The sequence below is a fragment of the Enterobacter sp. HG048 genome (assembly GCF_024702055.1).
In the GTDB taxonomy this organism is placed as follows: Bacteria; Pseudomonadota; Gammaproteobacteria; order Enterobacterales; family Enterobacteriaceae; genus Enterobacter; species Enterobacter dykesii.
The window spans coordinates 57672-112220 of sequence record NZ_JANLIZ010000015.1; the positions used below are offsets into that span (position 1 = coordinate 57672).

At 57.0% G+C, this 54549-nt stretch carries 64 protein-coding genes, 1 tRNA gene and 1 riboswitch (2 of these 66 running past the window's edge); of the genes, 25 read left to right on the plus strand and 40 right to left on the minus strand.

The features are described 5' to 3' along the window. The 3 genes in view from cpdA to nudF are tightly spaced (at most 27 nt apart) and all read right to left on the minus strand, a layout consistent with a single transcriptional unit that may run on beyond the window. On the minus strand, positions 1-646 hold the 5' portion of the coding sequence (cpdA, locus tag NUX24_RS16675) for a 3',5'-cyclic-AMP phosphodiesterase (RefSeq protein ID WP_024906493.1). The gene continues 182 nt to the left of window position 1, outside the view; the window shows 646 of its 828 coding nt (coding positions 1-646); it begins with the start codon at positions 644-646; its stop codon lies beyond the left edge, outside the window. 27 nt (positions 647-673) lie between these two features. Next, positions 674-1096: a DUF1249 family protein gene (locus NUX24_RS16680; RefSeq protein ID WP_003862516.1), complete on the minus strand. Its 423-nt coding sequence runs from the start codon at positions 1094-1096 to the stop codon at positions 674-676. Next, positions 1093-1725, minus strand: coding sequence for an ADP-ribose diphosphatase (nudF, locus tag NUX24_RS16685; RefSeq protein WP_008502974.1), 633 nt, complete (start codon positions 1723-1725; stop codon positions 1093-1095). Before nudF ends, NUX24_RS16680 begins: the two co-directional genes overlap by 4 nt. A gap of 204 nt (positions 1726-1929) precedes the next feature. Between nudF and tolC the strand changes: the two genes are divergently transcribed. The 3 genes from tolC (at position 1930) to NUX24_RS16700 (ending at position 5400) form a co-directional block, all read left to right on the plus strand. After that, positions 1930-3408, plus strand: a complete 1479-nt coding sequence (tolC, locus tag NUX24_RS16690) for an outer membrane channel protein TolC (RefSeq protein WP_063439524.1) — start codon at positions 1930-1932, stop codon at positions 3406-3408. Positions 3409-3568: 160 nt separating this feature from the next. Next, positions 3569-4237: a DUF1190 family protein gene (locus NUX24_RS16695; protein WP_257832926.1), complete on the plus strand. Its 669-nt coding sequence runs from the start codon at positions 3569-3571 to the stop codon at positions 4235-4237. A 2-nt stretch (positions 4238-4239) separates the two neighbouring features. Next, positions 4240-5400 carry a glutathionylspermidine synthase family protein gene (locus NUX24_RS16700; protein ID WP_257832928.1) on the plus strand — a complete coding sequence of 387 codons (1161 nt, stop codon included), beginning with the start codon at positions 4240-4242 and terminating at the stop codon, positions 5398-5400. Positions 5401-5492: 92 nt separating this feature from the next. Here the strand turns inward: NUX24_RS16700 and ygiD are convergent, their stop codons facing one another. Next, positions 5493-6281 carry a 4,5-DOPA dioxygenase extradiol gene (gene ygiD, locus NUX24_RS16705; protein WP_257832930.1) on the minus strand — a complete coding sequence of 263 codons (789 nt, stop codon included), beginning with the start codon at positions 6279-6281 and terminating at the stop codon, positions 5493-5495. Positions 6282-6477: 196 nt separating this feature from the next. Between ygiD and zupT the strand changes: the two genes are divergently transcribed. Continuing rightward, the gene (zupT, locus tag NUX24_RS16710; RefSeq protein ID WP_257832932.1) at positions 6478-7251 is read left to right on the plus strand and encodes a zinc transporter ZupT; all 774 of its coding nucleotides are present in this window, start codon (positions 6478-6480) and stop codon (positions 7249-7251) included. A gap of 32 nt (positions 7252-7283) precedes the next feature. Here zupT and ribB read toward each other — a convergent pair whose 3' ends face one another. After that, positions 7284-7937 (minus strand): 3,4-dihydroxy-2-butanone-4-phosphate synthase, encoded by a 654-nt coding sequence (gene ribB, locus NUX24_RS16715; RefSeq protein WP_023309208.1) that lies wholly within the window; start codon positions 7935-7937, stop codon positions 7284-7286. Between the two features lie 106 nt (positions 7938-8043). Continuing rightward, positions 8044-8194: riboswitch (FMN riboswitch) on the minus strand. 119 nt (positions 8195-8313) lie between these two features. On the opposite strand from ribB, the gene ubiK reads away from it, so the two are divergent. Further along, positions 8314-8610: a ubiquinone biosynthesis accessory factor UbiK gene (gene ubiK, locus NUX24_RS16720; RefSeq protein WP_028014454.1), complete on the plus strand. Its 297-nt coding sequence runs from the start codon at positions 8314-8316 to the stop codon at positions 8608-8610. Positions 8611-8686: 76 nt separating this feature from the next. On the opposite strand, the gene hldE is transcribed toward ubiK, so the two are convergent. The 3 genes from hldE to NUX24_RS16735 are packed head-to-tail and all read right to left on the minus strand — an operon-like array spanning position 8687 to position 14336. Beyond that, positions 8687-10117: a bifunctional D-glycero-beta-D-manno-heptose-7-phosphate kinase/D-glycero-beta-D-manno-heptose 1-phosphate adenylyltransferase HldE gene (hldE, locus tag NUX24_RS16725; RefSeq protein ID WP_029740691.1), complete on the minus strand. Its 1431-nt coding sequence runs from the start codon at positions 10115-10117 to the stop codon at positions 8687-8689. 40 nt (positions 10118-10157) lie between these two features. Further along, a complete protein-coding gene (gene glnE, locus NUX24_RS16730; RefSeq protein ID WP_257832939.1) occupies positions 10158-13013 on the minus strand; it encodes a bifunctional [glutamate--ammonia ligase]-adenylyl-L-tyrosine phosphorylase/[glutamate--ammonia-ligase] adenylyltransferase in 2856 nt (951 codons plus the stop codon). 21 nt (positions 13014-13034) lie between these two features. Further along, positions 13035-14336, minus strand: a complete 1302-nt coding sequence (locus NUX24_RS16735) for an inorganic triphosphatase (protein ID WP_257832940.1) — start codon at positions 14334-14336, stop codon at positions 13035-13037. Positions 14337-14565: 229 nt separating this feature from the next. Here NUX24_RS16735 and NUX24_RS16740 point away from each other — a divergent pair, with 229 nt between their 5' ends. Then, positions 14566-15186, plus strand: a complete 621-nt coding sequence (locus tag NUX24_RS16740; protein WP_024906484.1) for a TIGR04211 family SH3 domain-containing protein — start codon at positions 14566-14568, stop codon at positions 15184-15186. A gap of 60 nt (positions 15187-15246) precedes the next feature. After that, positions 15247-16488 carry a multifunctional CCA addition/repair protein gene (locus NUX24_RS16745; protein WP_047650086.1) on the plus strand — a complete coding sequence of 414 codons (1242 nt, stop codon included), beginning with the start codon at positions 15247-15249 and terminating at the stop codon, positions 16486-16488. Between the two features lie 10 nt (positions 16489-16498). Here NUX24_RS16745 and bacA read toward each other — a convergent pair whose 3' ends face one another. Both bacA and folB read right to left on the minus strand, forming a co-directional pair. Further along, positions 16499-17320: an undecaprenyl-diphosphate phosphatase gene (gene bacA, locus NUX24_RS16750; RefSeq protein ID WP_008502957.1), complete on the minus strand. Its 822-nt coding sequence runs from the start codon at positions 17318-17320 to the stop codon at positions 16499-16501. A gap of 106 nt (positions 17321-17426) precedes the next feature. Next, a complete protein-coding gene (gene folB / locus NUX24_RS16755) occupies positions 17427-17795 on the minus strand; it encodes a bifunctional dihydroneopterin aldolase/7,8-dihydroneopterin epimerase (RefSeq protein ID WP_023309215.1) in 369 nt (122 codons plus the stop codon). A 107-nt stretch (positions 17796-17902) separates the two neighbouring features. Here folB and plsY point away from each other — a divergent pair, with 107 nt between their 5' ends. Together plsY and NUX24_RS16765 are read left to right on the plus strand one after the other, a co-directional pair. After that, complete coding sequence (gene plsY, locus NUX24_RS16760) at positions 17903-18523, plus strand: glycerol-3-phosphate 1-O-acyltransferase PlsY (protein WP_023333448.1); 621 nt, start codon at positions 17903-17905, stop codon at positions 18521-18523. An 84-nt stretch (positions 18524-18607) separates the two neighbouring features. Continuing rightward, entirely contained in the window at positions 18608-20074 is a 1467-nt protein-coding gene (locus NUX24_RS16765; protein WP_126329319.1) for an MFS transporter, read from the plus strand. 40 nt (positions 20075-20114) lie between these two features. Here the strand turns inward: NUX24_RS16765 and NUX24_RS16770 are convergent, their stop codons facing one another. Beyond that, entirely contained in the window at positions 20115-20537 is a 423-nt protein-coding gene (locus tag NUX24_RS16770; RefSeq protein WP_126329317.1) for a MarR family winged helix-turn-helix transcriptional regulator, read from the minus strand. Positions 20538-20684: 147 nt separating this feature from the next. Here NUX24_RS16770 and NUX24_RS16775 point away from each other — a divergent pair, with 147 nt between their 5' ends. The 9 genes from NUX24_RS16775 (at position 20685) to ureG (ending at position 27329) form a co-directional block, all read left to right on the plus strand. Continuing rightward, positions 20685-21698, plus strand: coding sequence for an alpha/beta hydrolase (locus tag NUX24_RS16775; protein ID WP_257832946.1), 1014 nt, complete (start codon positions 20685-20687; stop codon positions 21696-21698). A 145-nt stretch (positions 21699-21843) separates the two neighbouring features. Beyond that, positions 21844-22671: an urease accessory protein UreD gene (locus NUX24_RS16780; protein ID WP_257832948.1), complete on the plus strand. Its 828-nt coding sequence runs from the start codon at positions 21844-21846 to the stop codon at positions 22669-22671. A 10-nt stretch (positions 22672-22681) separates the two neighbouring features. After that, positions 22682-22984, plus strand: a complete 303-nt coding sequence (locus NUX24_RS16785; protein ID WP_006811999.1) for an urease subunit gamma — start codon at positions 22682-22684, stop codon at positions 22982-22984. Between the two features lie 10 nt (positions 22985-22994). Next, positions 22995-23309: an urease subunit beta gene (locus NUX24_RS16790; protein ID WP_257832950.1), complete on the plus strand. Its 315-nt coding sequence runs from the start codon at positions 22995-22997 to the stop codon at positions 23307-23309. Further along, the gene (gene ureC / locus NUX24_RS16795) at positions 23302-25005 is read left to right on the plus strand and encodes an urease subunit alpha (RefSeq protein WP_257832952.1); all 1704 of its coding nucleotides are present in this window, start codon (positions 23302-23304) and stop codon (positions 25003-25005) included. The genes NUX24_RS16790 and ureC overlap by 8 nt, the downstream gene beginning before the upstream one ends. Before the next feature lie 9 nt (positions 25006-25014). After that, on the plus strand, positions 25015-25479 hold the full coding sequence (gene ureE / locus NUX24_RS16800) for an urease accessory protein UreE (protein ID WP_194401784.1): 465 nt from the start codon (positions 25015-25017) through the stop codon (positions 25477-25479). Between the two features lie 9 nt (positions 25480-25488). Continuing rightward, positions 25489-26028, plus strand: a complete 540-nt coding sequence (locus tag NUX24_RS16805; protein WP_029741751.1) for a HupE/UreJ family protein — start codon at positions 25489-25491, stop codon at positions 26026-26028. Continuing rightward, positions 26028-26702, plus strand: a complete 675-nt coding sequence (locus NUX24_RS16810) for an urease accessory protein UreF (protein WP_257832954.1) — start codon at positions 26028-26030, stop codon at positions 26700-26702. Before NUX24_RS16805 ends, NUX24_RS16810 begins: the two co-directional genes overlap by 1 nt. Before the next feature lie 9 nt (positions 26703-26711). Beyond that, positions 26712-27329, plus strand: a complete 618-nt coding sequence (gene ureG, locus NUX24_RS16815; protein ID WP_257832956.1) for an urease accessory protein UreG — start codon at positions 26712-26714, stop codon at positions 27327-27329. Between the two features lie 44 nt (positions 27330-27373). Here the strand turns inward: ureG and tsaD are convergent, their stop codons facing one another. After that, complete coding sequence (tsaD, locus tag NUX24_RS16820; protein ID WP_024906472.1) at positions 27374-28387, minus strand: tRNA (adenosine(37)-N6)-threonylcarbamoyltransferase complex transferase subunit TsaD; 1014 nt, start codon at positions 28385-28387, stop codon at positions 27374-27376. Between the two features lie 236 nt (positions 28388-28623). Between tsaD and rpsU the strand changes: the two genes are divergently transcribed. The 3 genes from rpsU to rpoD all read left to right on the plus strand — a co-directional run bounded on the left by rpsU (position 28624) and on the right by rpoD (position 32702). After that, positions 28624-28839 carry a 30S ribosomal protein S21 gene (gene rpsU, locus NUX24_RS16825; RefSeq protein WP_001144069.1) on the plus strand — a complete coding sequence of 72 codons (216 nt, stop codon included), beginning with the start codon at positions 28624-28626 and terminating at the stop codon, positions 28837-28839. Positions 28840-28954: 115 nt separating this feature from the next. Continuing rightward, positions 28955-30700, plus strand: a complete 1746-nt coding sequence (gene dnaG, locus NUX24_RS16830; protein ID WP_023333458.1) for a DNA primase — start codon at positions 28955-28957, stop codon at positions 30698-30700. A 154-nt stretch (positions 30701-30854) separates the two neighbouring features. Beyond that, the gene (gene rpoD / locus NUX24_RS16835; RefSeq protein ID WP_023309228.1) at positions 30855-32702 is read left to right on the plus strand and encodes an RNA polymerase sigma factor RpoD; all 1848 of its coding nucleotides are present in this window, start codon (positions 30855-30857) and stop codon (positions 32700-32702) included. 102 nt (positions 32703-32804) lie between these two features. Here the strand turns inward: rpoD and mug are convergent, their stop codons facing one another. Then, positions 32805-33311 (minus strand): G/U mismatch-specific DNA glycosylase, encoded by a 507-nt coding sequence (mug, locus tag NUX24_RS16840; protein ID WP_008503183.1) that lies wholly within the window; start codon positions 33309-33311, stop codon positions 32805-32807. A gap of 124 nt (positions 33312-33435) precedes the next feature. Between mug and NUX24_RS16845 the strand changes: the two genes are divergently transcribed. Further along, positions 33436-33511: transfer RNA gene (locus NUX24_RS16845), tRNA-Ile, on the plus strand. An 81-nt stretch (positions 33512-33592) separates the two neighbouring features. Here the strand turns inward: NUX24_RS16845 and NUX24_RS16850 are convergent. The 25 genes from NUX24_RS16850 to NUX24_RS16970 form a co-directional block, all read right to left on the minus strand. Next, positions 33593-33793: an ogr/Delta-like zinc finger family protein gene (locus tag NUX24_RS16850; RefSeq protein ID WP_029741756.1), complete on the minus strand. Its 201-nt coding sequence runs from the start codon at positions 33791-33793 to the stop codon at positions 33593-33595. Between the two features lie 67 nt (positions 33794-33860). Beyond that, complete coding sequence (locus NUX24_RS16855; RefSeq protein WP_257832962.1) at positions 33861-35015, minus strand: phage late control D family protein; 1155 nt, start codon at positions 35013-35015, stop codon at positions 33861-33863. Continuing rightward, complete coding sequence (locus tag NUX24_RS16860) at positions 35012-35476, minus strand: phage tail protein (RefSeq protein ID WP_023309232.1); 465 nt, start codon at positions 35474-35476, stop codon at positions 35012-35014. The genes NUX24_RS16855 and NUX24_RS16860 overlap by 4 nt, the downstream gene beginning before the upstream one ends. A gap of 11 nt (positions 35477-35487) precedes the next feature. Next, positions 35488-37767, minus strand: coding sequence for a phage tail tape measure protein (locus tag NUX24_RS16865; RefSeq protein ID WP_257832964.1), 2280 nt, complete (start codon positions 37765-37767; stop codon positions 35488-35490). Next, positions 37760-37879, minus strand: a complete 120-nt coding sequence (locus NUX24_RS16870; protein ID WP_023616176.1) for a GpE family phage tail protein — start codon at positions 37877-37879, stop codon at positions 37760-37762. Before NUX24_RS16870 ends, NUX24_RS16865 begins: the two co-directional genes overlap by 8 nt. A 32-nt stretch (positions 37880-37911) precedes the next feature. Beyond that, positions 37912-38220, minus strand: a complete 309-nt coding sequence (locus NUX24_RS16875; RefSeq protein WP_023309234.1) for a phage tail assembly protein — start codon at positions 38218-38220, stop codon at positions 37912-37914. A gap of 56 nt (positions 38221-38276) precedes the next feature. After that, positions 38277-38795, minus strand: a complete 519-nt coding sequence (locus tag NUX24_RS16880; RefSeq protein ID WP_023309235.1) for a phage major tail tube protein — start codon at positions 38793-38795, stop codon at positions 38277-38279. Between the two features lie 11 nt (positions 38796-38806). Further along, positions 38807-39994 (minus strand): phage tail sheath protein, encoded by a 1188-nt coding sequence (locus NUX24_RS16885; protein WP_257832967.1) that lies wholly within the window; start codon positions 39992-39994, stop codon positions 38807-38809. 124 nt (positions 39995-40118) lie between these two features. Next, positions 40119-40757 carry a tail fiber assembly protein gene (locus NUX24_RS16890; protein ID WP_257832969.1) on the minus strand — a complete coding sequence of 213 codons (639 nt, stop codon included), beginning with the start codon at positions 40755-40757 and terminating at the stop codon, positions 40119-40121. Beyond that, the gene (locus NUX24_RS16895; RefSeq protein ID WP_257832971.1) at positions 40757-42514 is read right to left on the minus strand and encodes a phage tail protein; all 1758 of its coding nucleotides are present in this window, start codon (positions 42512-42514) and stop codon (positions 40757-40759) included. Before NUX24_RS16895 ends, NUX24_RS16890 begins: the two co-directional genes overlap by 1 nt. Before the next feature lie 11 nt (positions 42515-42525). Beyond that, the gene (locus NUX24_RS16900; RefSeq protein WP_126329248.1) at positions 42526-43056 is read right to left on the minus strand and encodes a phage tail protein I; all 531 of its coding nucleotides are present in this window, start codon (positions 43054-43056) and stop codon (positions 42526-42528) included. Next, entirely contained in the window at positions 43049-43957 is a 909-nt protein-coding gene (locus NUX24_RS16905; protein WP_126329247.1) for a baseplate assembly protein, read from the minus strand. The genes NUX24_RS16900 and NUX24_RS16905 overlap by 8 nt, the downstream gene beginning before the upstream one ends. A 5-nt stretch (positions 43958-43962) precedes the next feature. Beyond that, positions 43963-44313: a GPW/gp25 family protein gene (locus NUX24_RS16910; protein WP_033146688.1), complete on the minus strand. Its 351-nt coding sequence runs from the start codon at positions 44311-44313 to the stop codon at positions 43963-43965. Further along, positions 44310-44951: a phage baseplate assembly protein V gene (locus NUX24_RS16915; protein ID WP_045404079.1), complete on the minus strand. Its 642-nt coding sequence runs from the start codon at positions 44949-44951 to the stop codon at positions 44310-44312. The genes NUX24_RS16910 and NUX24_RS16915 overlap by 4 nt, the downstream gene beginning before the upstream one ends. Positions 44952-45063: 112 nt before the next feature. Further along, positions 45064-45531 (minus strand): phage tail protein, encoded by a 468-nt coding sequence (locus NUX24_RS16920; RefSeq protein ID WP_257832976.1) that lies wholly within the window; start codon positions 45529-45531, stop codon positions 45064-45066. Then, positions 45494-45739, minus strand: a complete 246-nt coding sequence (gene lysC, locus NUX24_RS16925; protein WP_229226321.1) for an Rz1-like lysis system protein LysC — start codon at positions 45737-45739, stop codon at positions 45494-45496. Before lysC ends, NUX24_RS16920 begins: the two co-directional genes overlap by 38 nt. After that, complete coding sequence (gene lysB / locus NUX24_RS16930) at positions 45627-46052, minus strand: Rz-like lysis system protein LysB (protein ID WP_257832980.1); 426 nt, start codon at positions 46050-46052, stop codon at positions 45627-45629. The genes lysC and lysB overlap by 113 nt, the downstream gene beginning before the upstream one ends. Next, entirely contained in the window at positions 46049-46558 is a 510-nt protein-coding gene (locus tag NUX24_RS16935; protein WP_257832981.1) for a lysozyme, read from the minus strand. The genes lysB and NUX24_RS16935 overlap by 4 nt, the downstream gene beginning before the upstream one ends. Beyond that, a complete protein-coding gene (locus NUX24_RS16940; RefSeq protein WP_023309247.1) occupies positions 46542-46763 on the minus strand; it encodes an HP1 family phage holin in 222 nt (73 codons plus the stop codon). The genes NUX24_RS16935 and NUX24_RS16940 overlap by 17 nt, the downstream gene beginning before the upstream one ends. Next, entirely contained in the window at positions 46754-46957 is a 204-nt protein-coding gene (locus tag NUX24_RS16945; protein WP_047652781.1) for a tail protein X, read from the minus strand. Before NUX24_RS16945 ends, NUX24_RS16940 begins: the two co-directional genes overlap by 10 nt. Positions 46958-47136: 179 nt before the next feature. Then, positions 47137-47577 (minus strand): DinI-like family protein, encoded by a 441-nt coding sequence (locus NUX24_RS16950; RefSeq protein ID WP_029741403.1) that lies wholly within the window; start codon positions 47575-47577, stop codon positions 47137-47139. A 109-nt stretch (positions 47578-47686) separates the two neighbouring features. Further along, positions 47687-49876, minus strand: coding sequence for a replication endonuclease (locus NUX24_RS16955; RefSeq protein ID WP_257832984.1), 2190 nt, complete (start codon positions 49874-49876; stop codon positions 47687-47689). Position 49877: 1 nt separating this feature from the next. Continuing rightward, on the minus strand, positions 49878-50099 hold the full coding sequence (locus NUX24_RS16960; protein ID WP_126329241.1) for a TraR/DksA family transcriptional regulator: 222 nt from the start codon (positions 50097-50099) through the stop codon (positions 49878-49880). Beyond that, positions 50099-50326 carry a DUF2732 family protein gene (locus NUX24_RS16965; protein WP_029741400.1) on the minus strand — a complete coding sequence of 76 codons (228 nt, stop codon included), beginning with the start codon at positions 50324-50326 and terminating at the stop codon, positions 50099-50101. The genes NUX24_RS16960 and NUX24_RS16965 overlap by 1 nt, the downstream gene beginning before the upstream one ends. 68 nt (positions 50327-50394) lie before the next feature. Further along, positions 50395-50733 (minus strand): DUF5347 domain-containing protein, encoded by a 339-nt coding sequence (locus tag NUX24_RS16970; protein ID WP_047652778.1) that lies wholly within the window; start codon positions 50731-50733, stop codon positions 50395-50397. Between the two features lie 194 nt (positions 50734-50927). Here NUX24_RS16970 and NUX24_RS16975 point away from each other — a divergent pair, with 194 nt between their 5' ends. Further along, positions 50928-51536: a phage repressor protein CI gene (locus NUX24_RS16975; RefSeq protein WP_374693109.1), complete on the plus strand. Its 609-nt coding sequence runs from the start codon at positions 50928-50930 to the stop codon at positions 51534-51536. Between the two features lie 282 nt (positions 51537-51818). Continuing rightward, entirely contained in the window at positions 51819-52988 is a 1170-nt protein-coding gene (locus NUX24_RS16980) for a DNA repair protein (RefSeq protein ID WP_257832988.1), read from the plus strand. Here NUX24_RS16980 and NUX24_RS16985 read toward each other — a convergent pair whose 3' ends face one another. After that, positions 52989-53753, minus strand: coding sequence for a siderophore-interacting protein (locus tag NUX24_RS16985; protein WP_257832990.1), 765 nt, complete (start codon positions 53751-53753; stop codon positions 52989-52991). Positions 53754-53900: 147 nt separating this feature from the next. Between NUX24_RS16985 and NUX24_RS16990 the strand changes: the two genes are divergently transcribed. After that, positions 53901-54395, plus strand: a complete 495-nt coding sequence (locus tag NUX24_RS16990) for a PadR family transcriptional regulator (protein WP_257832992.1) — start codon at positions 53901-53903, stop codon at positions 54393-54395. Here the strand turns inward: NUX24_RS16990 and NUX24_RS16995 are convergent. Then, a protein-coding gene (locus NUX24_RS16995; RefSeq protein ID WP_257832994.1) for a methyl-accepting chemotaxis protein crosses the window boundary here: on the minus strand, positions 54392-54549 show its final stretch. The gene runs 1402 nt beyond the window's last position; 158 of the gene's 1560 nt are visible here — the last part of the coding sequence; its start codon lies off the right edge, out of view — the gene reads right to left on this strand; the stop codon is at positions 54392-54394. The two genes, NUX24_RS16990 and NUX24_RS16995, sit on opposite strands and share 4 nt — an antisense overlap.

The following is a 54549-nucleotide window of genomic DNA, read 5'->3' on the forward strand; positions in this document are numbered from 1 at the left end:
GGCGCCCGTTCCAGTCGAGATCCTGCTCCTGATGAATATGCCCGCACAGCAGATTTTTCACCCGAGGGAATTTCGCCAGCACGCGATCCAGCGCTGCGGAGTTGCGCAGGCTGTGCTGATCGAGCCAGCTACAGCCCGCCGGCAGAGGATGATGATGCAGCAACAGCAGCGTGTGCCGTTCAGGTTCAGCAGCCAGTTTGGTCTCAAGCCAGTCGAGCTGAAACTCGCTTAACTCACCGTGCGGGACGCCAAACACCTGGCTGTCAAGCAGCAGGATCTGCCACTGTTCACCCGCAAAAACACATTTCGCCGGAGAAATCCCCGCATCCTGAAGAGAACTGTACATGGCGGGCTGGAAGTCATGGTTTCCCGGCAGCCAGACGCAAGGCACGCTAAAGCTCGCGATGCCTTCAGCAAAATGCTGGTAGGCCGCAGAGGATTGATCCTGCGCCAGATCGCCCGTTGCGACAATCAGATCGCATGCACGGTTTTCGGCGTGAATGGCGCTAAGTACCGCCTGATAACTCTCCCAGGTATTCACCCCCAGCAGCGTTTCATGCTTTTCGGCAAAAAGGTGGGTATCGGTGATTTGTAATATCCTGACTGGCGCCCCACCAGCAACAGTCAGGTTCAACAGGCTTTCCAAATGGTGTCCTTAGGTAGGTTTATGACGCTAACAAACCGGAATCGCCATTGCTCCATGTGCTAAACAATATCTTAGCCAGTCGGCTAAAAACTGGTTAATTTGATGCTTTTCGTCGCGTTGATGCAACTTTTTATTCGGGTAATCATACCGCGCCTTGAAGCGAAAGATCTGCTGGCTTGAACACACTTCAGCGACCATCGCGTCGTGATAGAGGCGCACCGTCATCGACGGCAGGCTCCAGTAGCTAATGCTGGGTGCCGTTTGCTCAATCTCCACCAGCGTAGTGTAGCGCGTTGATTCTGTTATCGTTAACCGATACTGCGCGTTGCTCACCTGATAGCTTACCGTTTCGCCGGGTGCGTCGTTTCGCGGCAGCAGGCGGCGCAACTGTGCGAAATTGGTTTCGCACAGGCGCATCATTTCTGGGAAGTCAGGCGTATAGCGCTTCATTTTTTCCACTCGTTTCGTAATGTCTGATAATGCAGCTGTAGCCATTGCAGGGCGATGACAGACGCTGCGTTGTCGATTTTCCCCTCTTCTACCCATTGATAAGCCTGTTCCCGGCTCACCACATGAACCCGAATATCTTCGTTTTCATCTGCCAGACCGTGGATCCCTTCCGCCGTCGTGGCGTCCACTTCGCCCACCATAATGGACAAGCGCTCGCTGGTGCCCCCAGGGCTTGCCAGATAGCTCAGCACCGGTTTAGTGCGGCCCACCACCAGCCCGGCCTCTTCCAGCGCCTCGCGTCGGGCGACGTCTTCAACCGTCTCACCTTCTTCGATCATCCCGGCCACCATCTCCAACAGCCACGGACTCTCACTGACGTCATAAGCGGCGATGCGGATCTGCTCCACCAGCACAACTTCGTCACGCACTGGGTCAAAGGGTAGCAAGACTGCCGCATGCCCGCGCTCAAAAATTTCGCGTCTGATTTCCCCGCTCATTTCCCCGTTAAACAGGCGATGCCTGAAACGGTAAAGATCCATTGAAAAAAAACCGCTATAAAGCGTTTCTCGTGCAATAATTTCTACATCGTTTTTGGCGAATGTCACGGGCAACTTTTCTGGTTTTTGCATGAGTCGAGTCCTGGTAGCAATGGTGATGAAATTGTGAATTTCAAGGCTGTTTGGCTGCCGTTTGTAAGGCTATATGGTAGATTGGTGCAAATTACCGCCAGATGGCACGTTACGCCAACCTTTTGGTATGGAAGATTCTGTTAGAATCGGCAATTATTTTTTAATTAGATCAGCGCTAATACTGCTTCACAACAAGGAATGCAAATGAAGAAATTGCTCCCCATCCTTATCGGCCTGAGCCTGACGGGCTTCAGTGCAATGAGCCAGGCGGAAAACCTGTTACAGGTCTACCAGCAGGCACGTCTGGGCAACCCTGATTTACGTAAATCAGCGGCCGATCGTGATGCTGCGTTTGAAAAGATTAACGAAGCGCGTAGCCCCTTGCTGCCACAGTTAGGTTTAGGTGCAGATTATACCTACAGCAACGGTTTCCGCGACGCTAACGGCGTAAACTCCAATGCTACCAGCGCCTCACTGCAATTGACACAGACGCTGTTTGATATGTCCAAATGGCGCGCCCTGACCCTGCAGGAAAAGAGTGCGGGTATCCAGGATGTGACCTATCAGACCGACCAGCAGACGCTGATCCTGAACACCGCCACGGCGTACTTCAACGTGCTGAGCGCGATTGACGCACTCTCCTACACCGAAGCGCAGAAACAGGCGATTTACCGCCAGTTAGATCAAACCACCCAGCGTTTCAACGTGGGCCTGGTGGCGATCACCGACGTGCAGAACGCCCGTTCACAGTACGACACCGTGCTGGCTAACGAAGTGACCGCGCGTAACAACCTCGACAACGCGCTGGAGTCCCTGCGTCAGGTCACCGGGAATTACTATCCTGAGCTGGCGTCGCTGAACGTGGACAGCTTTAAAACGGATAAACCGCAGGCCGTTAACGCCCTGCTGAAAGAGGCGGAAAACCGCAACCTGAGTTTGCTGCAGGCGCGTCTGAGCCAGGATCTGGCCCGCGAGCAAATTCGTCAGGCGCAGGACGGCCATCTGCCAACCCTGAGCCTGAGCGCGTCTACCGGCGTTTCCGACACGACCTACAGCGGCTCTAAAACCAATACGTCCCAGTATGACGACAGCAATATGGGTCAGAACAAAGTGGGTCTGAGCTTCTCCCTACCGCTGTACCAGGGCGGTCAGGTTAACTCTCAGGTGAAACAGGCGCAGTACAACTTTGTTGGCGCGAGCGAGCAGCTGGAAAGCGCGCACCGCAACGTGGTGCAGACCGTGCGTTCCTCCTTCAACAACGTAAACGCCTCCATCAGCAGCATCAACGCCTATAAACAGGCCGTTGTGTCTGCACAGAGCTCCCTGGACGCGATGGAAGCGGGCTATTCGGTCGGTACGCGTACTATCGTGGACGTGCTTGACGCGACCACCACGCTGTACAACGCCAAACAGCAACTCTCCAGCGCGCGTTACCAGTACCTGATTAACCAGCTGAACATCAAACAGGCTCTGGGTACGCTGAACGAGCAAGATCTGCAGATGCTGAACAGCGCGCTGGGTAAACCGGTTTCCACCTCTCCGGACAGCGTTGCGCCGGAGAACCCGGAGCAGGTTGCCGCGGTTGATAACTTCAACGCTAACGGCAACACCCCGGCGGCACAGCCAGCCGCTGCGCGTACCACTACATCCGCCAGCAAAGGCAATAATCCGTTCCGTAATTAAGTTATGACCAGGCCCTCTCCCACAGGGAGAGGGCGCATCTGAATCACATCCGAACGTAAGCCAACGTAAAGATCCCCCTGATTCCGCCCCTCTTCGCTTCATTTTCAACCACTCATCCTCTATCCTGAGCGTTATTACCACTGGGTCCTGGAAGACAAAGATGAAACGGACAAAATCCATAAATCACGCTTCGTTCCGTAAGAGCTGGAACGCGCGTCACCTCACCCCTGTTGCGCTGGCGGTCACGGCTGTCTTTATGCTGGCAGGCTGTGAGAAAAATGACGAAACGGTATCGCTGTATCAAAACGCAGACGACTGCTCCGCCGCAACCGGCAAAGCCGCTGAATGTAAAACGGCTTACACCAGCGCGCTGAAAGAAGCGGAACGTACTGCACCGAAATATGCCTCACGCGAAGACTGCGTGGCGGAGTTCGGTGAAGGTCAGTGCCAGCAGGCACCGGCTCAGGCAGGCACCGCATCTGAAAATCAGGCGCAGGCGCAGTCCAGCGGCAGCTTCTGGATGCCGTTGATGGCTGGCTACATGATGGGTCGCCTGATGGGCGGCGGTGCGGGCTACCAGCAGCAGCCGCTGTTTAGCTCGAAAAACCCGGCCAGCCCGGCTTACGGTCAATATACCGATGCCAGCGGCAAAGGCTACGGCGCAGCGACCCCAGGCCGCACAGTGAACGTTCCGAAAACGGCGATGGCACCGAAGCCTGCCACCACCAGCACCATCACCCGCGGCGGGTTTGGTGAATCAGTGGCGAAGCAGACCAGCATGCAGCGCAGTGCGACAGGCACCTCCTCTACTCGCTCAATGGGCGGCTGATCATGGAACGAGTCAGTATCACCGAGCGCCCGGACTGGCGCGAAAAAGCCACCGAGTACGGTTTTAACTTTCACACCATGTACGGCGAGCCGTACTGGTGTGAAGACGCCTATTACAGGCTCACGCTGGCTCAGGTGGAAAAACTGGAAGAGGTGACGGCCGAGCTGCACCAGATGTGCCTGAAGGTTGTGGAAAAGGTCATCGACAGCGACGAGCTGATGGCAAAGTTCCGCATTCCGAAGCACACCTGGGGCTTTGTGCGCCAGTCGTGGAAAACGAATCAACCTTCGCTTTACTCTCGCCTGGATCTGGCGTGGGACGGCAAAGGTGAACCGAAGCTTCTGGAAAACAACGCCGATACGCCAACCTCTCTGTACGAAGCGGCGTTCTTTCAGTGGATCTGGCTGGAAGACCAGGCCAATGCCGGAAACCTGCCGGAAGGCAGCGACCAGTTTAACAGCCTCCAGGAAAAGCTGATTGAGCGTTTTGCCGAGCTGCGTGAACAGCATGGCTTTAACCTGCTCCATCTCGCCTGCTGCCGCGACACGGAAGAAGACCGTGGCACGGTTCAGTATCTGCAGGACTGCGCCGCAGAAGCGGAAGTGGCGACCGAGTTCCTCTACATCGAAGATATCGGCCTGGGTGAAAAAGGGCAGTTTACGGATATGCAGGACCAGGTGATCAGCAACCTGTTCAAGCTATACCCGTGGGAATACATGCTGCGCGAGATGTTTTCCACCAAGCTGGAAGATGCTGGCGTGCGCTGGCTGGAGCCGGCATGGAAGAGCATTATCTCTAACAAAGCCCTGCTGCCGATGCTCTGGGAGATGTTCCCGAACCACCCGAACCTGCTGCCAGCGTATTTTGCGGAAGATGATTACCCGCAAATGGAGAAATACGTCGTTAAGCCGATCTTCTCCCGCGAAGGCGCAAACGTCTCGATTATCGAAAACGGTAAGACGCTGGAAGCGGTTGAAGGGCCGTACGGCGAAGAAGGGATGATCGTCCAGGAGTTCTGGCAACTGCCGAAATTTGGCGACAGCTATACCCTGATTGGCAGCTGGCTTATCAACGATCAACCGGCCGGGATTGGTATTCGCGAAGATCGCGCGCTGATCACGCAGGATCTGTCGCGGTTCTATCCGCATATTTTTGTCGAATAGGCCGCGGCCTGATGCCCTCACTCTGACCCTCTCCCACAGGGAGAGGGTGCAAACACTAAAAACGGCAACCTGAGGTTGCCGTTTTGCTTTTATTATCCCACCTGCACCGACAGCATACTCAGACTTCCCATCTCAATACCGTCGACCGGAATGGTAATTGGCTCCTGACCGTCCCATGCGCCTAATACATAAAGCAGCGGCAGGAAGTGTTCCGCCGTCGGGTTAGAGAGCGAACCGCCTTCGTGATCCAGATAGTTCACCAGCGGATGCTTCTCAGCCGGACCTTGCCAGGCCAGATTCGCTTTGACGTAGTCGTTAAAAGAGGTTGCCCACGGGTACGGCGTGTTCTCACCGTGCCAGCGTGCGGTACGCAGGTTGTGCACCACGTTGCCGCTTGCCACCAGCATGATGCCTTCATCACGCAGGGTTGCGAGCTTACGCCCCATCTCCAGATGCCAGGCCGCTGGTTTGGTGCTGTCGATGCTCAGCTGCACCATCGGGATATCCGCATCAGGATACATTTTGATCAGCACGCCCCAGGAGCCATGGTCAAAGCCCCAGGCCTCTTTATCCAGCGTCACAGGGACAGGCGCCAGCAGCTCCACCAGCTTTTCCGCCAGCTCAGGCGAGCCGGGGGCCGGATAATGCGTGTCGTACAGCGCCTGCGGGAAGCCGCCAAAATCATGAATGGTTTTTGGCGCTTCCATGGCGGTCACGCCCGTCCCACGGGTAAACCAGTGCGCAGACACCACCACGATCGCTTTCGGCCGCGGCAGCGTCTCGCCCAGGTGACGCCAGGCGCGGGTATAGACGTTGTCTTCCAGAACGTTCATAGGGCTACCGTGGCCTAAAAACAGGGCTGGCATACGGGAAGAAGTCATGGTGATATCCTTACAGAAGGTGTCAATTTAATGGTGCTACATTACGCGCAATCCAGCAAAGATGAACGCAGATAAGCGTGAAGATCATCATCAGGAAATTTGAATGTAAGGAATGTGTAAAGCCGGGTTTTCACCCTCGCTTTGCCAGAAATGGATCATTTATATTAATGAGAATGATTATCAAAAGGAGCAATGCATGTCAGTCCCCTTGATCCTGACCATACTGGCGGGTGCCGCGACCTTCATCGGTGCGCTCCTCGGCGTGCTCGGCCAAAAGCCCTCTAACCGCGTGCTGGCCTTTTCACTGGGCTTTGCTGCCGGGATCATGCTGCTCATCTCCCTGATGGAGATGCTGCCTGCCGCGTTGGGCACCGAAGGCATGTCTCCGCTGCTGGGCTACGGCATGTTTGTCTTTGGCCTGCTGGGATACTTTGCCCTCGATCGGATGCTACCACACGCGCATCCGCAGGATTTAATGCAGAAAAACGTGACGCCTATGCCGCGCAATATCAAGCGTACCGCCGTGCTGTTAACGCTTGGCATCAGTCTGCACAACTTCCCGGAAGGGGTCGCTACCTACGTGACGGCCAGCAGCAATCTTGAGATGGGCTTTGGCATCGCGCTGGCGGTCGCCTTACACAATATTCCTGAAGGACTGGCCGTCGCCGGACCCGTGTATGCCGCAACGGGATCGAAACGCACTGCGGTGTTCTGGGCGGGTATTTCCGGGATGGCCGAAATCCTTGGCGGCGTGCTGGCCTGGCTGATTCTTGGTAGCCTGGTCTCTCCGGTAGTGATGGCGGCGATCATGGCCGCGGTAGCCGGGATCATGGTTGCGCTTTCGGTGGACGAACTGATGCCGCTGGCGAAGGAGATCGATCCAAACAACAACCCCAGCTATGGCGTGCTGTGTGGAATGTCGGTTATGGGGTTAAGTCTGGTTCTGCTGCAGAGCGCAGGAATCGGGTAAAAAAACGCCGGGACTTCCCGGCGTTTTTATTATCAGCTGGCTTTGCGCTCGTGCGCCTGGCGATACTCAACCAGATCTTCAATCGTGACCACCGGCATGTTGTGCAGACGGGCAAAGGTGATGCACTCCGGCGCGCGCGCCATGGTGCCGTCATCGTTGGTCAGTTCGCACAGCACACCAGCAGGTTTGAAGCCAGCCAGCGTCACCAGGTCGATCGTCGCTTCGGTGTGACCACCGCGGGTCAACACGCCGCCCGCCTGCGCACGCAGTGGGAAGACGTGGCCAGGACGGTGCAGATCGGATGGCTTCGCACCATCGGCAATCGCTGCACGTACGGTGGTCAGACGGTCAGCCGCAGACACACCGGTGGTCACGCCATGCGCCGCTTCAATGGTCACGGTAAAACCGGTACCAAAGGCGCTGGTGTTGTTTTCGACCATCATCGGCAGATCGAGCTGCTTACGACGATCTTCATTAATACACAGGCATACGATGCCGCTGCCGTGACGGATGGTCAGCGCCATCTGTTCAACGGTCATGTTTTCGGCGGCGAAAATCATGTCGCCTTCGTTTTCACGGTTTTCATCGTCAAGCACCATCACACCGCGGCCTTCGCGCAGTGCATCCAGTGCATGTTCAACACGTTGAGTTGAAGTGCCAAAAGAGGAAAGTAGCGTCTGATTCATGGTAAAAAAACCTCATTAACATTATGGTTACCAGAATCAGGGCAGTCTTAGGAGCGCCGTATAAGCGGCAAAAAGATAACGTGAGCGGGCCCATGCCCGACTTGATCGTTACTCTCTCCCATCCGGACTCTAACCGTCGGCCCCGGAATTACACCGGATCTGCTGACCTTTGAGTTTTCACCCAAAGCGCTCGCGGGCTTTCAGCGTCACGCTGATTTACCGCCGGTGGGGAATTTCGCCCCGCCCTGAGAATAAGCGAGATAACTATAACGCTATTGATTATCCTGGGCAATGCATAAGCATCAAACAATTTTGTTTACCCCGGGCATGACGCGCTACAATGGACACTAACACTTTTCCATCAAGGGAAACGCCAATGATTGACCCGAAAAAAATTGAGCAGATCGCGCGTCAGGTTCATGAATCTATGCCAAAAGGCATTCGTGAATTTGGTGATGACGTAGAAAAGAAAATCCGCCAGACGCTGCAGGCGCAGTTGGTTCGCCTTGATTTAGTCAGCCGCGAAGAGTTTGACGTGCAGACCCAGGTTCTGCTGCGCACCCGCGAGAAGCTGGCGCTGCTGGAACAGCGTCTGAGCGAGCTGGAAAACCGCAATGCGCCGGAAGAAGTAAAGCCGGCACCGGCCATTCCACCGGTGGACGATCAGGAATAAGTGGGGCCTGATGCCTTCACCCCAACCCTCTTCCTGTGGGAGAGGGTGAAAAAAACGGGCCTACTGGCCCGTTTTTTTACTGACTGTCCTTCTGGATCTTCTTGATGATGTTGGTGGTTGAGCACCCGTCTTCAAAGTTGAGCACCATCACTTCACCGCCGTTGGCCCAGACCTCTTCGCTACCCGCGATTTGCTCCGGCTTGTAATCCCCGCCTTTTACCAGCAGGTCCGGCAGAATGCCGGCAATCAGGCGCTGCGGGGTATCTTCTTCAAACGACACCACCCAGTCCACGGCTTCCAGCGCGCCGAGCACAATCATGCGCTGCTCGAGCGGGTTCACCGGACGCGTTTCGCCCTTCAGGCGTTTCGTCGATGCATCGCTGTTAACCGCCACAATCAGGCGATCGCCCAGCTTGCGCGCGTTCGCCAGATACGAAACGTGGCCCGCGTGAAGAATGTCGAACACGCCATTGGTCATCACCACTTTTTCACCGCGCTTGCGCGCGGCGGCGACGGCCACCTTCAGCTCGTCTTCGGTCATGACGCCAAAACCGGTATCCGCACGACCGCGCACCGCGTTTTCCAGCTCGATTGGCGAAACGGTTGAGGTACCGAGTTTACCGACGACCACGCCCGCCGCGGCGTTAGCGAAGTAGCACGCCTCTTCCAGCGAGTTTCCTGCTGCCAGCGTCGCCGCCAGCACGCCAATCACCGTATCACCGGCACCGGTCACGTCGTACACTTCCTGCGCCTGGGTTGGCATATGCAGCGGCGCTTTGCCCGGCTGCAGCAGCGTCATCCCCTGCTCGGAGCGGGTCACCAGCAGCGCGGACAGTTCAAAGTCGGCAATGATCTTCATGCCGCGCTCAACCAGCTCTTCCTCGGTTTTGCACTTGCCCGCCACCGCTTCAAACTCGGAGAGGTTCGGCGTCAGCAGCGTCGCGCCGCGATAGCGCTCAAAATCGGTCCCTTTCGGGTCGATCAGCACCGGCACGTTAGCTTTACGCGCCAGCTGAATCATCGTCTTCACGCTCGCCAGCGCGCCTTTTGCGTAGTCGGACAGCACCAGCGCGCCGATATTGCCCAGCGCCTGGTTGATACGCTCGTGCAGCGGCTCGGGATCAACGCCTTCGAAACCTTCTTCAAAGTCGAGGCGGATCAGCTGCTGGTTGCGCGACAGCACGCGCAGTTTCGTAATCGTTGGGTGGGTCGGAACAGAAACGAAGTCGCACTTCACGTTCACGTCCGCCAGCGACTTGCTCAGCGCGCGCGCCGCATCGTCGATGCCGGTCAAGCCCACCAGACGCGACTGCGCGCCCAGGGAGGCAATGTTCATCGCCACGTTTGCCGCGCCGCCGGGACGCTCTTCAATGGTGTCGACCTTGACCACCGGTACCGGTGCTTCCGGAGAGATGCGGCTGGTCGGTCCATACCAGTAGCGATCCAGCATCACATCCCCAACAACCATAACCCCAGCACGTTCAAACTCTGGCAGTGTTACTTTCATTCCTGACTCCAGAAAGATTCACAATTTGCGCGCGATAATATCACACTTGATTTGTTACGCACGGTTCCACCAGCCACTTCTGCCAGCTGGCCGTTACCTGAGCACGTTCATTCGCGAAACAGTCCAGCGCCACGTGCCCCGGTTCCTCCTGCAGCGCCAGATGATGAAGCTCATCGCGCAGCGTCGTGTAAGCGAGGGTTAAGGCCTGCGCCTCCTGCTCGTCCATGATGTCATTTTGCGCCAGCAGCTCCAGAATGCGCACGTTATCGGACCAGCGAGTCAGCTTCGGCTTGTCGTGGGCGTGCAGCAGCACCAGATACTGGGTAATGAACTCAATATCGGTAATCCCGCCCTCGTCGGCTTTAATATCAAAGCGATCGCGGTGTTTATTGCCGAGATGCGCGCGCATTTTCTCGCGCATTTCCCGCACTTCTGTTTGTAATGTGGCGCCCTCTCGCACCGTCGTCATAACGTCCTTACGGATGATGTCAAACTGCGTTTTGAGCTGCGGATCGCCATACACCACGCGAGCGCGCACCAGCGCCTGATGCTCCCACGTCCAGGCTTCATTCTTCTGGTAATCGGCGAAGGATTCCGTTGAGGTCACCAGCATGCCCGCCGCGCCGGACGGACGCAGACGGGCATCGACTTCATACAAAATGCCCGACGAGGTGCGGGTGCTGAACAGGTGCATAATGCGCTGCGCCAGGCGCAGATAGAACTGACGCCCGTCAATCTCGCGCTCGCCGTTGGTCATCACGTCAACCGGGCAGTCGTGCAGGAAGATTAAATCCAGATCGGAGCTATAGCCCAGCTCCCAGCCGCCAAGCTTGCCGTAACCCACCACGGCAAACCCTCGTCCCTCACGATCGGCAAGGTGCTTCGGCTGGCCGTAGCGGGACACCATCTGCACCCACGCCTGATGGACCACCGCGTCGATGATCGCCTCTGCCAGCCAGGTTAAGTGATCGCTCACTTTCATCACCGGCAACGTTCCGGCGATGTCCGCCGCCGCCACGCGCAGCATCTGAGCCTGCTTAAACTGGCGCAGCGCCTCCAGCTGCTGCTCTTCGTCCTCTTCCGGCACGCGCAGCAGATACTGACGCAGCTCGTCCCGGTAGGCATCCGTCGCCGTGGGCTGATACAGCGTGTTCGGATCGAGCAGCTCATCCAGCAGCAGCGGGTAACGCGCCAGCTTGTTGGCCACCATCGGCGAGGCGGCGCAGAGCGTAATCAGGTGCTTCAGCGCCCCCGGAAACTCGCTCAGGAGCTCCAGATAGGTGGTACGCGTGATAATCCCGCTCAGCAGCGGCATCATGCGCGACAGCGGTACCGGCGCATCCGCCCGCGAGCAAACCTCGCTCAGGAGGTGCGGCATCAGGTGATCCAGCACCTGACGGCCGCGCGGGCCGATGGCGCGTTTGTTCAGCTCAAGACGGAAATCAGCGATCAGCGCCACCACGCGATGGCGCGCGTCGTCTGTTAAGTGCGTCAGCACCGGCGTGGTGTCATCTTCCTGGAGCGCGTCCTGCCACAGCTCGCGCCAGTGCTCGGAAAGCGCATCGTCCTGCGATTCGCTTTCGTCATCACCGATCAGCTCGTTAAAGATGCGGCGTACGCCCGCCATGTGGGCATCCAGCCGTTCGGTCAGCGTTGACCAATCGTCCACGCGCATGCCCCAGGCCAGGCGCGCCCGGTTAAGGTCATCGCCCGGCAGGGTCTGGGTCTGTTCGTCGTTGATGCTTTGCAGCAGGTTTTCCAGACGACGCAGGAACAGATAGGCCTCGCGCAGGGTTTGCGCGTCGCCGTCCGGCAGCAGGTGAAGCTGCTCGATGGCGCTAAGGGTCGGCAGCAGCGAGCGGGACTGTAACGACGGCTCACGCCCGCCGCGAATCAGTTGGAAAACCTGAACGATAAATTCGATTTCTCGAATGCCGCCCGCGCCGAGCTTGATGTTGTCCTTCAGCCCACGACGGCGAACCTCACGGGCAATCATCCCTTTCATATTGCGCAGGGACTGGATGACGCTGAAGTCGATATAGCGACGGAATACGAACGGGCGCAGCATGGCGCGCAGCTCGTTGGCGTAAGCGTCGTCGCTGTCGCCCATAATCCGCGCTTTAACCATTGCATAGCGCTCCCAGTCGCGCCCCTGCTCCTGGTAGTAATCTTCCAGCGCGGCAAAGCTCAGCACCAGCGGTCCGCTGTCGCCAAACGGACGCAGGCGCATGTCCACGCGGTAAACAAAACCGTCCTGCGTCGGCTGGTCCAGCGCCTTGATCAGACGCTGGCCGAGACGGGTAAAGAACTGGGCGTTGTCCAGCTCGCGACGGCCGCCGCGCGTGGAGCCGTTCTCGGGCCAGGCAAAAATCAGGTCGATGTCGGAGGAGAAGTTCAGCTCGCAGCCGCCCAGCTTGCCCATCCCCAGAATCAACAGCGGCTGAGGAACCCCTTCCTCGCTGCACGGCGTGCCCCACTCTTTACAGCAGGCGGCGTAGAGCCAGTCGCGCGCGGCGACAATCAGCGTTTGCGCCAGCTCGCTTAACTGCTGCAGCGTGCTCTCTTCGCTCACCAGCTCCAGCGCCTGAGCCCAGGCAATGCGCACCATCATCCGACGGCGGAACTGGCGCAGGACGCGCATCAGCGTGGCTTCATCCGCAACGTCTTCGAGCGCGGTTTGCAGCCAGCCGGCGTAATGCCGCCACTCGTCCGCCTGCGGCGGCGCGTTCTCAAGCTCTGCCAGCCAGTCCGGGTTGGCGGTGATACTTTCCTGCACAAAATCACTGAAGGCGAGCACGCTCTTTGCCTGCTCGCTTAACGATGACGCCGGTAATGACTCAGGCAGACGTTCGCAAACGGTCTGCCACTGCTGCTGTAACGGTGAAGAAAGCGGCATTATAGGGGTTCCTTGCCAGAGTTAACGTTTTCCGCTGTGCAGCCAGAACGGCTCCTGCGAAATGGCCTCGTTACGGAAATGCTCAATCTCAATATGCTGGCGGGTTTCGATGGCATGCTTCAGCCCCTGCCAGTTTTCCAGCCATGCCTGCGCCTGTGGCCCGTCGTAGGCACCGGAAAGGAGCAGCATGCTGTCGATGTTGCGCGAAAGACGGGGGAGCTGATCGCCATACTTATCGCCGAGCGGATACGCAAAGGTGCTCTTCAGCTCGGCGGCATGACGGGAAAGATGAATATCCGCGAAACGCTTAAAGTTTTCCGCGATTTTGGCCTCGGCTTTCGCATCCAGGAAGGCGCGCCAGCCGCGCGTGACCAGAAACTCGGTCAGCGCCAGTTTTGCCGAAGCGGCCTGCGGGCTGTAAATCGCCGTTTGCGCCGAGACGTCCGAGAGCATCAGCGTTTCGGTTTGCGTCAGCAGATCACGTAAGTGAGCGCTCGCTTTGCGAGGAACGATACCGCCGAACAGCGCCAGGGAATGGCGCACCAGGGCAATCGCCGCCAGCACGTGGGATTTGGCGTTTTTCACATTTCGCACCCACAGCTCTTCGTGGTACTGCCACTGCGAAAGCGCCAGCTCCAGCGCGGCTTCCAGCCCCTGTTCAACGCTGGCTTTCGGCGCAACGTGCAAAATGGTCGTCTCTTTCAGGACGCGCGGCGCATTTCCGGCCGCCAGATGGTAACCCCGCGCGGCTTTACTCAGGCTTCCCTGACGCAGTCCGGACTGGCTCACCAGCCTGCGCGCCAGCTTCAGCACGTCATTTGCCTCCCCTTCCAGCAGTTCAAGCTCCAGTTCACAAATGGGTTCCTGGAACTCCCCCGCCTTCACCTCACCGAGATCGAGGGCGATTTCGATGCGGCTTTTACCTTCCGTCACCAGCCATTTTTCGCGCCAGAAATCGGTGCTGAACAGCGGCTGTACCTGTTCCGCCAGCGTGGAGGGCAGCTCGCCTTCCGGCCAGACTTCCGCCGGGAAACGTTCGAGCTCAAGTTCTGGCTTGCTGATGTCGATATTGTATTCCGGGCGCTGATGTAAACCGCCGACCACGCGGCCGGCAATTTTCATCGTCATCTCGTAGCGCCCGCTCGCGCCGCGGATGCGCAGCCCCATATCGTGGCGGCGCAGCCAGTTGTCTGGCGTTTCGTAATAGATATTAAGCAGTTGTACCGGTGCATGGTGTTCGCCGGAAAGCGTATGCAGATGCTGGCGGAGTGCGTCAACGCTGTCTTTTTCGACGATAAACTTTAATTCAATTTCTTGTGCCATAGCCTTGTACTTTTGCGGGCGTCACAGACGCGTCAATGAGGGCGAACTTCCTCGCCATTTGTTTGTCAGTACATAGTATTTTGCGCCAAATTGCCATGCAATGAGCAATTTGTCGGGCGTAAATGTGTAGAGTCGTGACACAGATGATTCTGATTGCTGACGAATGCTTTGCGTAGAGACACTGTTGCCACTACTATCGTTCCACTATTTATGAAAATAACGACTAATGATGCTTAAATTACGCCTGATTGGACTTACTTTACTCGCTTTTAGCGCCGCAACCGCAGTGCACGCTGAAGAGAAGCGTTACGTTTCTGACGAACTGAACACCTGGGTACGCAGTGGCCCCGGAGATAATTATCGCCTCGTGGGCACGGTGAATGCCGGCGAGGAAGTCACCCTGTTACAGACCAACGCGGACACCAACTACGGTCAGGTTCGCGACAGTACCGGCCGTACGTCCTGGATCCCGCTGAAAGAGCTGAGCACCGTGCCAAGCCTGCGCACGCGCGTGCCGGATCTGGAAAACCAGGTGAAGACCCTGACCGACAAGCTGAACAACATCGACGGCACCTGGAACCAGCGCACCGCTGAAATGCAGCAGAAAGTAGCGCAAAGCGACGGTGTGATTAACGGTCTGAAAGAAGAGAACCAGAAACTGAAAAACGAGCTGATTGTCGCGCAAAAGAAAGTGAATGCCGCCAATCTGCAGCTCGACGATAAACAGCGCACCATCATCATGCAGTGGTTTATGTATGGCGGCGGCGTGCTGGGCGTAGGTCTGGTGCTGGGTCTGGTGTTGCCACATCTGATCCCAAGCCGCAAGCGTAAAGATCGCTGGATGAACTAATTCGTCTTCTCTGCCAGACTTACGTATCATTCTGGAAAAGAGAAAACGGGAGAGTTGGGCGTGAAGAGTTATCTGGTCGGTGGTGCGGTACGTGATGCGTTGTTAGGTCTGCCGGTCAAAGATAAAGACTGGGTAGTGGTTGGCGCCACCCCGGAAGAGATGCTCGACGCGGGCTACCAGCAGGTAGGCCGCGATTTTCCCGTATTCCTGCACCCGAAAAGCCGTGAAGAGTATGCCCTGGCGCGTACCGAGAGGAAATCGGGCTCGGGCTATACGGGCTTCACCTGCTATGCCGCGCCGGACGTCACGCTGGAGCAAGATCTTCTGCGCCGCGATCTCACCATCAACGCGCTGGCGCAGGACGAGAACGGCCAGATTGTTGACGCCTATGGCGGTCAGGACGATCTGCGCAACCGTCTTTTACGTCACGTTTCCCCGGCGTTTTCTGAAGATCCGCTCCGCGTGCTCCGCGTGGCGCGCTTTGCCGCGCGTTACGCCCATCTCAGTTTCCGTATTGCCGATGAGACCATGGCGCTGATGACCGCCATGACCGAGGCGGGCGAGCTTGAACACCTGACGCCAGAGCGCGTCTGGAAAGAGACGGAAAATGCCCTCACCACGCGCAACCCGCAGGTCTTTTTCCAGGTCCTGCGCGACTGCGGCGCGCTGAAGGTGCTGTTCCCGGAAATAGACGCGCTGTTTGGCGTGCCTGCCCCGGCAAAATGGCACCCGGAAATTGATACCGGCGTACACACGCTGATGACGCTCAGCATGGCCGCCATGCTCAGCCCTGACGTGGACGTGCGCTTTTCCACCCTGTGCCACGATCTCGGCAAAGGCTTAACGCCAAAAGAATTCTGGCCTCGCCACCACGGGCACGGTCCGGCAGGGGTGAAGCTGGTCGAGGGTCTGTGCCAGCGTCTGCGCGTGCCGAACGAGATCCGCGATCTGGCGAAACTGGTGGCCGAGTTCCACGATCTGATCCACACCTTCCCTATCCTGAAACCGGCCACCATCGTTAAGCTTTTCGATAACATCGACGCCTGGCGCAAACCCCAGCGCGTAGAGCAAATCGCGCTCACCAGCGAAGCTGACGTGCGAGGTCGTACCGGGTTTGAAGCGTGCGATTACCCGCAGGGACGTTTACTGCGTAAAGCCTGGGATGTAGCGAAAGCGGTGCCTACGAAGGACGTTGTCGAAGCGGGATTCAAAGGGCCGGAAATTCGCGAAGAGCTCACGAAACGGCGAATTCAGGCGGTGTCGGACTGGAAGGAAAAACACTGCCCTCAGCCAAAAGACTGAGGGCTATCGGTCAGAAGAAGACCACGTACACCGCAGCCGCCACGATAAAGCGATAGATCGCGAACGGAATAAACGAGATACGCTTAATCAGCTGCAGGAAGGTTTTGATGGCAATCAGCGCCACGATAAACGCGGTGATGAAGCCGACGGCGAACATCGGAATGTCGCCCGTGGTAAGGAAACCAATGCTTTTATAGAGGTCAAGCGCGGTGGCGCCCATCATCATCGGCACCGCCAGCAGGAACGAGAACTCTGACGCGGCGTAACGGCTTACGCCCATCAGCATCCCGCCGGAGATGGTTGCGCCTGAACGCGAGAAGCCCGGCCACAGCGCCAGACACTGGAAGCAGCCAATGATAAACGCCTGACGATACGTCATATCGTCCAGCCCTTCCGCGCGCGGCGTTTTTGGCTTCAGCACTTCCGCTGCGATCAGCAGGAAGCCACCTACCACCAGCGCGTACATCACGTTAATCGGGTTAAACAGCGATTTGATGGCGTCGTGGAACACCAGACCCAGCACCACCGCAGGGATCATCCCGAGCAGAATATGGATCAGCGACAGGCGGCCTTTACTCATCCCTTCGTGCTGAGGCGGACGGCCAAAATGGATGCCAATCAGACCAAACAGACGGCGCCAGAACATCACCACCACCGCCAGAATAGACCCCAGTTGGATAACCACTTCAAACGTTTTGGCGGTATCGCCTTCGAAGCCCAGCAGATGGCCAACGATAATCATATGGCCGGTACTGGAAACCGGTAAAAACTCCGTCAATCCTTCGACCACACCCAGTATTGCCGCCACCAGCAGCGAGTGCATATCGCTCATCTATAAACCCCTAAAAAGATATAAAAAAACGGCGTCCCATACGGACAACCGATAAAGATACATTCTTGAGACCGGTATAACCTAAAATGGTTTAGCTATTATGACGTTAAATCTTTCCTTTCAGATTTGTGCCACGCTCGATAATGACGCCAACGTTGGCGGCTCGCGCCACCGCGCCCGGCTTGCTCAGCTTGATGCGCACCCAAGGTGAGTTGAATTTTTTCAACAGCAATTCTGCGACTTCTTCCGCCACCCGTTCGACCAGCGCAAAACGCTGCCCTTCAACGTGGGCGATGACCGTTTCACTGATATCGGCATAGCTCAGACAATCGTTCACGTCATCGCTTTTTGCCGATTTGCGGTTATCCCATCCCATTTCGATATCGAACACCAGCTTCTGTTCGATGGTCTGTTCCCAGTCGTAAACACCAATTGTGGTGATTACCGAAAGTTGCTCTATAAATACAATATCCATCACGACCTGCCTGCTTTTTGGCTAAACCGGATACCACTTCCGGCGAATTATGCGTATTATCCACAGATGCTGAGAATACAGATACATTTTCAAAACGGAACAGCGTTATGAGTGCAATCGCGCCTGGAATGATCCTCCTCGCCTATCTTTGCGGCTCAATCTCCAGCGCCATTCTGGTCTGCCGCATTGCCGGGTTACCTGACCCGCGTGAAAATGGTTCCGGGAATCCGGGGGCGACCAACGTACTACGAATTGGCGGCAAGGGAGCAGCCGTAGCGGTTTTGATTTTTGATGTTCTGAAAGGGATGCTGCCCGTCTGGGGCGCGTATGCGCTGGGCGTCACGCCGTTCTGGCTGGGGCTCATTGCTATTGCCGCCTGTGTCGGCCACATCTGGCCCGTATTCTTTGGTTTTAAAGGTGGCAAAGGTGTGGCTACCGCCTTTGGCGCCATTGCGCCCATCGGCTGGGACTTAACCGGCGTCATGGCCGGAACCTGGCTTCTGACCATTCTTCTGAGCGGCTACTCGTCGCTGGGCGCCATCGTCAGCGCGCTGATCGCGCCGTTCTACGTCTGGTGGTTTAAACCCCAGTTCACCTTCCCGGTGTCAATGCTCTCCTGTCTTATCCTGCTGCGTCATCACGACAATATCCAGCGCCTGTGGCGTCGTCAGGAGACCAAAATCTGGACTAAGCTCAAGAGAAAGAAAAAAGACGCTCCGAAGAGTTAGTTATGCCTTATAGCCAAATGTGATTTTGGTCACCTTCTGCCTGTGGTAACTGTTAGGGACACAACACAACCACATAAGAAGAAAATGGCTGAAATCACAGACACCACTTCCCTTTCAACGGCAGGTACTCCTCCTGATGGCGACATCCAGTGGGTGCGCAGCGCATCGGATGTGTCACGCCTCGTTAATGACGGCTCTCAGGGCCGGGCAAACGCCCGTATCGTGGTCGGTATCGCGCTGGGCGGGATTTTCCTCGATGCCTACGATCTGGGCGCGCTGGCGTTCGGCATTAAAGACATCACCCGCGAATTTAACCTGACGCCCGCCGGTACCGGTATGGTGGCCTCGGCGATTACCTTTGGTGCCATTGTCGGGGCGCTGCTCGGCGGTTACCTCACGGATAAAATCGGGCGCTACCGCGTTTTTATGGCTGATATGGTGTTCTTCGTGGTGGCAGCGATCGCCTGTGCGCTGGCCCCGAACGAATATGTGCTCGCGGGTGCCCGCTTTGTGATGGGGCTGGGGGTCGGGATCGACCTTCCCGTGGCGATGGCGTTTTTAAGCGAGTTTGCCAGGCTGAAAGGGCCCGGAAATAAGGCCTCCAGCGTCGCGATGTGGTGCCCCACCTGGTATGCCGCCATCAGCGTCTCTTACCTGCTGGTGCTTTTCTTCTACGCCGTGTTGCCGGAAAGCCACAGCGACTGGCTGTGGCGTTTGATTCTCGGCTTTGGCGCGGTGCCCGCGCTGGTGATTATCGCCATCCGCAGCCGCTATATGAGCGAATCTCCGGTCTGGGCGGCGAATCAGGGCAACCTGAAAGAGGCGGCGTCAATTTTACGCCAGTCGTATAACATCAATGCCCACGTGCCTCAGGACGCGCTCGGCCAGCCTGCACCTGTCGTGAATAAAGCGAAATGGTCAAATTATCTGAACCTGTTCCGCGGCATCTACTTGCGCCGCACGACGCTCGCCACGCTGCTGTCCGTCGTCTCGTCGTTTGCCTATAACGCCGTGGCGTTTGGCCTGCCGGTGATCATCTCCAGCTTCTTTGTCCAGTCAATGCTCACCACCATCCTGATTTCTCTGGTGCTTAACCTGCTGTTTGCCTTCGTCGGCGGACTGCTGGCGGTACGCTACGTACCGCGCTTCGGCGCCTGGCGAATGTCGCTGGCGGGTTATGCCTGCCAGCTTGTCGCGCTGCTGGGCCTGGCGCTGATTGGCCGACCGGAAGGTGCCTCTGAAGGCGTGCTTGCCGTAGCCATGCTGGCGCTTTTCCTGTTCGGTCAGGGCTTCGGCCCGGGCGCGCATACCATGACGTTCGCCTCTCTGAGCTACCCGACCTCGCTGCGCGGCGTGGGCGTGGGTCTCAACCAGACGCTGATGCGCAGCAGCTCGACGCTGTCGCTGTTCCTCTTCCCGCTGCTGGTCGCGTCTCTCGACACCGCCGTGTTCTGGGTGATTGCGCTGGCGCCGTTTATCGGCCTGGCGTCACTGCTGGCGATCCGCTGGGAGCCGTCCGGGTATGATGTGGATGCGGAGGACTACCGGTAACGACACATCACTTCGGTGGGTTCACCCCACCGAAGGGTTCTTACAAATCGTCGAGCAGCGTTCGGGAGAGTTTTTTTAGCGTCTCAAGCTCATCGTCATTCATCCGCATGCTGCAGCGGATCTGGTCCGGCAATTCCATCACCCGTTTTTTCAGTTCTTTCGCCTTATCGGTCAGTACGACATTTTTCATCCTTTCATCACCCACAACCGCGATACGGTTGAGGAATCCTTTTGCCTCAAGCTTTTGTACAAGCGGGGTCAATGTGCCCGAATCAAAAAAGGTCTTATCGCTGAGATCGCGAAGTGGGATGTTGTCTTTCTCATAAAGCGCCATCAACACAACGAATTGCGGATAGGTCAGATCCATCTCTTGCAGTAAGGGGCGATACTGGCGAACAAACGCGTTGGTGACCGAGTACAGCGAGAAGCAAAGTAAATCGTCTAGCGTTTTGTTTTCTTTCATTTTTCTATCAACTCCAAATCGGTTGCCTAAAAAAATTATAAATAATGTTTGACTAAAAGTATCTTGCGCGCAAGTATTACACCAACAACTAAGTAGCACACTACTTAATTATCTCATCCGATCAAATACGCTTAAAGAGGCACTACCATGAAAACACTCACCGCCATCCTGGTTTCTTCCGTCTTCGCGTCAGCCGCGGCATCCGCTCAAACCACCAATACCCCAACCCCGACCGCAGGCGTACAGGCATTTCTTAATGTTTTGAATTCCGGCAAGGGTAAGCCAATGGAACAGATGACCCCGCAGGAGGCCCGCCAGGTACTGATTGGCGCGCAGCAAGGCGCAAAACTGCCGCCCGCTAAGGTTTCTGAAAAAACGATCCAGGTAAATGGCCAGGCGATAAAACTGAAAATAGTGAAACCTGAAAACGCCAGCGGCACGCTCCCCGCCTTTATGTTCTTTCACGGCGGCGGTTGGGTGCTGGGTGACTTCTCTACCCATGAACGTTTAATCCGCGACCTCGTTCGCGCTTCGGGTGCCGCTGCGGTTTACGTCGATTACACCCCGTCACCTGAGGCCCATTTCCCGGTGGCCATTAATCAGGCCTATGAAGCGACAAAATGGGTCGCCGGGCACGGTCAGGAAATTGGCGTGGACGGTAGCCGTCTGGGTCTGGTGGGTAACAGCGTCGGCGGCAACATGGTGGCTTCGGTGGCGCTGCAGGCCAAACAGTTCAATGGGCCAAAGATTCGCTACAACGTCATGCTCTGGCCGGTTACCGATGCGAACTTTGATACTGCCTCGTATAACCAGTTCGAAAATGGCTATTTCCTGTCGAAAAACATGATGAAATGGTTCTGGGATAACTACACCACCAGCGCTGCCGATCGCAACAATATCCTTGCCTCTCCGCTTCGCGCCAGCACCGCGCAGCTGAAAGGCTTCCCCGAGACGCTGATCCAGACGGCTGAGCTGGACGTTCTGCGGGATGAAGGTGAAGCATTCGGGCGTAAACTGGATGCGGCTGGCGTCCCGGTGACCGTCACGCGCTATAACGGCATGATCCACGACTACGGCCTGCTTAACCCGCTGAGCCAGGAGCCAACGGTTAAAGTTGCCCTTGAGCAGGCAGGTGCAGCGTTGCATGAACACCTGAAGTAGGATCGTCATTCTTAATACAGAGCACGGCCCCGGCCGTGCTTTTTTATTTCTCCTGCCTGGCCATCCATAAGCGACTCATATGACAGCCTTCATTTCCGCCAGGGCATACTGAAACGTATCCCGATGGTGTGGAAATGGATGCAGCATGTTAGCAGCTCAGGTCACTGATAATACGTATAAAGGCTGGCAGGCGTCGCTTGCCCTGCAGTTTTGTCACACCCCTGAGAAAACCCTCCTGCACTCCGCCCACCACGTCGGGCCGCTCACCGTTCAACGTCCGTTTTACCCCGAAGGGGAAACCTGCCACCTTTACCTGCTGCACCCGCCCGGCGGGATTGTGGGCGGCGATACGCTGGACATTTCCGTTCGGCTGGACGCCAAAAGCCACGCGCTCATCACCATGCCCGGGGCGAGCAAGTTCTATCGCAGCAGCGGCCCGCAGGCGCGTCTTAACCAGCATTTTTACCTCGACGAAAATTCCACTCTGGAGTGGCTGCCGCAGGACACCATTATCTTCCCCGGCGCGAATGCCGCGCTGCGTTCCGTCTTCCACCTGAAGGCCTCCAGCACGCTGCTGGCGTGGGAGCTGTACTGTCTGGGACGCCCGGTGATCGGTGAGACCTTCAGCCACGGCACGCTGGAAAGCCGCCTTGAAATCTGGGTTGAAAACGAACCGCGCCTGATCGAGCGTCAGCATCTTAGCGACGGCGATCTCACGCCCGTCGCCGGGCATCCGTGGCTCGGCACGCTGCTGTTCTATCCGGCCAAAGAAGAACATCTCGACGCGGTGCGCGAACGGCTCGCGCCCCTGGAAAATTATGCAGGTGCAACGCTCACAGACGATCTGCTTTCGGTGCGTTTTCTCTCCGACGACAACCTGATTTGCCAGCGGGTGATGCGCGACATCTGGCAGTCGCTTCGCCCGCTTCTCACCACCAAAACCGCCTGTTCGCCGCGTATCTGGCAGACATAAGAGAAACGTTATGGAACTGACCCCCAGAGAAAAAGACAAGCTGTTGCTGTTCACCGCCGCGCTGGTTGCCGAACGCCGCCTTGCGCGCGGGGTAAAGCTCAATTACCCGGAATCGGTCGCGCTGATCAGCGCCTTCATTATGGAAGGCGCGCGCGATGGCGAAACCGTCGCCTCGCTGATGGAAGCGGGCCGCCACGTCCTGAGGCGCGACCAGGTAATGGAGGGCGTCCCGGAGATGATCCCCGATATTCAGGTCGAAGCCACCTTCCCGGACGGATCGAAGCTCGTCACCGTCCACAACCCGATCGTCTAAGGAGCGCGTGATGATCCCAGGTGAATACCAGATCCTGCCCGGAAACATTGCCCTCAACGCCGGGCGTGAAACCCAACGCGTGGTTGTCGAAAACCACGGCGACAGGCCGATCCAGGTCGGATCGCACTACCACTTTTACGAGGTCAACCCGGCGCTGAAGTTCGATCGGGAAGCCACCAAAGGCTACCGGCTGAACATCCCGGCGGGCACCGCCGTGCGCTTTGAGCCCGGTCAGAAGCGGGAAGTGACGCTGGTTCAGGTCACGGGGGCGCAGCGCATTTTCGGCTTTCGTGGCGAGGTGATGGGCGAGGTGAAACATGGCTGAGATTTCGCGCCGGGCGTATGCCGATATGTTCGGCCCCACCACCGGAGATAAAGTGCGGCTGGCCGACAGCGAGCTGTGGATCGAAGTGGAAGACGATCTCACGGTCTACGGCGAAGAGGTCAAGTTCGGCGGCGGAAAGGTGATCCGCGACGGCATGGGCCAGGGGCAGATGACCGCTGACGGCTGCGTGGATCTGGTTCTTACCAACGCGCTGATCGTCGATCACTGGGGGATCGTAAAAGCCGATATCGGCGTCAAGAACGGGCGGATCTTCGCCGTCGGCAAAGCCGGGAACCCGGACATTCAGCCCGGCGTGACGATCCCCATTGGCGCGGCAACGGAGGTGATTGCCGCCGAGGGGAAGATCGTCACCGCCGGCGGGATCGACACCCACATCCACTGGATCTGCCCGCAGCAGGCGGAAGAGGCGCTGGTCTCCGGCGTCACCACCATGATCGGCGGCGGCACCGGACCGGCGGCGGGCACCAACGCCACCACCTGCACGCCGGGGCCGTGGTATATCGCCCGCATGCTGCAGGCTGTCGATACGCTGTCGGTGAATATTGGCCTGCTCGGCAAAGGTAACGGCTCCAACCCGGACGCCCTGCGCGAACAAATCGCCGCGGGCGCCATCGGGCTGAAGATCCACGAAGACTGGGGCGCAACGCCCGCGGCAATTAACTGCTCGCTGGAGGTGGCTGACGAGATGGATATTCAGGTGGCGCTGCACAGCGACACGCTGAACGAGTCCGGGTTTGTGGAAGATACGCTGGCGGCCATCGCCGGGCGCACTATCCACACCTTCCACACCGAAGGGGCGGGCGGCGGCCACGCGCCGGATATCATCACCGCCTGCGCGCACCCGAATATTCTGCCCTCCTCTACCAACCCGACCTTGCCCTACACGGTGAACACCATCGACGAGCATCTCGACATGCTGATGGTTTGCCATCACCTCGATCCGGATATCGCCGAGGACGTGGCGTTTGCCGAATCCCGCATTCGCCGGGAGACCATCGCCGCGGAAGACGTGCTGCACGACATCGGCGCGTTCTCGCTCACCTCGTCAGATTCACAGGCCATGGGCCGCGTCGGGGAAGTGATTATCCGCACCTGGCAGGTGGCGCACCGCATGAAGGTCCAGCGCGGCGCCCTGCCGGAAGAGACCGGCGATAACGACAACTTCCGCGTGAAGCGCTATGTCGCCAAATACACCATTAACCCGGCGCTCACGCACGGCATCGCCCATGAAGTCGGTTCGATTGAGCCGGGCAAGCTGGCGGATCTGGTGGTCTGGTCTCCGGCGTTCTTCGGCGTCAAACCCGCCACCATCGTCAAGGGCGGGATGATCGCCTGTGCGCCAATGGGCGATATCAACGCCTCGATCCCTACGCCGCAGCCGGTGCATTACCGCCCGATGTTTGGATCGCTGGGCGCCGCGCGCCACGCCACCCGACTGACGTTTATCTCGCAGGCCGCCAGTGCGAACGGCATCCCTCAGCAGCTCAACCTGCAGAGCGCCACCGCGGTGGTGAAAGGCTGCCGGACGGTGAAAAAGGCGGACATGATCCACAACGGCCTGCAGCCGAATATTACCGTCGACTCGCAAACCTACGAGGTGCTAGTCGACGGTGAACTGATAACCAGCGAACCGGCTGACGTTCTGCCGATGGCGCAACGCTATTTCCTGTTTTGAGGAGTGATGATGATCTATTTAACCCAGCGCCTGGACCACGCGCATCCGATTACCGCCAGCGTCACGCTGCCGATTGACGTGCGGGTGAAAAGCCGCGCCCGCGTATCGCTGAACGACGGTCGCGAAGCAGGGCTGATGCTGCCGCGCGGCCTGCTGCTGCGCGGGGGCGACCTGCTGACTACCGACGACGGCAGCGAGGTCATCGAAGTGATCGCCGCCCCGGAGTCGGTTTCCGTGGTGCGCTGCGCCGATCCGTTCCTGCTCGCACGCGCCTGCTATCACCTGGGCAACCGCCACGTACCGCTGCAAATCATGCCCGGCGAGCTGCGCTATCACCACGACCACGTTCTCGACGACATGCTGCGCCAGTTCGGTCTGGAGGTGGCCTACGCCAGCCTGCCGTTTGAACCGGAAGCGGGCGCTTACGCCAGCGATGCCCACAGCCACAGCCATTCTCACGCTCATTCACATTAAGGATCCATCATGCGCAAGTATTTACCGCTGTTACTGCTGGCTTTTTCCGTTCCCGCGCTCGCGCATCCCGGCCACGGAACCGACAGCTTCCAGGCCGGTTTTCTTCATCCGCTGACCGGGCTCGATCACCTGCTGATGCTAACCGGTGCGGGCGTGCTCTCGGCCCTGAGCGGCCGCAAACTCCTGCTGCCGTTTGCCACCCTCGGGATGATGCTTGTCGGCGCCATTGCGGGCAGCCTGCTCGGCGGCTTCAGCGGCATGGAGATGCTGATTATCGCCTCGCTGGCGGTATCCGGCGTGATGATGTTTAAAACTGAAAACCGTCTGCTGCTGGCGGTGCCTGCCCTGGCGATGTTCCACGGCTGGGCGCACGGCGTGGAGATGTCCGGCCACAGCTTCTGGCTCTTCACCAGTGGCTTTATGCTCGCCAGCGCCACGGTGCTGTGCGCCAGCTTTGCCGCGGGGCTGCTGCTGCGCCGTCACGACGGCCTGCGTAAGACCTTCGGCGGCGGGCTGATCGTCTCTGCCCTGCTGGCGCTGATGAGCTGATGGAGCACGCCCGCCAGAGGCTGCGCCTGATGCAGCTATCCAGCAGCAGCCTGCCGGTCGGGTCGTTTACCTGGTCGCAGGGGCTGGAGTGGGCCGTTGAGGCAGGCTGGGTCACTAACGCCGACGCGTTCAAACGCTGGCAAATCCAGCAGATGGAGCAGAGCTTTTTCTGCGTCGACCTGCCGCTGTTTATTCGGCTATTCCGGGCCTGCGAGCAGCAGGATCTGCCGATGGCCAAACGCTGGACGGCATACCTTCTCGCCTGCCGGGAAACGCGCGAGCTGCGCGAAGAGGAGCGCAATCGCGGGGCGGCGTTTACGCGCCTGATTAAGAGCTGGGAACCTGACTGTCCGCCCGAATGGCTGCCGCTGTTTATGCAAAGCCAGCTCTGCGGTATGGCCTGGCTCGGCGTGCGCTGGGGCATTAGCGCGCACGAACTGGCGCTGAGCCTGGGCTACAGCTGGATAGAGAGCGCGGTGATGGCGGGCGTCAAGCTGGTGCCGTTTGGGCAACAGGCCGCACAGCAGCTGATTATCGAACTGGGCGACCATTACGCCGCCGGGCTTGAACAGGCATTTTTGCGTAGCGACGACGCGCTGGGGGCAGCGACGCCGCTGTCCGCCATCGCCTCCGCGCGCCACGAAACTCAATATTCACGACTATTCCGTTCCTGAGGAGTCAACATGGTTGATTACAAACATCCCCTGCGCGTGGGCGTGGGCGGCCCGGTAGGGTCGGGCAAAACCGCGCTGCTGGAAGCGCTCTGCAAGGCGATGCGCGACACGTATCACCTGGCGGTGGTCACTAACGATATTTACACCAAAGAGGATCAGCGCATCCTGACCGAGGCGGGCGCGCTGGAGCCAGAACGCATCGTCGGCGTGGAGACGGGAGGCTGTCCGCATACTGCCATCCGCGAAGATGCCTCGATGAACCTGGCGGCGGTGGAAGCGCTCAGCGAGAAGTTCGGCAATCTGGATCTGATCTTCGTTGAAAGCGGCGGAGACAACCTGAGCGCGACGTTCAGCCCGGAGCTGGCGGATCTGACCATTTACGTGATCGACGTGGCCGAAGGGGAAAAAATCCCGCGCAAGGGCGGGCCGGGGATCACCAAATCCGATTTTCTGGTGATCAATAAAACCGACCTCGCGCCGTACGTCGGCGCGTCGCTGGAGGTGATGGAGCGCGACACTAACCGCATGCGCGGCGATCGTCCGTGGACGTTTACCAACCTGAAGGCGGGTGACGGGTTAGCGACGATTATTGCGTTTCTGGAAGAGAAAGGGATGCTGCGGGTGTAATCAAACGATCCCCTCTCCCTTTGGGAGAGGGCTAGGGTGAGGAATTACGCCTCCGGTAGTTCCGCCAGCGGCCAGCGCGGACGCACGGATACGCTGAGGTCGGACGTTGCGCCCGCATTCAGGCGCACCATTCCCGCGTAAGCGATCATCGCGCCGTTGTCGGTGCAGAATTCCGGACGCGCATAGAACACTTCCCCGCGACGCTTTTGCATCATCTCGGCGAGCTTCGCGCGCAGCGTGCGGTTAGCGCTCACGCCACCCGCCATCACCAGACGCTTAAAGCCGGTCTGATCCAGCGCGCGCTTGCACTTGATCATCAGCGTGTCCACCACCGCATCTTCGAACGCGCGGGCGATATCGGCGCGGGTCTGCTCGCTGTCATCGTTATTGCGAATCGTATTCGCCGCGAAGGTTTTCAGCCCGGAGAAGCTGAAATCCAGCCCTGGACGGTCGGTCATCGGACGCGGGAAGACAAAGCGCCCTTCTGTTCCCTGCGACGCCATTTTGGACAGCATCGGGCCGCCCGGATAATCCAGGCCCAGCAGCTTGGCGGTTTTATCGAACGCTTCCCCGGCGGCGTCGTCGATTGACTCGCCCAGCAGCTCATACTTGCCAATGCCCGTTACGCTAATCAGCTGCGTATGGCCGCCGGAGACCAGCAGCGCCACAAACGGAAATTCAGGCGGATTCTCTTCCAGCATCGGCGCCAGAAGATGCCCTTCCATATGGTGAACCGGGATCGCCGGCACATCCCACGCAAACGCCAGCGAACGGCCAACCGTCGCGCCGACCAGCAGCGCGCCGACCAGGCCCGGGCCTGCGGTATAGGCCACGGCATCAATATCGGTTGAGCTCAACCCGGCCTCTTTCAGCGCCGCCTGGATCAGGGGAACCGTTTTACGCACGTGGTCACGAGAGGCCAGTTCAGGTACGACGCCACCGTAGTCAGCGTGCAATTTCACCTGACTATACAGCTGGTTGGCCAGAAGTCCTTTTTCGTCGTCGTAAATGGCGATGCCGGTTTCATCGCAGGATGTTTCAATACCCAGTACACGCATGACTTGTTTTACCTCGTTTCAATACCGCGCAGTGTAGAGCCTGGGCGGGTTGATGTAAAACTTTGTTCGCCCCAGGAAGAAGGCTCGTGTATACTCCTCACCCTTATTAAAGTCCCTTTCAAAATCGCATCGGTGCTTTACAAAGCAGCAGCATTTGCAGTAAAATTCCGCACCATTTTGAAATAAGCTGGCGTTGATGCCAGCGGCAAACCGAATTTATTAAAGGTGAGAGTTACATGCCGGTAATTAAAGTACGTGAAAACGAGCCGTTCGACGTAGCACTGCGTCGCTTCAAACGTTCATGCGAGAAAGCAGGTGTTCTGGCTGAAGTTCGTCGTCGTGAGTTTTATGAAAAACCAACGACCGAACGTAAGCGCGCTAAAGCTTCCGCTGTGAAACGTCACGCGAAGAAACTGGCTCGCGAAAACGCACGCCGTACTCGTCTGTACTAATTGGTTGAGGGCCTCAGCCCTCAATTGACAGACAGAGTAATAGTCGTAAGGCCGTGCTTCCGGAAGGAATGCGCGGCTTGTTTTCGTTTATAAGTCGCTTAAAATTTTGGGGCATATGGCCGGAAGAATCCCACGCGTTTTCATCAATGACCTGCTTGCCAGAACCGACATCGTCGATCTCATCGACGCGCGGGTAAAGCTGAAAAAACAGGGCAAGAACTACCATGCGTGCTGTCCGTTCCATAACGAAAAAACCCCCTCCTTCACCGTAAACGGTGAAAAGCAGTTTTACCATTGCTTCGGCTGTGGTGCTCACGGTAATGCCGTTGATTTTTTAATGAACTACGACAAGCTCGAGTTCGTTGAAACCGTCGAAGAGCTGGCGGCGATGCATAACCTTGAAGTGCCGTATGAAGCAGGCAGTGGGCCAAGTCAGATCGAGCGCCATCAACGGCAAACGCTGTATCAACTGATGGATGGCCTGAATTCGTTTTACCAACAGTCTCTTAAGCACTCTGCGGCTGAGCCTGCGCGTCAGTATCTGAACAAGCGCGGACTGAGCGACGATGTCATTGCGCGTTTCGCTATTGGTTACGCCCCGCCCGGCTGGGACAACGTGTTAAAGCGTTTTGGCGGCAATAGCGAAGATCGTAAGTCTCTCATCGATGCAGGCATGCTGGTCACCAACGACCAGGGACGAAGCTACGACCGCTTCCGCGAACGGGTGATGTTCCCGATCCGCGACAAGCGTGGCCGGGTAATTGGTTTTGGTGGTCGCGTGCTGGGTGATGCCCTGCCGAAATACCTCAACTCCCCGGAAACCGATATTTTCCATAAGGGCCGCCAGCTGTATGGCCTTTATGAGGCGCAGCAGAATAATGCGGAACCTCCGCGTCTTCTGGTCGTCGAAGGCTATATGGACGTCGTTGCGCTGGCGCAGTACGACATCAACTACGCGGTTGCGTCGTTAGGGACGTCCACCACCGCCGATCATATTCAACTGCTGTTCAGGGTGACCAACAACGTCATCTGCTGTTACGACGGTGACCGCGCAGGACGCGACGCCGCCTGGCGCGCGCTGGAAACCGCGCTACCCTATATGACCGACGGGCGTCAGCTACGCTTTATGTTTCTGCCCGACGGTGAAGACCCGGACACGCTGGTGCGTAAAGAGGGCAAAGCGGCGTTTGAAGCACGGATGGAGCAGGCTCAGCCGCTCTCCACGTTTTTGTTTAACAGCCTGATGCCGCAGGTCGATTTGAGTACCCCTGACGGGCGCGCGCAGCTCAGCACGCTGGCGCTGCCGTTAATCAGCCAGGTGCCCGGCGAAACGCTGCGCATCTATCTGCGTCAGGAGTTAGGCAACAAGCTCGGCATTCTGGATGACAGCCAGCTTGAACGTTTAATGCCAAAACAGGCTGAAAACGGTGCGGTTCGCCCCGCGCCTCAGCTAAAACGCACAACCATGCGTATACTGATAGGGTTGCTGGTCCAAAACCCCGAGCTCGCACCGCAGGTGCCGTCGCTGGCGGGTTTAAACCACGAAAAATTGCCCGGGCTTGGCTTATTTTCAGAACTGGTCAACACGTGTTTGTCTCAGCCAGGTCTGACCACCGGACAACTTTTAGAGCATTATCGCGGCACAAAAGAGGCCGCTACCCTTGAAAAATTGTCGATGTGGGACGATATAGCAGATAAGGACATTGCAGAAAAAACGTTCACCGACTCACTCAACCATATGTTTGATTCGATGCTTGAGCTGCGCCAGGAAGAGTTGATTGCTCGCGAGCGCACACACGGTTTAAGCAGCGAAGAACGCCGGGAGCTCTGGATGATTAACCAGGAACTGGCGAAGAAATAAAGAAATTTAACGGCTTAAGTGCCGAATATCGATCGGGAAGCCCCCGGCAGCCGCACTGAGAGGCAGCGGCAAAAATATAAGTACGCCCTCGCTTTAAAGGTTGGCAGCCCCATCGCCGACACCAATCAAACGAATTAAGTGTGGATACCGTCTTATGGAGCAAAACCCGCAGTCACAGCTGAAACTTCTTGTCCAACGTGGTAAGGAGCAAGGCTATCTGACCTATGCCGAGGTCAATGACCATCTGCCGGAAGATATCGTCGATTCAGATCAAATCGAAGATATCATCCAAATGATCAATGACATGGGCATTCAGGTGATGGAAGAAGCACCGGATGCCGATGATCTGTTGCTGGCTGAAACCTCCAACAACACTGACGAAGATGCGGAAGAAGCTGCTGCACAGGTACTGTCCAGCGTGGAATCTGAAATCGGGCGTACCACTGACCCGGTCCGCATGTACATGCGCGAAATGGGTACCGTTGAACTGTTGACCCGCGAAGGCGAAATTGACATCGCAAAACGCATCGAAGACGGGATCAACCAGGTTCAGTGCTCCGTTGCCGAGTACCCGGAAGCGATCACCTATCTGCTGGAGCAGTACGATCGCGTTGAAGCGGAAGAAGCGCGCCTGTCTGACCTGATCACCGGTTTTGTCGACCCGAACGCTGAAGAAGATATGGCGCCTACCGCCACTCACGTCGGTTCTGAACTGTCTCAGGAAGAGATGGATGATGACGAAGACGAAGATGAGGAAGAGAGCGACGACGACACCGCGGACGATGACAACAGCATCGACCCGGAGCTGGCGCGTGAGAAGTTTGCCGAGCTGCGTACCCAGTACGAAGTGACGCGTGACACCATCAAAGCGAAAGGCCGCAGCCATGCCGCCGCTCAGGAAGAAATCCTGAAGCTGTCTGAAGTATTCAAACAGTTCCGCCTGGTGCCAAAACAGTTCGACTACCTGGTGAACAGCATGCGCGTGATGATGGATCGCGTACGTACCCAGGAACGCATCATCATGAAGCTGTGCGTTGAGCAGTGCAAAATGCCGAAGAAGAACTTCATCACCCTCTTCACCGGCAACGAAACCAGCGAAACCTGGTTCAACGCGGCTATCGCGATGAACAAGCCGTGGTCTGAAAAACTGCACGACGTGAAGGACGATGTGCATCGCGGCCTGCAGAAACTGCATCAGATTGAAGAAGAGACCGGCCTGACCATCGAGCAGGTTAAAGACATCAACCGTCGTATGTCCATCGGTGAAGCGAAAGCCCGCCGTGCGAAGAAAGAGATGGTTGAAGCTAACTTGCGTCTGGTTATCTCTATCGCCAAGAAATACACCAACCGTGGTCTGCAGTTCCTGGATCTGATTCAGGAAGGCAACATCGGTCTGATGAAAGCAGTTGATAAGTTTGAATACCGTCGTGGTTACAAGTTCTCCACCTACGCAACCTGGTGGATCCGTCAGGCTATCACCCGCTCTATCGCGGATCAGGCGCGCACCATCCGTATTCCGGTGCATATGATTGAGACCATCAACAAGCTCAACCGTATTTCCCGCCAGATGCTGCAGGAGATGGGCCGCGAGCCGACGCCGGAAGAGCTGGCCGAGCGCATGCTGATGCCGGAAGACAAGATCCGTAAAGTGCTGAAGATCGCCAAAGAGCCAATCTCCATGGAAACACCAATCGGTGATGATGAAGATTCGCATCTGGGTGATTTCATCGAGGATACCACCCTCGAGCTGCCGCTGGACTCTGCGACCACCGAGAGCCTGCGCGCTGCGACGCACGACGTTCTGGCTGGCCTGACCGCCCGTGAAGCGAAAGTCCTGCGTATGCGTTTCGGTATTGATATGAACACCGACCACACGCTGGAAGAAGTGGGTAAACAGTTCGACGTTACCCGCGAACGTATCCGTCAGATCGAAGCGAAGGCGCTGCGTAAGCTGCGTCATCCAAGCCGCTCTGAAGTGCTGCGTAGCTTCCTGGACGATTAATCGGTCCTGACAGTGAAAAAGCTCCCAATCGGGAGCTTTTTTTTCTGTATTCTCTCTCCCTGTGGGAGAGGGTCAGGGCGAGGGCATCAGGCCGCAGAGACCCTAAAGCCCCCGCACCATCAGCGCCTCATCCAGCTCGCGATACGCCTCCACCAGCTTATCCAGCGTCGCCCTGTTGAGCCCGCTCGGGTTTGGCAGCACCCACACCTGCGTAACGCCAATCATGATGCTCTGCTTACCCCACTTAGCCCCGCGCTGGCTAAACGCCTGCTCGTAGGCCTGCTTGCCGAGGATCGCCAGCGCGGCCGGCTGGTAGTCTTCAATTTTCTTCACCAGCTCCCGCCCGCCGCTGCGCAGCTCATGCAGGTTGACCTCACTTGCCTGCACCGTAGGCCGCTCGACCAGCATGGTAATTCCGCAGCGCGTGTCCAGCAAATGCTGCTCCTCTTCGGGCTTGAGTAGCCTGTCGGTAAACCCGGCCTGGTAGATCACCTTCCAGAAGCGATTGCCCGGATGGGCAAAGTGAAAACCGGTGTGCGCCGAGGACTTACCCGGGTTGATTCCGCAGAACACCACCCGCAGGCCAGGGGCCAGAATATCGTTGATCATCTTTACTCCCGCTGATACATCGTTATGGAAGTATAAAGGATTGATTATGCGTTGTTTATAAAAACAGCAGGCAGGTGTGAATGGCTGGATTGCTGCGGGGAGTTACTTTATAATTCACCGCCACGGCCCCTTAGCTCAGTGGTTAGAGCAGGCGACTCATAATCGCTTGGTCGCTGGTTCAAGTCCAGCAGGGGCCACCAAATTTTAGTTTTAGAATCATATGATTAAGCCACTCGACTGAGTGGCTTTTTTATTGGTTTTTTGAGCCGGTAACGCAGCCGCTAACCGTGGTTCAGCGAAGCCGTTCGGACACGCTCAGAGGCGCCCGGGGTCGCGATCAGGCGCTCTACGGACTCCATCGTCACGAACGTACAGCTGCAGTCCACATTGGTGCACTGGTGATAGCGCTCTTTGGTATTTTCACTGAGATAGCGACTGGTACGCGCATGCGCAGAGTGCTTGCACTTAGGACAATGAAACATGTACCCCTCCACTTAATTCACATTTTGTGAATCAATAATACCCAAAACAAAACTAATAGCAACTACATTACTCACTATCAACAGTAAATTTTTCGTCGCTGACGTTCAGCTCAAGCTTAAGCTGCGTGGTAAACCCGCTATCGTTGAGGGTATGCACCACCTCGCTGATGATCCACGCCTGCTCGTCAATGACGCGTTTAAAACCGTTTACCAGCACGGGCGTTTCGGGGAACAGATCGGCGCGTCCCAGCGCAAGCTGGATGGAAAACCCCACGGTTCCCCGCTGAAGCGCTCGCCACTTAGCCTCTGCGGCCCTGAGCGCCTGCTCTTCAGAGGCATAAACCGTGGTGAGCTCAAATACGTTTTCCGCCGATCCCACCAGCCTCTCTTGCGGTTTCTGCTCCTTGCCTTCTGTTCCCGCTACCGGTGCGGCGGCATCCGGGTGCTGCAGTGCTTCTGTCTGCTGCCCTCCGGACTGACGATTAATACTCAATTGAGGATTTTGTTGTTTGGGGTCACGCGTTTGCAGCCATTTGGCCGTTACGCCGGAATAATTTTCACGGTCAGCTATGGAAAAAAGGTGCTTATCTCCATCCCCACGTTCAATCATCATTAAGGAAAGCGGAGTGCCGCTGGCCGTCATGGCCTGGCCCGCTTTTATAAAGATAATCTTCCCGGCTTTGATTGAAACAAATGCTCCATTACGTTCAGCAAGGCGGGAGAGGAACGCCGCGTCTGTCTCCTGAGACTGGTCAATATGAGAGATGGCGATGGATGCAAGCCGCGACGCGACGCTGGCGGTCAACTGGTTACGCTGAGCGATGGTATCGACTATCGCGCCAATCGTCGTGTCATGCCACGACTGTTCGCGCCGCACGTTTAGCTTTCCACGAAAATCTGCGCTGAATCCCTGGATGGTCAGCGTGTCCGGCGCGCCCCGGAAATGAATCGCATCAATCGTAAAGTCCCCTTTCTCCTCGAGCGGAGTTCCCTCCCATCCCAGCCATAAGGAGAGCCTTGCCCCCCGGGCAGGCAAGTCCAGCAGCCCGTCGGAATCATCCAGCAGAATATCCAGCTGATCGGCTTCCAGCCCCCGTTTGTCGGTCATGGTCAGACTGATAAGACGATGGCTGAAATTTTGCGTGATATCACGATCGTCAAGCTTAAGCATAAAATCAGGGGCGATTTTTCCACCCGCCCGGATATTCATTTCGGCGATCATCCCACCAGCCCTCCAATGCTATTCCGTGCGCTTTCCACCAGCTCTGAGGCCTGCGTTCGCAGGTCGCCAAACGTCGTCATCAGCGATTCGTCCACGCGTTTTAGCGACAGGGTAAACTCAATTTTTCGGGCGGTACCGTCACTGTAAAAATCCGAATGCGTGTGGGTGACTTTCTCAATGACAAACATGCCGTGAATGATGCCGGTACCGTCTATCAACGGCCATGCCCGGCCCTCATTTGCCATCAGCTCAACCGCCTTGAGTGAAAGCCGCCCTCCCGTGAGTTCCGGGTAAAGTAAGCCGGAGAGGCTAAAGGATGTCTCACCTTCGCCAAGGTACTGCCAGGCTTTGGGTTTCCCGATGCGAGCGCTGGATGCCCAGCGGTAGTCTTTTGTGAATATCATTGACTGATACGGTAAGGTACGTCGTTCAAAGACAAACAGACCCAGCACCATTAACATTTTCTCTCTCCTCAACTATACATAAAGCTGGATTGCTGCCGTCTCGCTTTATCCTGTTCAATGTTATCTATCGTCTCCCGGATTTGACGCGTCAGATCCGTTCCGGAGGCCGTGCTCCCCTGCAGCGTGATGTTATATTCGCTTTTACTCTGATCGACGTAAGAGCGTCCTCCAGTAGCGATGGTCGGCTGATACTCCAGGCTGCCGCCAGAGATCCCAGCGCCCGGAATATAAGCGCTGCCCGCCGGTGAGGATGCCGCTTCTGCTTTTGCCGCAGCGGCGTCGAGATCGCCCGACTCGTTTTTGATAAGACCGAGTTTCTCCAGCAGCCAGCTGGCCTTGCCGCTCAGGCTATTAAAGAGATCAAGCGGTGCCATTAACGCATCGCCCAGCGCCTGACCAAAAATCACGCCAGCGTTTTTACAGCCATCCAGCGTTTCCTGCGTCGCCTTGATCGGCGTAATCAAGTCGGTGAACCATTGCCAGATAGCGCCCAGCTTCTCCGAGATAGAGTCAAATACCGCCATCACCGGTGAGAACAGCGCACCCAGCGGTGCGAAAGCCGTCGAAAGCCCTTCCATCACCCCGCCAAAGAAGGCGCTGATGGGCTCCCAGTATTTAAAAATCAGTAAGGCGCCGGCAGCAATCGCCGCGCCAAGGGCAATCACCGGCCAGCTAAGCGCGCCCAGCACCGTCATGATGGCGCCGCCCACCACGCTGAATACCGTTCCCAACATCCCGGCCGCGGTAATAACCATATTGACGCCCGTCAGAACCGGGCCGATGACCGTGCCTACGCCGCCCAGTACGCCAGCAAACGCCTGCGCGCCGACAACGATGCTGGCGAGGGTCTGCGTCAGCTCAGGGTTGGCATTCACCCAAAGGGAGGCCGTGCCAAGCCAGCCGGTTGCGGTTGTTATCAGGTTGCGCAGAGCGCCATCCGCTTTATCAAACACATCAATCTTCAACCCGTTCCACGCGGCCTGGAATCGGTTGATATCACCGTCAAGATTATCGGTCTGCACGGAAGCCGCGAGCGCGGTACTGCCCTTTGCCCCCTGCAACTGCTGGCGTTTTTCATCAAGCGATCCATCACCCGCAGCGGAAGCCAGCGCCCCCGCGGCTTTTATGGCATCCGGAGTCTGAACATGGCGCAACATCGCGCTGAGCGCGTCCCCTGCGGCAGCGCCTTTCATTCCTTTTTCTGCCAGAACGCCCAGCAGCGCGGTTGTCTCTTCAAGCCCCATACCGGCGGCATCCGCAGCGGGCGCAGCGGAGGTGACGGCCGCCACCATCTCAGCAAGGCTGGTATTCGAAGAGGTAAAACCGCGCGTAAGCACATCTGCGATGCGTCCCGCATCCGCATCGGCCAGGCTATACGCGGCCTGCGTGCTGGCGATCATATCGGCGGCTTTAGCCGCGTCGACACTCCCCGCCAGACTGAGGTTGACCGTTGGCGCGGTGGCCGCAAGCAGCCCATCGGCGTCATAGCCTGAACGAGCCAGTTCGGTTTGTGCCCGGAGGACCGTATCTGCAGGTACTCCGGTCCTGGCACTGACCTCCCGCGCCTGCTGGCGAATGGCGTCAAGCCGGGAATCCCCCTTCGCCAGGCCAAGGTTTGCCTGAATGGCCGACATCTGCTTTTCAAAGCTGATGCCAGGCGCCATAAACCGGGACGTCTGGTCAAAGCCCGCTTTTGCCAGGCCCACGCCCGCATTCGCAAGCTGACGCACCCGCGCGGTAACGCGTTTGCCTGACTCGTAGCGATTCTGAACGGTACTCAGCCGCTCCTGCTGCTGATTGACGCGGGCCAGCGCCTCCCGCTGTCGGTTAAGCTGCTGCGTTTTTTCGCTGATGTGACTTTTTAAACGACGTTCATCCGACGAGAGCGTGCGCGTATTCACTCCCGCCTGAGCGAGTTCAGTGCGCTGACGCTGTACCGAGTAGCGTAAACTGTTGTACTCAAGCTTAAGATCGGCCGCAGATTTTCGGGCTGCAGTCAGCGCATCAGCCTGCGCCTGGGTGGGGTTTTGTGTGTTTTTAAACTGCATCGCCAGCGCCGCGGCATGCTGTTTCGCCTGAGCAAGCGACTGCTCCGTCGTGGCGAGCCGGGCATTTGCTTTTCTGAAGCCGTTAATACGCCCCGCCTGCTCATCGAGCGCCCCCAGCGCCGTCTGCACATCGCGGATATCGCTCGCGAGAGTGAGGCTGGCGTTCTGGAGAGCGTTAAGCGGTCGGGTTGCCCGGTCAACTGCCTTAAGCAGCTCCTGAAGACTGACATTATTACTCATGGTGGTTTCCGCTTCGCTGCAGCGCTTTTTCGCGCCATAAGAGGAGTTCGGTCACGCTAAGGGAGTACAGTTCTGACGGCGGCCAGTGAAATATCACCGCGATATCCGCCATCAGATCGTCGACCGACACATTTTCGGGAAATTTCAGCGAGCCGAAGCCGGTGACAAAAAACCGATCACCTTACCTGCAAAAGAGAGCAGATCGCAGGCATCCAGGCGCGCAACCTCATGCTCGGTCAGCGCCGGCGAGGTCATTCGCGGCAGCACCTTAATCAGCGCATCAACGTCAGATTGCGCCAGCGACGCCAGCGATACGCCGCGCAGGGTCCCCGCATTGGGTTTTGCGACGGTCACCTTTTCGATTTTTTGCTCGCCGCGCTGAACGGGGCTATCAAGCGTGACGATATGTGGGTTTTCACTTTCGTTCATGGCAGTCTCGTTGATATTTTCCATTTCGTTACTCTTCTGAAAGTTAACTCACCGGCCGGTACTCCCGGCCGGTTAAAGGGTTACAGGCCGATGGCCTTACGGTGTTCTGCCAGGCGATCGACGCCATCGACTTTGAGCACCATGTTGATGATGTCGATTTCGATGATCTCTTTGCCATCAATGGTCAGCTGGTAGTAAGCGCACTCAGTGGACATCTTGGTGGTGCCGCTCTCGCCCTGCTTGTTTTCACCGCCATCAAATTCTTTATGACGGCCGCGCATGACGATTTCGACGGCTGAGATTTCGCCGGTGTCATCGCGCTGATAAGAGCCGGTAAAGCGCAGCGGCACGCTGTCCGCGCCCGGAGAGGCATACTGTGCCCACAGCGCGGCGTCCGGCAGACCGCCAACGGTCCACTCCAGCGCCAGGGCATCATCGTCCAGGCCGAGGTCGACAGAGACCGAGCCCGGCATACCGCCGCCGCGATACTTCTCCAGCTTGCGGGTAAGCTTCGGTAAGGTCACAGACTCAACAACGCCCATATAGCTCAGGCCATCGTTGAACATATTCAGGTACTTAAGTTTGCGTGGTAACGCCATGCTTCAGCTCCTTAGCTGTTAACCGAATCTGACAGGTCTGCCAGATAGGTGTCGGTGATGCGCTGGCGCAGGGTCAGATTTTCCAGCGGCGGGACGGGGGTGTAGTCGTAATCGATATACAGTTTCCCCGCTTTCAGGGTTGTTGCATCGTTCGACTCAGGGTCATACCAGCAGGAGCCGTCGACGATATAGCCGTTGGTTTTCAGCTCGCGGAACTTGGCGTTAATACCGGAAACGATGTCGCGGATAAGCGTTGGCGTGATGGGTTTATCCATCGCCCACGCGTGCGCTTCCGCCATGGTATCGGCCAGCACCTGTGCGGTACGGGTGTAGTTTTCAAAGACGAATAACGGGTCGTCAGAGCAGGTACGGTTACCCCAGAATTTGAAGCCGTCGTTGCGAATCAACGTGGTGACGCCCGCCTGGTTAAGCAGGTTCGCGTCGGTAGCCTGTTCCTGCAGATCCCAGGAGACAGAGGCGCTTACGCCCGTAACGCCGTTGACGCCAACGTTTGACAGGGTTTTATGCCAGCCGATTGTCTGGTCGATTTTGGCGCGCAGGCCAAGCGCACGGGCGGTAGCCCAGGCCGTCGTCGTTGCGTTCGTGTTGGTATCCCATGCCAGAAAATCAGGATGGATAACCATCAGCTCGCGCTGGCTGAAATTTTTGCGGTAGTTAATTGCTTCAGAAATGGTTTTACAGCCCCACGCGCTGACATAGCCAAACGCGCGCAGGCTCTGGCACATGGCGGCCAGCGCGGTCGCCACTTCCTGAGAGTCCAGCCCCGGCACGCCGAGAATACGCGGCTTAACGCCGGTTACCGTTTTCGCCGTGAGAAGCGCCTTCAGGCCGGTATATTTACCGTTTTCATCAGTGGTACCGATGATGTTGGAAACGGTCTGCTTGCGCGCCTCTTCCTGGGTTTCAGCGGTGCCTTCGGCCACGCGAACAACCACGACAACCGGTTTGCACTGGTCGGCGATCGCCTGCAGAGAAGCGGACAGCGTTCCCGCCTTGCCGGCTTTCGCAATCGCGTTTTGCACGTTGGTAATGAGCACGGGCTCGTTTAAAGGAAATGTCTTGTCGTCAGCATCGCTGGCCGTACAGACCATGCCGATGATTGCCGTCGAGACGGTGGAAATGGTGCGGGTGCCATCGTTGATTTCGATAACTTCCACGCCGTGGTGATAGTCGCCCATCCGGTAACTCCTTCGTTTAGTGGTGAGGCTATTGTCTGTGGAGCGTACGATTGATGCGACGTATTGGGGTTGGGGAAAGGATTACACAACAAACGAAAAACCCTCCGGAATGGAGGGTTTGGGTTTAGTCAGGCAATGGCACGATCTTGCTGACTCCTATCTCTGTATCAGGTAATGGAGGCCAGTCCGGTTTACTCACGTCAACACGGCTCAATAACACACGGAATTTTTTCCACGTCTGCAGCTTCGCAGCGTCTTCCTCGGTCGCCATATCTAGCTCAATCGCATCTTGAAGCATGGTAATCGCATTATTTGCCTGAGTTAACAGTTCCAGTTTTTTTCGTTGTGCTTCTGCCCGATAATCCACCGGAGCAAGGATTATCTTCCCGCCATCAAAAATAAACGCGCCACCTAGCGCATTATTTCCAGCATTTGTGAATTCATCAGGCACATTGTCTGCCTCGACTTCCACGACAATCTGATTAATAGGAAAAATAGCGCTAGCATCGTAAGAAAAGTGAATAATCTCTTTTGATTGTGGATTAAAAGATATCTTAAGCGTTTCTTTTGAAAGCGTCTTTAACCAACGATACCAATCATTGCCATACTCATCTTTCAGAAAAACAATGTTCACCCCAGGAGATTTCGCAATGTAATATAGCTCAAGTTCCTCCTGTGAAAGTTTAGCCACTTTGTCAGCAGTATAATCTCCCCATTTGTGTAACGGGTTATATTTTTCGAATACACCTGATTGCATTGTCATTAAGCCACCCACGCTGTGTACCAGTTTCCACCGATGTTATATTGAAGGGAGCGATATTGTACCGCTGTGTAATTCGTTTTTTGCTGCACAGCAGTGACCACTGTCCCGTTAGGTGCATATGCAAATTCATTATCATTATTTCCGTTTGTCGCGACTCCCAGCGATGCAAGCCTGAGCCCTCCTTGCAGGAAATTTGCTATAGTCCATGCAGACGACGCAAAACTCCCCTGAACCCATGCGGTTGTAGCATAAGGGCTCAAGTCCTGTTTTGGCGGCGGGTTGTTAGGCGAATATACTCGCACACCGGGAGTGTCATACAGCCCTGCAGCAGATTGAATAAATCCATCACTACTGATATTGCGATTTGAGTGAATATCAGCGAGCGCACCTAAGTAACCACCTGCAACGACACTTCCGTCAGGAGAGATATTAAGTGAAGGGCCACCTCCACCGCGCAAGCGAAGCACTTTATCATCACCAGCGTAAACAAGTCCTGCCTCTTGATTATCAGCTCTAAAGAACCAAAGATGCTTATTGTTTTCGCCACGGATAAAGATTGCATTTTGAGAAAGTTCAGTCGCGCCATTAAATGCTCTTATTGAACCGGGCGTCGTAACTGTTTTACTGCCAGAATCATATTGCACAGTGCTAAAATATCGCCATCCAATGTTAACACCATCATCTTCGCGAATGGCTAGAACCTGTATCGAATTTGTATAGCTTACAAATTGAATTAAAGGCCTATTAACCCTTCCTCCCTGCGCCGGGCTAGTCGCACAAATAACCTTAATATAATAATAGTCTTGATTCAGAAACGGTGGATTGTTAGTGCATCCACGTACATCAATAAACAATGTTTCCCCTACAACAAATGGGTATGTCGCAAAATCAAGCACCCCATGATTACATTCGGATTTAAAATTCCCCTTATATCCTACCGGAATTAATGCCCCTGTAGCATTCTCAGCTATGTTTCTAAAAGCAGCATCGCCGAGGCTGTTTTTCAGCGTTTTAATATCATCGCTGACCGCCTTCACGGCCTTTGGTGTGGCCGCAAGAGATTCAAACGGGCTGTCGGTTGCGCTGCTGAGCTGGACGATACCCTTTTGCGCCGTGGTCGCGTCCTGAGCCGTGTATTTTCCGGTTGCAAGATCATATACCGCCTTAACCGCTTTCGACGTCGCAGCGAGCGTCTCAGACGCGCTGTCGGTTGCGTTACTGAGCTGTGTAAACCCTTTATCCTTTGTCGTGGCATCAGGATGCCTGCGTGACTCCTCATGCTCTGCGAGCTTATCGTCGACATAATCCTGTGTTGCCATGACCAGTGAGGTATCTATCGAAAGCTCGATTGAGTCGATGTTGCTCACCATAACCACCATACGTACGGTCTGTGCTCGGCCTGACCCTTCGGCCAGCAGCGGCTTATAGCTTTCCGCCATGTTACCGACGGCAATCAGCGTGCCGGCATCATCGTAAAGCCCCATTTCTCGCATCCAGAAACCGCCGGTTTCTGGTGGAATGAGCAACTCCGCGATCACATAATTTTGATTCTTGCTGTCCTGGCTGATTTTGTTTAGCTCATGACGCCAAACCTCATTGACGAGTGTCGTCTGACTGGCATCGGGCACCGGTAATGCCCCCCCACCGTCACCCACGGCCATCGCGGTAAAATTCACTTTCTTCTTGTTCGGGACGGTCGCGGCAGCCAGTTTTTCGGCACCGGCTTTGGTGATAACCGTTTTATATTTCACTGTCATTGTGCTCTCACTTATCCGGGATAAACCGTGATGATGTCACCGTCATAGCTCAGGGCACCGGTATAGAGATAACCCGGAATGTCCTGGATGATATTCAGGCCAATAAGGTGGCGGCTGGCAGGCTTCGCATCGGCGATAAGCCTCTCCATTTCGTAATACATTTCCTCGGTGATGCCCGTGTCCAACACGCCGATATCAAGGCGGAAGGTGCCGGGCGGATCGTTGGTTTGCCACCACTCGGTGACGTTAATCAGATAGCCAAGCGGCTCCACCACGCGGCGCACGGCGCCAATCGTTCCCTTGTGGGCATGAATAAACCACGCGGCGCGGATCACCTCCCGTTTGGTGGCTTCTGGCCAGTTTTCATCCCAGCGGTCAACCGAAAACGCCCACGCCAGCCAGGGCAGCAAATTTGCCGGGCAGGTGTCCGCGTTCCAGAGATGACGCAGCGGAACCGGCGTATTTTCGATGTCCGCACAGGCGCGCGCCGCCGCCACTTCAAGCGGTGACGAGCCAACCGGTAGAAGACGCGTATTACTCATCGTTTCCCCCCACGGTTACGCTGTAGTGGCTGCACCATGAGGCCTGCGTTTCATCAAGCACGATGTCAGCCGCGGGTGCGGTCAGCTCCACCCGCTGCACCCCTTCCACGTGAAGGGCAGCGTAAATGGCTGACTTGCGGATATCGCGTCCCAGCCGATGCTGAGCCGTGATGTAGGTCTGTAATCGGGCTCTTGCCGCATTGAGTACCGGTTCACTTTCGGGGCCGGGAAAAAGGAAAAGCGATGCTTCAATGTTGTAGTCGACAATGTTGGCCGACTGGACGGTCACGCGGTCGGCGACGGGCCTGACGTCCTCATCGTTCAGCGCATTGCGAACAACAGCGAGCAGTTCCTCAGACGCTACGCCGTTATTCTCCCGGGAGAGCACGGAGACCGTGACGTTCGCCGGCTGTGGGCTGATCACAGAAATGTCCGCCACCCGGCCATCTGCACTGCGACCATGGAACTGATACGCCCCTGTTGAACCGGCCACGCTCAGCCCTTCCGGCGCCTGCTGAATGCGCAGACGAAAGTCGGTATCGGACTCCATGATCGCTGGCGTGGGCGGAAACGTGGTGTCGTCGGCAGGCGTAATCACCAGACGCTCAAGATTAGCGTTTGCCCCAATCTGGTCCAGATCGCTGCCTGCGGCATAGGCCAGCATGACCGCACGCGCAGCCTCATTAACCCGCTGGCGCCAGATAACTTCCCGGTAGGCATTCTCCTGCAGGAGCTTCACAATCGGCTCGGATTCCAGCGTCAGCGTCCGTGCAATCGCTTCTCGCTCCTCTTCCGGATAGAGGGAGACAAAGGTGGCCTTTCGTTCTGCCAACAGCGTTTCATAATCCACCTCCTCCACGACATCAGGCGCGGCGAGCTGGCTCAGATCAACAATAGCCATAGCGTTTAACTCAGTGAAATGGTGATAGAAAAGGATTGCCCGGAGGTCGGGCGCGTGCCGGTGATATCGACATACAACGTCCCGTCGTTTTCCGAACGCTCGAAAGTGATGGCCGTCAGGCTTATTCGCGGCTCCCATTTCTGGATGGCGGAATAACAGGCGGCCATGATTTGCAGACGCAGCGCCGGGCTCTGCGGCCTGTCGATCATCGCCGCCAGCAGCGAGCCGTAATCCCGGCGCATGACCCGCGAGCCAATCGGCGTGACCAGAATGTCGCGCACGCTTTGCCGGATGTGTTCAGCCTCTGAAAGGCTAAGCCCGGTCTGCCTGTTCATTCCCCTGTAACGCACCGTCATTGTGTCCCCTTAGTCCAGCTTCCGCCGCTTTGCACACTGCCGTGCGCGTGGTTATCCACCTGCACCCCGTTGGAGGTGAATTTACCGCCGGAATGCTCAATATTTCCGGCCATCACGCCGCCCTTCTGCACTTCAAGAGAGGCAGTAATTAACCTGTTGGTACACACCACTTCAGGCGTATCCAGCGTGATGCGGGACGTTGACGTCACCCTCACCTCCGGCACGGTGGCGGTCAGCGATTCAGAGGCGGTAATGTCGGCCGTTTTAATGCCTGCAACCGTCAGCGCCCCGCGCCCGGGTTCGTACTCGATCACCGCGCCATCCGGAAACGAGACGTGGAATGCATCAGGTGACCCGGACGGCGCAGGATGGTCGTCAGAGAAAATGCCGGGCAGCACAAAGGCGGTATCAAGCTCGCCGCCGATGGCCAGCAGCAGCACCTGCTCTCCCTCGGAAGGGGCCCACCACACGCGCGAACGTCCCGCGCGACAGGTGAGCCAGTTCAGCCAGGTGGTTTTCATCCCGCCGGTCTGGACACGACAAAGCCCTCTGCTGAGGTCAACATCGGTCACAACACCGATACGAATAAGATTGCGGATCGCGCGAGCGATGCCGTTCATGGAAGTTAATGTATTCATGAGAAGAGAATGCCGTTCAGGAGGAACGGCAGCAACGAGACGGGGTTTTCTGCGGGATGATACAACAAGCGGTCCAGACGTCAGACGCCAGGCGGCCTTTAGCGCGGGGAAATTAGTCCTCCCACTGGCTGACGAGCTCGCCGTTGACGTACAGCGCCTTCGGCCGCGTGACGGGCTCCGGCAGCGGCGGCTCGGGGGAATACGTCGCGTGGAGAGCGCCCTGCTCCTGGGAAACAAGAATACGCTCGGTTAATTGCACGCTGATGGTGATATCCATCGTATCGTCATCGTTTAAGACGATCGCGAAGGTGTAACCGTTTTTGCGTCCTTCATCGAGGGTAAAAATATCCGGCTGGTTTTCCCGAAGCCAGGACAGTACCGGGACGAAAAATCCCTCGCTGTCGCCGGTGAAGCCGCTGACCTTCGCGCTCAGCGCATACCGCTTTTCAAAGGAGAGCGAGGAGGCCAGTCGGGCGTCAATATTACCGCCTCCGACCGACATCTGCAGGCGCTCCGGGTTGGTATTGAGTTGGGGGATCGCGTCAATTAATGCCTGACGCAGGCTCTTGAGTTTGTGCATCGAGTTTATCCTGACAGTCTTTGATGGTTTCAACCTGCAGCGCGCAGGCGATAAGGGCGTATTCCAGCCTGCGAATATCCGCGCTGAGATCGCCATTAGTGGCGGGTTCGCTTCCCGGCATCGGGCAGCGGCTCACCTTCGGGCAGGCGTTGTAAACAATGGGCTGCGGAGGCGCAGGCGGTGCGGGTGTGCAACCTGCGGACAGCATCAGGCAGCTGAGCGGTATACCAGCGGCGTAACGCTTCATTTTCATTGAGTAATCTCCCGATAGTCGCTTCCCGTCTTGCTCTCTCCTCGCCCGCAGTAACAAGCTCCTCACGGAGCCTGACCTGGGCATTTTCATTTGCTCTGGCCATCCGCTGCGACAGGGACAGCTGCTGGTTAAGCGTGGCGAGAGCAGTTTTTTGCTCGCTGGCGACCCGGTTGGCCGTGGCTAAGGAACGGGACAGGTTCAGGTTGTCATGACGAAACCACAGCGCGATGGCCAGCAGTCCGGCCAGCGCCAGCATGAGCGTTCTCATGGCAGCCCCTTCATGCACCAGGCCTTCTCGCGGACGCGACGGTTTTCCAGCCCGGCATTTTTGACGCCGTTGACGTACACCCAGCGGATAAGCTGCCCGCATGCCTGCGGCCACTGTTTACGTTTGATAAAGGACACCAGCGTCGAACGGCAGGCAGCGCCTGCGCCGACATTAAAGGTAAAACTCACCAGCGCGTCATAGACCCGGGGGGGCATCTCCACCGGCGCACACGCCGCCAGACGCCGCTCAACGTTGAGCACATCAGCGACCAGATTTACCGCAGCCTCACGCTCGGTAATGTCCCGCGTCGGCACAGCGTTTGCCGTGTGGCCAATGCCGGACGTCCATACGCCAGCGCTACACCGGTAGGGCGAGAGGCGACATCCTTCGAGATCGGCAATCAACGCCAATCCTTCCGGGGACGTTTTCAGTAATCGAAAGTCAGGCATCAGCACCGCCAGGGCCAGCACGCCGGCGACGCTGCAACGCTTAATGATTGAGTTCACGAATGCTCTTCTTATCGAGGCCAAGAGACTGGAGATAGCGCCAGGTTTTTCGCTTAAACCAGTAATTCGTTAATGCGGTAAAAATGGCGCACAGACTCCCCACGTACAGCGCGACTTTTTCAGGAGACATCGCCCCGAACCAGGCCAGCGCCACGGCCAGCCAGTAGGCGATAACCGTGGTGATTTTCTCCAGGCTCAGTCCCATAGGTTTATGGATTCTTTTGTGGGGGCGCTATTCACCTCCGGCATCTCTACCGGCGTGCCGTGAGGCAAGATAACGCCTAACTCCGCGAGGCCAGGATTGGCCTTCAGAACGGCTTCAACGACGCCGGCCGTGCGCCCATAAAAGCGGGCGCAAACGGCATCAAGCGTGTCCCCCTGCATTGCATAGATTTTCATCAGACGCTCCCAACATCCGGTTTCCAGGTACTGTAGAGTTTCCCGGGCCAGCAGGCTTTTCGCTATCGCTGAGAGATGGACAATCGCGGGCACAACAGATCGTCCGCGCGCAGCGAAGCATGGGTCAACGAAAGCGCAAAATCTGAATGAGGGTGTGGCGTTCGGGTAATAACGCTGGGCTAGCGCCAGCTCTCGTCTTCCCAGACTTCCCGGAGGATAGCGTCCAGCGCCTCACGATCGGCTTCTTTTTCAAGCCCCTGGAGCTCGACCCCCGTCACCGATCCGATTTTCACGTTCACCCGCGATGACGGAAACAGGGAGCGTATTCTGCGGGTCAGTTCGCACTGAAAGGCCTCAACGACGGCATGGCCAATCTGCTGATCTTTATCGAGAGTAATGTTCACCCGAACGTTACCCTCTTTTTTGATTCGTTCCGGAACAGGCGATGCTGAGAACACAACGGTAAATGCGTTATTCTTGATTAAATTTCCCCGCGCAATCTCAGCAATCAAATTCAGGGCAATCTCACGATCTCTTTCCTGACACGTTCCTTCCGTCGTCAGTCGCGCAATCAGCTCGACTCGTTCAATCATGACCTGCTCGTTCAACTCTCTGTCCACACAACCTCCACCACGAGATACTGTATAAACATACAGTAGCACGTATTCATAAAAAGAGTGAAGCGAAAAATCAGAACTCTTCACGGTATGTACATGATATGGATGGAGATTAGCGGGTTCTCTGAGCGAGGAGATCCGTTAAATACCCAATACGTTCAAGGATTTTCCGCGCCTTTTGCTGGTAAGAACACGGTGCCGGAAATAGCGATCCGTCAGCTGCGCCCCTGCACCATTTATCGTTAAAGCGGCTGATGCCTCCCGACATCAGATGCAGGGCTTCTGCCCGGCTGATGGCTATCCCGGTAGCGAGTCCTATCTCATCGATCACCTTCTCCGGTACCCCGTTCTGCGGGTCGCTCGTGTAGACGACGGACGCTGTAGCGCCGGGGCGGATGAATTTGATGCGTTCGGTTAACGCCCGCCTCGCACGCCGGCTAAGAGATTGAGAAAGATCGGTCAGCGTACAGTTATTGACAGAACTCCGAGAGGAGACAGGCACGTTCTTAATATCCGCGGCCCGCTTGGGGACAATTTTCCACTGCGTGAGTCGGGTTACAATCGGGCTGCCCGCGCCAACGGCGGAATCGTACACGCCGCGGATGCGGACCGTTTCCTCGCCGTACTGGTTAAACCCGGCGCGCGACTCATAAAGCGTGCGCACCTGTAAATCATCGCGACGCACAAACGGCCCGCCCTGCGCAGAGACGTAACCCGCCCAGTCCCCGGCGTCGGCAGCTTCATGGACGGCTGCAAACTCAACGCTCAGACCGCGCGCGGCCTCGGTATCCACCAGACGTCGCAGCTCGCGGTAGACCGTTACCGGCGCGCCGCCGATGAACTGAAACTGGCGAATGTGCCAGCGTCCCGCCCAGGCCGACACGGCGGACGCTGTCTCCTTCAGCAGCCCGCCGCTTTCGTTATCGGTCTCGCCATCGAGCGCATAGCCGTCGATATTCTTTGAGATGTATTTGGCGACATAGCCGGTAGCGCTGCCTTTCTGAGGATCGATCGCGTCCGCGTGAAAGCGCGCCTGTCTGGCGCTTTCGCTCTGTAGCTCAACGGCATCCTCCTGCCGGGCGTAATCCCCGATAATCCGGCGAACGCATTCGACGTCTTCCGGCAGCATAAACATCAGCATGTGCCAGTGGGGCGTACCGTCGTGATGGGGTTCCGCAACGCGGATACCAAAGATACGGCGCCCGTCCCGGTGCAGTTTTGCGCGGATACGCGCCCAGAGACGGGTAAAGTAGATTTGCGTATCCGCCGGGCTGGCCCCGTTCCACTTCGCGTTGGGGAAGCCTGATTTCAGCGTCGCGTGATACTGCGCGGGCGCGGTTAAGGTATAGAACTCGCCCACGTAGCCCAGCGCCTCACAGATATTTTCAAACCCGCGGATACGGGTCATCAGTTCACAGCGACGTATCGCCGGGTTGGCCACCGAGATGTCGTATTTTTCAATCAGGCTGATGCGGTTGCCCTCTTCATCTTCCAGCTCCATGCCCTTGAGAAATTCGCGCGTGCGGCGCTTCTGCTCGCGCCACTCTGTCACGCAGCGTTTGCTCGCATACGTCGCTCTCCGTTTGCTGACGTTGCCGAGGGCAATCTGCAGATGCTCGCGCCAGGCAGCCGCGACCCGACGCAGGCGCCCGCGCCACCACGCCTCGGAAAACATGCGGATCACCGCCGCGGCAACGTCTTCTTTGTTGAAAAACGTCTTCGACACCCGCCCCCAGTGCGGAGGCGACACGTTGAACTGCCGGGCGATCAGTCCTGCGCGCTGATACCAGACGTACAGCGTCTGGTATTCGCCCATTTCAGCATCGTTAATATTCGCCAGCTCGCCGCGAATAAAGCTGGCGATATCTGCGGCCAGCAGGTCGATGTCCGCGCGGGACATATCCGGAAGGCGGTTATAGCGGGCAACCAGTTCGACCATCCGCGAGGCGAGGTATTGCAGAAGCTGAGTGTCGAAATGGCCGTCGAACACGATCCTGGAGACCTCGTCGTGCAGGCCTGTGCAGGCATAGCGATCAGAGACCCGCCGCAGGCGAGGTAACATCCTTTTGCAGAAGCGGATCAAAAAGGCGTTAGCCTGCGGGCTGCCCCGATGCTGTTCGAGGGCGTCAACCGTGCGCCAAATTTCGAAGCGTACGCAGTCAGGCTGCTGTGAGAGGGAAATTCTTGCCTGCTGCAGCGCCGCGAAAAGGCGATCGCGGCGCTGCTGTTGGGCATGGGTGAGATAAGGGCTGGCAATGGCCAACCGTGGGGCATTCCACGGATAAGCAAATGACGTAGCCAACTTATCCTCCCCGGACGTGTTTATTTTTCATCTCCGCGATCTCCTGGCAGGTTACGCACAGGGCTACGCCAGGCACCGCTATGCGGCGCGCCTCCGGTATCGGGGCATCGCAGTCCTCGCAGAGGAAACGCGAAGGCGATGCGGGTCGTCTGCGGGCGCGATTAATGTACCGCTCTCTGTCTTCCTGCTCGCGCGCCTGCGCAAGATCGATAAAATCGGCCATCAGTGCAGCTCCTGGGATTCGCGCTCGTAGCGGGCCGCCTCATGGCACAGCAGTTCGGCAACATCTTCTCCGCTCATGCCGGTTTTGTAGATATGGCTCGCCAGGGCCTCCAGACGAAGGGAGACCGCGAGGGCTCGCGCGCATCGTTCCTCTGTTTTTGCCTCTGCCAACAGGCGCTTAAGTTCTTCACTTCCGGTTGGATAAGGGCGGTTTTCACTGTTTCGCATCACGCGTTCTCCTTAAATTCAGGCAACAGAGTGCCCGGCGGGTTTACGCCATTAGGTTTCTGGTTGGGTTAGATCGGCATGGTCAGCCGTTCAGGAAATAAACTCACGACAGCACGAAAATGATTCATGGCGTTAATCAGCGCCCTTTTCTCCTCTGTGGTTAGCTCACCGAGCTCGCACTCATGACGGGCGACGGGCAATCTCGCCAGGAAAAAGAGAGCGGCCAGCGCCCTGCTGTTCTCCTCAAAACAGGGATCGCGCTTATCGCGCATTTCGGCCATAAACCGCGCCAGCTCTTTTCCGCTATCGCTCCCGTATCGGGCGCGCAGTTCAGCGACGTGGTTAAGCCCGCTAAGACGCGCCCCCACGCTTAGTGGAACCCTTGCACGGGCAGCTTCTATCGCCATATCTCCCCTCGCGTAAATTCATGCACGCTAGTGCGCTGAAATCGGGCAGAGCACGGTTTTTTCCGCCGTTTGATGATTGCGATTTCAGATGCCATGCTGCATGATTCCCATTTTGATAATGTCTGCAATCACTAGCCTCTGTTTGCCAACGTCTGCCGCTGATTGCCCGAATTTGTAATGATACTAATACCCAAATGAGTATTAGTAAACACCCAAAGGAATATATTTTGATTTTAGATTCTCAAGTGAATAATGAAGAGTTACTCGATAGAATCTGTCAGGTATATGGTTTCACGCAGAAAATCCAGCTGGCCCGGCACTTTAATATCGCCGCCAGCTCGCTTCAGAACCGCTACGCGCGCGGCACCGTCTCTTATGACTTTGCGGTTCAGTGCGCGCTGGACACCGGCGCCAGCCTTCGCTGGCTGATGACCGGACAAGGTGCGCAATTTGAAGGTCACCCCGCGCCGGGCGATCCGGTTTCGGTTTCCACATTCACACTGAGTGATGGAAAGCTGGAAGAAAATACCACTTTGAGTATTGACTCTGGTTTCTTTAGCAAACCGCTGGCTCGCGGCATCGCCGTTCGGGCGGAGGGAAAGCTGCACTTTATTGAAAAAGAAGCATCGTTAACCGACGGCCTGTGGCTGGTTGAGATTGAAGGCACCGCCAGCATCCGCGACCTCACGCTGCTGCCGGGTAAAAAACTCCACGTGGCGGGCGGCAAGGTTCCGTTTGAATGCGGTATCGACGAGATAAAAACGGTGGGTCGTGTGGTGGGGATTTACAGCGAGGTTAATTGAGGGTGGGTCGGATGCATTCGCCACCAAAGGTGGGGCGCTCGCTTTCGGGTAGGACACGGAAAAACCGGAGGCAGGGGAAAAAGAGGATCGACGCACATTAACAGCGCTGGTGAAGGTGTGGCATGTCGCTCTATCGGGTTTACCCCATAATGAGAGCACCACACATCAACTCATTAAAGAAATCCCCCATCGCGCCGATCATCATCCGTGTGTATTATTTCCTGTAGCTTTTACAACAACTAACCTTAACTCAAATACTTAAGCGCCAAAGCGAAAGGCATCATGAGCACACCGATCAAACGGCTAGAAATCATTAAAAATGCCATTGAACTGGAAGATGACGACATCATCCAGAGCCAGCTGACACGCCTGAAAAATGAAGCGTTTGACGATGAGCTACAGGCAATCGTCGTGGCGCTTGAGGAGAAGAACTACACCTCTGCGATGGCGGCCATTACCGCCTGGCTGCAGGGTCAGTGCGCCGTAACCCAATGGCGCGATCCGCAGGTGGCCGCCAGCAAGCTGGAGCTGAAGGCGCTGGAAGAGCGTCTGCGCGATCTGATTGACCGCCGCAACGCCCGGGTGCAACAGCTTGATGAGTTCAACGATCTCTATTTTTCTCGCCTCGGACCGCTGATGCAGCAGATCCTCGCCCTGCGTAAAACGCTGGCCGAGCTCAACCTGCGTCGTCAGCAGGCGGAAGCGCGTCGTCGCGAGGAAGATTACCGTCGCTGCCAGCGCTATATGGCGCAGGCGGTAGAGGTGCTGACGACGCTCACCCAGCGCTGGCGCGATCTCCCGGCCGACTCCATGCAGGCAGCCGAGGCGCGTAAACATCTGGAGCAGCAAAGCAATCTCATCGCCAACCTGCTGGCCGAAGCGCTGGAGCTGGAGAGCGGCTTAACGCGCGAAGAGGAGCCTGCGCGTCAGGCGCGCGACGACGCTAATGAAGAGTACGAGAAATATCGCGAGCAGCATCACGATGCCGAAGTGCGGCTGCGCAAGGGTAAGGACCTTTCGGAAGAGGATCGGAGCGAGCTGAAGCGCCTCTGGCGGCAGGCGAGCAAGCTCTGCCACCCGGATCTGGTGGCGGATGACCTGAAAGAGGAAGCCAACGCGATGATGGTCCAACTCAACCAGGCGAAGCAGCGTGGCGACGTTAAAACCATTCGCTCACTGGTGGCCCGCCTGCAGCAGGGCTTTGAGCCATTGATGGCAAGCGACAGGCTGAACGATCTGGAACGTATCCGCAAAAAAATGGCGCAGGTTCGCGAGCAAATCGACATTTTAGTGAACGAGCTGGCGGAGCTGGAGAAAGAGGAGTCCTGGCTTCTGGTCTCGTCGCTCAACAATATGGAAGCGTACTTCGCTCAGCAGGAGAAAGCGCTGCACGAGGTCCGCGCCTCGCTCGAACATCAGGTGAGCGAAGCGCAGCTGGATTCCGCCGCCTGATTATTTGGCGTGCCAGTATGCGCTGGCACGCACCAGCTGTGGGTCAATCGCGTCGGTTTCAAACTGACGGCTGAGCGTCTTCACAACCTTCCCTTCCCCGGTCAGCCAGATAAAGTAATCTTCCACCGGAACGGTCAGCGCCGCCAGATGGTCCGCTACCGCCTGCGCATTGTGGCCTAGAACCCAGGTGATGTTGAATTCACTCAGGTGCGCCAGATACGCCTTATAAGAGTCATCCCCAACCGTCACAACCGCATGAATTTCCGGGCGAACCGGCAGTTTAGCAATGCTCTCTAAACGTCGACGCAGCGCGGGCATGCCGGACTCGTCGCACACGTACAGCTGCCAGGCGTAATCCTCCGGCACCACCAGCGAACCACGCGGACCGCCGATGGTCAGGCTGTCCCCCGCTTTCGCCTCGACCGCCCAGCGGCTGGCAACGCCGCCGTCATGAATGAAGAAATCGAGTACCAGCTCATGATTTTCCTCATCGTACAGAGGCGTATAGTCGCGCGCCTGAGGACGTACGCCGTCGCCCCAGTCGATGCCTTCATCGGTGACCACCGGCGGTACAAACACCGCACCCGGGGCCGGGAAAAAGACTTTGGTATGGTCGTCGAAACCGCGGGAGCTAAAGCCCTCTAGCTGCTCGCCGCCTAAAACAATGCGCTGGAAACCCGCGCTGACGCGCTCGACGCGGAGCACCGTCAGCTCGCGAAAGCGCAGGTCATTACGAACACGCTGTGGGTAACGGGTAGATGCCATTTTTAGCCCCTTCTTTGGTGAATACGATATATCTAAATCAACTTTCAAATGATAATGATTACTAATAAGGAAAAATGCAAGATCTTTTAGATTGCATCTGAATATATCTTAGATATAGTTTAGATATATCAAATTGAAGGACTTATTATGCGACACGAACACGACAGCGGCGGGCGTCGACCGCGCTTTTTCGGCCACGGCGATCTGCGGCTGGTGATTCTGGATATCCTGACCCGCAGCGCGAGCCACGGCTACGAGCTGATTAAAGAGATCGAGAATCTGACTCAGGGGAATTACACCCCGAGCCCAGGCGTGATCTACCCGACCCTGGATTATCTTCAGGATCAGACCTTTATCACCATTACGGAAGAAGAGAACGGTCGTAAGACGATTACGATTACCGCTGAAGGACAACGCTGGCTGGACGAAAACCGGGAGCAGCTGGAACAGATCCAGATGCGTATCAAAGCGCGTTCCGTCGGTTTTCAGCTGCGCAAAAACCCGCAGATGAAGCGGGCGCTGGATAACTTCAAAGCGGTGTTAGACCTGAAGGTGAATCAGGGAGAGCTCAGCGACGCGCAGCTCAAGCAGATTATCGGCGTGATTGACCGCGCGGCGCTCGAGATCTCCCAGCTGGATTAAGCCGGAGCGTGCTCGCTCACGCGGAAGACGCGTACCAGCTCTTTCAGATGCATCGCTTGTTCGTTAAGCGATGCTGCCGCCGCGACGGACTCCTCCACCAGCGCGGAGTTCTGCTGGGTGGTGGCATCAATCAGGCCAATCGCGCTGTTAATCT

What these genes read in the sequence shown, in the direction of transcription:
- NUX24_RS16680 (WP_003862516.1), bottom strand. Translation starts at nt 1,096, where the DNA reads ATGAAGCGCTATACGCCTGACTTCCCAGAAATGATGCGCCTGTGCGAA.
- nudF (WP_008502974.1), bottom strand. Translation starts at nt 1,725, where the DNA reads ATGCAAAAACCAGAAAAGTTGCCCGTGACATTCGCCAAAAACGATGTA.
- tolC (WP_063439524.1), top strand. Translation starts at nt 1,930, where the DNA reads ATGAAGAAATTGCTCCCCATCCTTATCGGCCTGAGCCTGACGGGCTTC.
- NUX24_RS16695 (WP_257832926.1), top strand. Translation starts at nt 3,569, where the DNA reads ATGAAACGGACAAAATCCATAAATCACGCTTCGTTCCGTAAGAGCTGG.
- NUX24_RS16700 (WP_257832928.1), top strand. Translation starts at nt 4,240, where the DNA reads ATGGAACGAGTCAGTATCACCGAGCGCCCGGACTGGCGCGAAAAAGCC.
- ygiD (WP_257832930.1), bottom strand. Translation starts at nt 6,281, where the DNA reads ATGACTTCTTCCCGTATGCCAGCCCTGTTTTTAGGCCACGGTAGCCCT.
- zupT (WP_257832932.1), top strand. Translation starts at nt 6,478, where the DNA reads ATGTCAGTCCCCTTGATCCTGACCATACTGGCGGGTGCCGCGACCTTC.
- ribB (WP_023309208.1), bottom strand. Translation starts at nt 7,937, where the DNA reads ATGAATCAGACGCTACTTTCCTCTTTTGGCACTTCAACTCAACGTGTT.
- ubiK (WP_028014454.1), top strand. Translation starts at nt 8,314, where the DNA reads ATGATTGACCCGAAAAAAATTGAGCAGATCGCGCGTCAGGTTCATGAA.
- hldE (WP_029740691.1), bottom strand. Translation starts at nt 10,117, where the DNA reads ATGAAAGTAACACTGCCAGAGTTTGAACGTGCTGGGGTTATGGTTGTT.
- glnE (WP_257832939.1), bottom strand. Translation starts at nt 13,013, where the DNA reads ATGCCGCTTTCTTCACCGTTACAGCAGCAGTGGCAGACCGTTTGCGAA.
- NUX24_RS16735 (WP_257832940.1), bottom strand. Translation starts at nt 14,336, where the DNA reads ATGGCACAAGAAATTGAATTAAAGTTTATCGTCGAAAAAGACAGCGTT.
- NUX24_RS16740 (WP_024906484.1), top strand. Translation starts at nt 14,566, where the DNA reads ATGCTTAAATTACGCCTGATTGGACTTACTTTACTCGCTTTTAGCGCC.
- bacA (WP_008502957.1), bottom strand. Translation starts at nt 17,320, where the DNA reads ATGAGCGATATGCACTCGCTGCTGGTGGCGGCAATACTGGGTGTGGTC.
- folB (WP_023309215.1), bottom strand. Translation starts at nt 17,795, where the DNA reads ATGGATATTGTATTTATAGAGCAACTTTCGGTAATCACCACAATTGGT.
- plsY (WP_023333448.1), top strand. Translation starts at nt 17,903, where the DNA reads ATGAGTGCAATCGCGCCTGGAATGATCCTCCTCGCCTATCTTTGCGGC.
- NUX24_RS16765 (WP_126329319.1), top strand. Translation starts at nt 18,608, where the DNA reads ATGGCTGAAATCACAGACACCACTTCCCTTTCAACGGCAGGTACTCCT.
- NUX24_RS16770 (WP_126329317.1), bottom strand. Translation starts at nt 20,537, where the DNA reads ATGAAAGAAAACAAAACGCTAGACGATTTACTTTGCTTCTCGCTGTAC.
- NUX24_RS16775 (WP_257832946.1), top strand. Translation starts at nt 20,685, where the DNA reads ATGAAAACACTCACCGCCATCCTGGTTTCTTCCGTCTTCGCGTCAGCC.
- NUX24_RS16780 (WP_257832948.1), top strand. Translation starts at nt 21,844, where the DNA reads ATGTTAGCAGCTCAGGTCACTGATAATACGTATAAAGGCTGGCAGGCG.
- NUX24_RS16785 (WP_006811999.1), top strand. Translation starts at nt 22,682, where the DNA reads ATGGAACTGACCCCCAGAGAAAAAGACAAGCTGTTGCTGTTCACCGCC.
- NUX24_RS16790 (WP_257832950.1), top strand. Translation starts at nt 22,995, where the DNA reads ATGATCCCAGGTGAATACCAGATCCTGCCCGGAAACATTGCCCTCAAC.
- ureC (WP_257832952.1), top strand. Translation starts at nt 23,302, where the DNA reads ATGGCTGAGATTTCGCGCCGGGCGTATGCCGATATGTTCGGCCCCACC.
- ureE (WP_194401784.1), top strand. Translation starts at nt 25,015, where the DNA reads ATGATCTATTTAACCCAGCGCCTGGACCACGCGCATCCGATTACCGCC.
- NUX24_RS16805 (WP_029741751.1), top strand. Translation starts at nt 25,489, where the DNA reads ATGCGCAAGTATTTACCGCTGTTACTGCTGGCTTTTTCCGTTCCCGCG.
- NUX24_RS16810 (WP_257832954.1), top strand. Translation starts at nt 26,028, where the DNA reads ATGGAGCACGCCCGCCAGAGGCTGCGCCTGATGCAGCTATCCAGCAGC.
- ureG (WP_257832956.1), top strand. Translation starts at nt 26,712, where the DNA reads ATGGTTGATTACAAACATCCCCTGCGCGTGGGCGTGGGCGGCCCGGTA.
- tsaD (WP_024906472.1), bottom strand. Translation starts at nt 28,387, where the DNA reads ATGCGTGTACTGGGTATTGAAACATCCTGCGATGAAACCGGCATCGCC.
- rpsU (WP_001144069.1), top strand. Translation starts at nt 28,624, where the DNA reads ATGCCGGTAATTAAAGTACGTGAAAACGAGCCGTTCGACGTAGCACTG.
- dnaG (WP_023333458.1), top strand. Translation starts at nt 28,955, where the DNA reads ATGGCCGGAAGAATCCCACGCGTTTTCATCAATGACCTGCTTGCCAGA.
- rpoD (WP_023309228.1), top strand. Translation starts at nt 30,855, where the DNA reads ATGGAGCAAAACCCGCAGTCACAGCTGAAACTTCTTGTCCAACGTGGT.
- mug (WP_008503183.1), bottom strand. Translation starts at nt 33,311, where the DNA reads ATGATCAACGATATTCTGGCCCCTGGCCTGCGGGTGGTGTTCTGCGGA.
- NUX24_RS16850 (WP_029741756.1), bottom strand. Translation starts at nt 33,793, where the DNA reads ATGTTTCATTGTCCTAAGTGCAAGCACTCTGCGCATGCGCGTACCAGT.
- NUX24_RS16855 (WP_257832962.1), bottom strand. Translation starts at nt 35,015, where the DNA reads ATGATCGCCGAAATGAATATCCGGGCGGGTGGAAAAATCGCCCCTGAT.
- NUX24_RS16860 (WP_023309232.1), bottom strand. Translation starts at nt 35,476, where the DNA reads ATGTTAATGGTGCTGGGTCTGTTTGTCTTTGAACGACGTACCTTACCG.
- NUX24_RS16865 (WP_257832964.1), bottom strand. Translation starts at nt 37,767, where the DNA reads ATGAGTAATAATGTCAGTCTTCAGGAGCTGCTTAAGGCAGTTGACCGG.
- NUX24_RS16870 (WP_023616176.1), bottom strand. Translation starts at nt 37,879, where the DNA reads ATGGCGGATATCGCGGTGATATTTCACTGGCCGCCGTCAGAACTGTAC.
- NUX24_RS16875 (WP_023309234.1), bottom strand. Translation starts at nt 38,220, where the DNA reads ATGGAAAATATCAACGAGACTGCCATGAACGAAAGTGAAAACCCACAT.
- NUX24_RS16880 (WP_023309235.1), bottom strand. Translation starts at nt 38,795, where the DNA reads ATGGCGTTACCACGCAAACTTAAGTACCTGAATATGTTCAACGATGGC.
- NUX24_RS16885 (WP_257832967.1), bottom strand. Translation starts at nt 39,994, where the DNA reads ATGGGCGACTATCACCACGGCGTGGAAGTTATCGAAATCAACGATGGC.
- NUX24_RS16890 (WP_257832969.1), bottom strand. Translation starts at nt 40,757, where the DNA reads ATGACAATGCAATCAGGTGTATTCGAAAAATATAACCCGTTACACAAA.
- NUX24_RS16895 (WP_257832971.1), bottom strand. Translation starts at nt 42,514, where the DNA reads ATGACAGTGAAATATAAAACGGTTATCACCAAAGCCGGTGCCGAAAAA.
- NUX24_RS16900 (WP_126329248.1), bottom strand. Translation starts at nt 43,056, where the DNA reads ATGAGTAATACGCGTCTTCTACCGGTTGGCTCGTCACCGCTTGAAGTG.
- NUX24_RS16905 (WP_126329247.1), bottom strand. Translation starts at nt 43,957, where the DNA reads ATGGCTATTGTTGATCTGAGCCAGCTCGCCGCGCCTGATGTCGTGGAG.
- NUX24_RS16910 (WP_033146688.1), bottom strand. Translation starts at nt 44,313, where the DNA reads ATGACGGTGCGTTACAGGGGAATGAACAGGCAGACCGGGCTTAGCCTT.
- NUX24_RS16915 (WP_045404079.1), bottom strand. Translation starts at nt 44,951, where the DNA reads ATGAATACATTAACTTCCATGAACGGCATCGCTCGCGCGATCCGCAAT.
- NUX24_RS16920 (WP_257832976.1), bottom strand. Translation starts at nt 45,531, where the DNA reads ATGCACAAACTCAAGAGCCTGCGTCAGGCATTAATTGACGCGATCCCC.
- lysC (WP_229226321.1), bottom strand. Translation starts at nt 45,739, where the DNA reads ATGCTGTCCGCAGGTTGCACACCCGCACCGCCTGCGCCTCCGCAGCCC.
- lysB (WP_257832980.1), bottom strand. Translation starts at nt 46,052, where the DNA reads ATGAGAACGCTCATGCTGGCGCTGGCCGGACTGCTGGCCATCGCGCTG.
- NUX24_RS16940 (WP_023309247.1), bottom strand. Translation starts at nt 46,763, where the DNA reads ATGGGACTGAGCCTGGAGAAAATCACCACGGTTATCGCCTACTGGCTG.
- NUX24_RS16945 (WP_047652781.1), bottom strand. Translation starts at nt 46,957, where the DNA reads ATGAAAATCTATGCAATGCAGGGGGACACGCTTGATGCCGTTTGCGCC.
- NUX24_RS16960 (WP_126329241.1), bottom strand. Translation starts at nt 50,099, where the DNA reads ATGGCCGATTTTATCGATCTTGCGCAGGCGCGCGAGCAGGAAGACAGA.
- NUX24_RS16965 (WP_029741400.1), bottom strand. Translation starts at nt 50,326, where the DNA reads ATGCGAAACAGTGAAAACCGCCCTTATCCAACCGGAAGTGAAGAACTT.
- NUX24_RS16970 (WP_047652778.1), bottom strand. Translation starts at nt 50,733, where the DNA reads ATGGCGATAGAAGCTGCCCGTGCAAGGGTTCCACTAAGCGTGGGGGCG.
- NUX24_RS16975 (WP_374693109.1), top strand. Translation starts at nt 50,928, where the DNA reads ATGAGTATTAGTAAACACCCAAAGGAATATATTTTGATTTTAGATTCT.
- NUX24_RS16980 (WP_257832988.1), top strand. Translation starts at nt 51,819, where the DNA reads ATGAGCACACCGATCAAACGGCTAGAAATCATTAAAAATGCCATTGAA.
- NUX24_RS16985 (WP_257832990.1), bottom strand. Translation starts at nt 53,753, where the DNA reads ATGGCATCTACCCGTTACCCACAGCGTGTTCGTAATGACCTGCGCTTT.
- NUX24_RS16990 (WP_257832992.1), top strand. Translation starts at nt 53,901, where the DNA reads ATGCGACACGAACACGACAGCGGCGGGCGTCGACCGCGCTTTTTCGGC.